The organism is Streptomyces sp. NPDC005820 (assembly GCF_040630255.1).
Classification (GTDB): domain Bacteria; phylum Actinomycetota; class Actinomycetes; order Streptomycetales; family Streptomycetaceae; genus Streptomyces.
In genome coordinates, this window is sequence record NZ_JBEXXE010000027.1 from 1 (window position 1) to 55,537 (window position 55,537).

A 55,537-nucleotide genomic window follows, 5' to 3' on the forward strand; every position below is an offset into this window, starting at 1 on the left:
GTACCTCGATCGCATCCCCAACGGTCTCGTTGGGGTGCATGTGTACGAAGTTCGGTGCCGCGGGGCCCGCAGGGGCTGCCGCGCCAGAAGCCGACGCCGCTCACCGGCCGGTCATCGGCCCTGGTAAGTCGCCTTGCCGGGACCGTCGCGGAGGAACGAGGCGACCGCGTCGCACAGGTCGTCGGTGGCGAAGAGCGCGCCGGAGACCGCCGGTACGGCGTCGTCCGCGGCCCGCACACCGTCGCGGACCGCCGTCGCGACCAGTCGTTTGGTCGCCGCGTGGGCGCAGGTGGGACCCGCGGCGACGCGCAGCGCGTACTCCCGCGCGGCCTCGGCGAACCCTTCGTCGGGAAGCACCCGGTTCACCACGTTCCAGCGCTCCAGGGTCGCCGCCGGATAGCGCTCCCCTGTGTAGACCAGCTCACGGGCTCTGGCCGGCCCGGCGCGCTCGGCCAGCCGCTGGGGCCCTCCCATCGAGGGTGTCAGTCCTACGACGATCTCCACCAGCCCGAACGAGGCGGACTCGGCGGCCAGCAGGATGTCGCACCCCAGCGCGATCTCGAACGCCGCGGTGAGGGTCAGCCCGTGCGCGGCGAAGACCGTCGGAACCGGCAGTTCCTCCAACGCCTGGACGATCCGCACCAGTCGCCCGAACAGGGCCCCGGCGCGCTGAACCGCACCCGGGCTGTCCGCGATCGCGCCGAACGTCGCCACGTCGACGCCACCGGAGACGACCTTGCCCCGTGCCTCGACCAGCACCGCTCTGGCACGGCCGGGGCGGGTCGGATCGGTGCCGGCGGCGAGCTCGTCGACAACCCGCTCCCATGCCGTGAACACCGCCTCGTCGAAGAGGTTCAGCGGCGGACTGTCGAGTACGACGATCGCGAGGGCACCGTCGCTCTCGTACTCGATACGGACCGGTGATGTCATCGGGGTCGTCCTCTCAGAGCAGTCCATGGCGGGAGTGGTGGCGGCCGGGCCGGTATGCGCGGAACATCCGGGGCACCTCGACGAGCCGGGCGAGGGCGCGGTCAGGAGCGGCGATGGGACCGCGTGCCTCCCGGGGATGGCAGCGCGGCAGGGCCGACCTCCCTGCTCCCTGTCGTGCTCGTGGGTGCGGCGGTCGCCGTGAGTCCGGATGCCAGAAGGGTCCGTGATACGGACCGATTGACCGGCAGACGGTCCAACTGAAGCTAGGGCCGATCAGGCACGTGGTCAAGAGCCGAAGATCAAGTGCCTCCCGGGAGGGCCACGGAACAGCGGCGACCGATGGGTTTTCGTCGACTGGGCGGCCATCCTCGTCCAACGGGCCGTCAGCCTTCGCCGACCGGGAGGCCGACGCTTGGGGCATCGGCGAGGCGGGGCATCGGTCCTCCGCTGTCGGAGAGCGTCGGGGTCCGCAGAACAAGCCACCGAGGTCGACGTCGGGAGGACGGTGCCGACGAGGGCGTCCAGGCCGAAGGAGCGGATCGCTTCGGCGAGCCGTTCCACGTTGTGGATGACCCGGTACTCGCTCCGGGACGATCGCTCCGTAGGCGTGCTGGTCACGGCCGCAGTGGTCGTGCGGGACGGCGCCGAGGCCGACAGCGACGTTTCGCGGACCCACTGTGCGAGCAGCCTGCATAGGTCCGACGAAGATCTTCCTCGGCACCTTGTAGCCGACCTCCCGCTCCTACCGCCCTGTCGTCCGGACAACCGGCGTTCCCGCGGGCAGGTCCCTGACGAGCCGGTCACCCGGGCCGTGCATCCGTGCCTGCTCGACTCCCGCCGACGGATGCCAGCCCAGTCTGCGGGAGACGGCGAGGCCGGAGGCGATGACCGCCGGCCGTACCGTCCGCAGATCGACCGAACCTGCGCTCACGACGACCGACAGAGCGGCGACCACCCTGCCCTCGGCGTCGAGGACCCGGGTGGCCACCGAGTCGGCGCCGGGTGTCGTCTCCTGGCGGACGACGGCCACGCCGGTCTCGCGGCACTCGTCCAGCTGTTCCAACAACCGCGCGGGATCGGTGACGGTGCGTTCGGTGTACGCGGACAGACCTCGCGTGATGACCTGCCCGATCAGTTCGGGGCCGGCGTGGGCGAGCAACACCTTGCCCACGCCGGAGCAGTGCAGTGGCAGCCTCCCGCCGATCTTCGACATGACGTCCACCGCGTTGCCCGCCGACAGCCGTTCGACGAGCACCGCCTCGGTGCCCTCCAGCACCGCGAGCTGTACGTGCTGGCGCAACGCGGTGTGCAGGTCGTCCATGAACGGGAGCGCGGCGGTCCGCAGCGGGACGCTCAGCGGCGCCAGTGTGCCCAGCTGCCACAACCGGATGCCCACGGTGAACCCGCCGTCCGCCGCCCGCTCCAGCGCACCCGCCTCCACGAGTTCCAGGGCCAGCCGGCGCACCGTCGCATGGGGCAGTCCGGTTTCCCTGGTCAGGTCGGCCAGGGTCAGGCGTGACCGGCCGGGCCGGAACGCGAAGAGCACGTCGAGCAGCCGTGAACTCACGCTGCGACCGGGCTGACCGGTACGGGGCATCGGTCCTCCGCTCTCGGAGACACCTGCCGGATTCCGGTGTCCGTTCAATGGACAATAGCTCTTTCGGTGGTGTCGGCGCCTCAGTGAGGATCCGGGCGTCACATCAGGATGCTCGCCCTTGAGGCAGAGGAGTGGAACCATGCCCGTTCACGTGTCCGGCCCGCGGATTGCCATCGTGGGGGGTGGCATCGGTGGTCTGGCTGCCGCGGCTTTCCTTCGTCGGGCGGGGCTCAGTGCCACCGTCCATGAGCAGGCGCCCGCACTCGGTGAGGTCGGTGCCGGGCTGGTCGTCGCGCCCAATGCGGTACGGCTGCTGCGCCGTCTCGGTGTCATGGAACGGTTCCTGCGCCGGGCCGTTGCGCTGGACTGGGGCTGGGAGTTCCGCCGGTGGGCGGACGGGGATGTGCTGTCGGTGGAGAAGCTCAGTGAGGTGTGCGAGCGGCTCTATGGCGAGCGTACGTACGTCGTCCACCGGGCCGACCTGCTCGACACCGTGAAGTCGGCGGTGCCGGGCGACTGGATTCGCCTGGGCGCCCGCTGCACGTCGGTCGCCGAGAGCGCGCACGGTGTGCGGCTGGACTTCGCCGACGGCAGCAGCAGTGAGGCGGATGTCGTGATCGGTGCCGATGGCGTGCACTCCGTCGTGCGGAGCATGGTCGCCGAGCCCGCGCCGCCGGAGTACTCGGGCATCTGCGCGTTCCGCACCATCGTGCCCGCGGACGCCGCACCCGAGTTCGCCCTGCGGCCCGCCCAGACCCTGTGGCTCGGGCCCGGGCGGCATTTCGTCCATTATCCGATCAGCGGCGGACGGGCCGTGAACGTCGTCGCGTTCGCTCCCGCCGGTGACTTCACCGACGAGTCGTGGAGCGCGAAGGCCACCATCGAGGAGTTCCACGCGGAGTTCGCCGGCTGGGACCCGCGGGTGACGGACCTGATCGCCGCTGGTGGTGTCCCGGGCCGCTGGGCGCTGCTGGACCGGGCGCCGTTGCGGCACTGGAGCCGGGGCCGGGCCACCCTGCTCGGGGATGCCGCGCACCCCATGTTCCCGTTCTTCGCCCAGGGCGCGGCCCAGTCCATCGAGGACGCCGCCGTGCTTGCGCGCTGCCTGGCCGGATCGGTCGGCGATCCCGAGCAGGCGCTGAAGCGTTACGAGGCGGTGCGCGTCGAACGCACCACGCGCCTGCAGCAGATCAGTCACGGCCGCCGGGACCTCAACCATTTGCCCGACGGCCCCGACCAGCAGGCCCGTGACACGGCACTGGCGGGTTCCGACCCGCTGGTGGGCAACGGCTGGATCTACGGCTACGACGCCGAGGAAGTGCCCATCGGGTGAACTCCGGCCCGCCTCGCGCACAGGAGAGGCGAGGTGCGAGGCGTGGCCGCCGGTTGAACCCGTACGGCTCGGCTCTCCGCGGAGCCCCGGTGCGCCGGAGATCCGGATGTGGTCAGCCTGCCGAATCCCGGTCGGGGACGTTCCTGCGGTGCTCCCCGCCCACGATCGTGTTGCGCAGGATCCCGAGGCGCTCGACCTCGACCTCCACCTCGTCGCCGGGCCGAAGCAGCCAAGGCGGCGTGCGGGCGTAGCCGACGCCCGACGGGGTGCCGGTGGCCAGCAGGTCTCCGGGGTGCAGTGTGAGGGTGCGCGATATGTGGGCGAGCGTCTCGCCCACCTGGTGGATCATCTGGCTGGTGGAGGCGTCCTGGACGGTCGTGCCGTTGACCCGGGTCCGGACCCGCAGCCCGTCCCGCAGGTCACCCACCTCACCGGCGGGCACCATCGGGCCCAAGGGGCCGGAGCGGTCGGCGTTCTTCCCGAGGATCCACTGCGAGGTCAGTTTCTGCGCCCGTCGTGCGGTGACGTCGTTGAACGTCGAGTAGCCGACGACCGCGTCGAGCGCCTCGGCGGGATCCGCGTCCACCAGCCTCCGGCCCACCCAGGCCACGATCTCGCCCTCCCAGTCCAGGCCGTCCTCGGTCAGGGGCACGGGGATGGCGGCACCGCCGACCGTCAGCGAGCGCGTCCAGCGTGCGAACAGGGTGGGATGCTCCGGCAGTTCATGGTCCCGGTAGGACCCCTCGGCGGCGTGTTCGAGATAGTTCAGCCCCACGCACAGCATCTGTGCCTCCGGCAGCACCGGCGGTACCAGACGCGCCTCTCCCACCGGAACGGACCCGTCGGCCGGCGGGCGGGCCAGCCATCCTTCGGGGTCGGCCCAGAACTCCCGCAGCCCGGCCAGCACGGTGAGCCTTCCGTCGTCGGGCGACAGACTCGCCACCCGCACCTCGTCGCCGCACGCCACTCCAACGATCCGCATCCGCACTCCCTGGTTCGGAGACGGCACAGCGCCGTCCAACCCTTCTAAAGGTTATAACGTTTATGGTTGAATGGCGCCATGGTCACCGAGAAACGCACCACCCTGCTGGCCGGCCTCGGCGTTCCCGGCGGCACCCGGGCCGAACAACTCGCCGCGGCACTTGAGGACCGCATGCGCGGTCTGGGCCCCGGTTCGCCGGTCGGAACCATCGAGGAGATCCGGCAGGAGTCCGGGCTGGCCCGCGCCACGGTCAGCGAGGCCGTCCGGCTCCTGCGCGACCGTGGCGTACTGGAGATCCGTCCCGGCCGCGGCGGCGGACTGTTCGTCGCGGACCAGAGCCCGGTGGTCCGGCTGCGTCACACGCTGCTCAGCGTCACCGGCGAGCCCGGCACGGTCGCGGACGCCGTCGAACTCCGCACCCACCTGGAGGAGCTGATCGCCGTGGGTGCCGCCCGGTGCGCGGGCGCGGACGACATCCCGGCACTGCGGGCCGCCCTGGACGACATGGCCGCCGCGCCGGACTGGGACGCCTTCGTGCGGGCCAACTGGGCACTCCACGAGCACATCGCGCGGCTGTCCCCGAACACGATGGCCCGCGCCGTCTACGTCGGAACGCTCGGGCACCTCACGTCGTCCACCGCGCGAACCGCCGACCTCGACGCCGACGCCTACCGCGCGAGGCGGCTGCGGATCCACGCCGACCTGGTGGAGGCGATCGCCGCCGGGGACGAGGACGCCGTCCGTGCGGCCGTCGCGCGCCACAACCACACCGACTGACCGCAGGGGAGCCGCCATGTCGCCGGCCGAGTACCGCAAGTACCTCTACGCACCCGACTCTCCACGACTGGCCTCGATCAGGGGCCTGGACGCCTACGAGTACCGAGAGGCGGCCAAGGCGGACCCGTTCACGGGCGGGCTGATCCGGGGCTGGAAACCCCTGCAACTGGCCGAGTTCCGAGGAACGACCGAGGACGGCACACTCCGGCCCGAGGTGCACACCCGGGAGCCGGTCCGCCCCGGCGAGGAGGCTCCCGTCGCCGACATGGTCACCGCGGCGCGGGACCTGCTGGCTGCCCTGGACGACGACGGCCGCGCCGAGCTGCTCCACCCCGTGGACGCCGTCGAGTGGCAGACCTGGGCCAACCCGGAGTTCCTGCAGTTCGACACCGGTATCCGCCTGGAGTTCCAGCCGCCCGAGGTACGGCGCAGGGCCCTCGCACTGGTCGAGGCGTCGCTGAGCCCCGAGGGCTTCCGCCTCGTGCACGACATGATGCTGATCAACGGCTTCCTCGGCGAGGTGGTGGGCCTGGAGACGATCCTCAACGAGTTCAGCTACAACTTCGCGCTCTACGGTGAACCCGACCCCACGGCTCCGTGGGGCTGGCAGCTGTTCGGCCACCACTGCGCCGTGAACTGCCTGGTCGTCGAGGGGCGTATGGTCGTCAGCCCGGTCTTCCTGGGGGCCGAGCCCAACGAGATCGACGACGGCCCCCGCGCCGGCACGACCGCCTTCACCGACCGGATCCGTCTGGGCACGGACCTGATGGGCGCGCTCCCGCCGGGCCTGCGAGCCACCGCGACCGTGTACCGGCGGATGGTGGACCCCGCCATGCCGCCCGGCCGCGTCCACCCCGGCGACGAACGGCACCTCGCCGGCGCCTTCCAGGACAACCGGATGATCCCGGTCGAGGGCCTGCGGGCCGCGGACATGCCCGAGCGAGCCCGGGAGATCCTCCTGGACATCGCCGAGTCGTTCGTGTCCCTGCTGCCCGACGGCCCGCGCGCGGCCCGGATGCGCGAGATCCGCGGCCACCTCGACGAGACCTGGTTCAGCTGGATCGGCGGTCACGAGGCCGGCGACGTCTTCTACTACCGGCTCCAGTCGCCCGTCCTCATCGCCGAACTCGACCACCACTGCGGCGTCTTCCTCGACTACGACACCCCGAAGCCGTTCCACGTCCACACCGTGCTGCGCACTCCGCACGGCAACGACTACGGCCGCTCCTACGTGCGCGACTGGCAGGCACGGAACGCCTGAGCACAGGAACGGGGTGCTTGGTCGTGCCCTGCGAGCCCCGAGTCGCGCGCGATATCGTATGCAACGCCCCGGACGACGTCACCGCTGCGGCGGTGACCGCCGTCCTCGGCCCCGAGAAGGTCGGCCGGCCAAGGTGCGCGTGAACGACAGGGACGGCTTCCGACTGCCGTACGAGTGATGCGAGGCCGTGTTCGTCCTGATCACGCCGACCAGGAAGCCAGGTGGGCCCAGATGACCGAGAGCCCAGGCCGGCCGCCCGTGCCCGCGGGCCCGGGAAACGGGTCGGGCCGGTGACCGTCGAGGGGCGATGGGTCCGGGAACTGCGACCGACCCGGACCGACTTGCCCGCTCCCGCCTGCAGCTCCGAGATCTTTCAACCGGCCCTTGACCGGTTGGGCGAAGCGCCCGTGGCCTGGGCGGTCGAGCTCGCCCTCGAACTCAGCGAGAGGGCGAGCGAAGTGCTGCCGCTGGGCGGCCGGGACCGCGCGGTGCAGACGTTGCGGCCCAGCTCGGAGTCGTTCGTCATCACCACGCTGCTCTCCGTGCTGTCCGGCGCGCCGGAAAAGTCGGGGAGAACACGCGAGATCGAGCAACAGGTGATCGACATGATCCCTCGTCGCGTGCCGCTGGAACAGGTCCTGAGCGGGTTCCGCGCAGGGAACGAGCAGCTCGCGGACGCGTATCTCGGCGCATGCCGACGCATCGTCCCGCCGGACCAGCAGGCGGAGCAGCTGGAGCTGGTGTTCACGATCCTCTTCGAGTTCGCCAATTCGTTCCACGCCGCGATCACCGACTTCTACCTCGCGGAGGAGCGTCGCTGGCTGGCGAGTACGCACGCGCGCCGGGACGAGACGGTGCGGTCGATTCTCGCGGGCGAGGAGGTCTCCACCGAGACCGCGTCCCGGGTTCTCGCCTATGACCTGGCAGGCTCCTCGCACGTCGGCATGGTCTTCCGACGGAGCACAGCCGCCTCCGGGAATGCCGCTCCGCTGCGTGAGGTGGCCGTGTCGGCGTTGCGCGGCCTGGGGGCGACCGCACATCTGGTGATGGTGGTCGACCGGACGGAGGTCTGGGCGTGGGCGACTGTCACCAGCCAGTCCGCTCCGCTCGCGGCCGCCGTCACGGAGTGCCCCGATGTCCTCGTCGCGCTGGGGAGACCGCACCCCGGCCTGCGGGGATTCGCGGCCTCTCACGCCGAGGCGCAGGCCGCCGCGCGCGTGGCCGAGTTGACCATCCACGCGGTCAGCGGCGGGCGGGCCGTGGACTACCACGACGTTCGCCTGGTGGCGCTCCTCACCGCCGAACCGGGCGAGGCGCTGAGCTTCATGCACGACGAGCTCGGCAGGCTGGGCGACAGCGGGGAGACGCCGCGTGTGCTGCGCGAGACCCTGCGGGCGTACCTGGAATGCAACTGCAGACCGCAGGACGCGGCGCGCACCCTGTTCGTCGCGAAGAACACGGTCATCTACCGCGTCAGGCGTGCGGAGGAACTGCTCGGACACGCCGTCAGGACCCGGCAGCTCGAACTGGGCGTCGCCCTGCGACTCGCGGCCGTCATCGGCCCGGACGCGGGCCCCGCTGCCCCGACCGCGTAGCCGGTCGCCCCGCGCGGAGTTGGTCGGTCGGCGCAGTCGGCGCCGGACGATTTGGTGAGATCGGGCAAGAGCTCAGGTCGGCATGTCGGGTTCCATGAACACATCGTTTCGTCGATGTTGACAGGAGACGCCGCCGATGTCTGAAATCACCGATCGTGGTCACACGCGACAGCACGTCGCATTGATCGACGAAGCCTCTCTTGAACCAGGCCTGTCGGCGGACGGTTTCCGTGAGGCGTTCCGCAATCACGCGGGCGGGGTGGCGGTCGTGACCGCCGATGCCGGCCGAGGTCCGGTCGCGCTGACCGCGACGTCGGTGATATCGGTGAGCGCGACGCCGCCGCTGCTCGTCTTCTCGGTGTCGGCCCTCTCCTCGGCCACGCCGACCATCCTGGAGTCGTCCTCCGTGGTCGTGCACCTGCTGGGGGCCGACCAGGTCGACCTCGCGCGGCTGTGCGCGACGAGCGGAGCGGACCGCTTCGCCGACACCGCCGCCTGGACCCGGCTGGCCACCGGCGAGCCGTACTTCGTCGCCGCCCCGGTGTGCATCCGCGGCACCATCGCGGCCACCTTCGCGGCCGGAGCCTCGACGCTCGTCGTCGTCAACGCCACCTACGCGCACCACGCGCCGGCGGACGCCTCGCGTCCGCTGATCTACCACAACCGGACCTGGCACCAGCTGAGCGAGCTGTCCGAGTTGGTCTCGGGCACGCGTTAGCGCGACCGCGACCGCGCCCGCATGCGCTCCCGCCCTCCGGCCGGAGCCGAAGACAGGCAGAACCCTCCCCCGGAACGGAGCCCCATCATGACGGTCCACGCGGTCAGCGCCACGCAAGCGGCGGCCGATGCGGCAAGTACACGCGAGACACTGGTGCACACCGCACATGACCTGATCCCCCTCCTGCGGGAGAACGCGGAACGCACGGAGAACGGTCGTCGCCTCACACAGGAGGTGACCGACGCGGTGCGGTCCGCCGGCCTCTTCCAGGCCTGTACGCCGCTTGCGTCCGGCGGATCCGGCGGCGGTGTCCGGACACTCGTCGAGGTCTCCGCCGAACTCGCCCGTGGTGACGGGTCCGCGGGATGGGTCGCGTTCATCGCGAACACCACCGCCTTCGGCATGGGAATGTTCCCCGAGGAGGTGCGGGCCGCCGTCTACACGGATCCCCACAACGTGGCGATCAGCCAGTTCACACCGGGCGGAGCGGGGACCGAGGTGGACGGCGGTTACCGGCTCAACGTCAGGTGGCCGTTCGCGTCGGGCAGCCACCAGGCGCAGTGGACGCTGAGCGCCTTCGCCGTGGTGGACGACGCCGGGCAGATGCGGGAGATCCGCTACGCCCTCGTGTCCGCGGCCGATCTCACGATCGAGGACACCTGGTACGTGGCGGGGATGGCCGGGACCGGGAGCAACACGTACGTGGCGAAGGACCTGTTCGTTCCGCACGAGTTCACACTCGATCAGGACGTCTTCATGGGCAGGAGGTTCACGTCGTGGCTCCCGGAGGAGCCCGGATACCGGGCTTCGCTCGCCACCAGCGCCTGCCTGGGCATCGTCGGACCGATCATGGGCATGGCCGAAGCGGCCTGGGACCTGACGTTGGCCTCGATGAAGTCCGGCCGCCCGATCACGGCCGGGTACCCCGACATCCGCCGGGCTCCCAGCTACCGCCTCGCTCTGGCGGACGCGCGGGCGGCGATCGACACAGGACGCTTCCATCTCCTGCGGGCCGCCGACGCCCTCGACACCGCCGCCCACGAGGGCCGGGTCCTCGAACCCGGCGAGCGGGCGCTGCTGCGCGGTGACGCCGCCGTCGCGACCCGCAGCTTCCGCGGCGCCGTCGATCTGCTCCTGGACATCGGCGGCACCCGCAGCTTCGCACTGTCCAACCCGCTCCAGCGGGTGTGGCGCGACATCGAGGTCGCCAGCCGCCACGGCCTGAACAACGTCCTCATGAACCGCGAGGAGTACGCACTGAGCCTGCTCGGGATGGACCAGGAATTTCCCGACTACCTCTGATCCTCCACACCGCGGGTTTCCTTCTTCGACCCCCGCGTCCAAGGTGCCGATGCTCCGCCGTGATGCGCGGAGCATCGCCCCTTCTTCTTCCCCCCCGCACCCGGTATCGAACGACTGGAGAACTTTCCATGGCCAAGTTGGAGACCATCGTCGCGAGCACGCGGCCGGGGCGGATCGGCCTCACCATCGGAGAGTGGTTCGAGACCCACGCCAGGGAACATGCCGGATTCGACGAGATTGAGCTGGTGGACCTGGCTGAGGTGAACCTGCCGTTCATGAACGAGCCGCACCACCCGCGCCTGGGCAAGTACACCCACCAGCACACCCGTGACTGGAGCGCCAAAATCGCGGAGGCGGACGCCTTCGTGTTCGTGATGCCGGAGTACAACTTCGGCTACAACGCCGAGTTGAAGAACGCCATCGACTACCTGCATCGCGAGTGGCAGTACAAGCCGGTCGGCCTGGTCAGCTACGGAGGTGTCTCCGCGGGCACCCGGGCCGCGCAGATGATCAAGCAGGTGGTGACCACCCTGAAGATGACACCGGTCTTCGAGTCGGTGTCGATGCCCTTCGTACACCAGCTCGTGGATGAGCAGGAGGGCCTGGTGCCGAATGACATCATGACCGGCTCAGCGACGGCGATGCTCGACGAACTCGTCCGGGTGGCCAAGGCTCTGCGCCCGCTGCGCTCGACCACGGCGGTGTAACCCTCCCCGCCGGGAGGGCGCGCGCGAAAGACAGCGGACAACTCGGCGACGCGTCCCACGTCGTCACGGACACGGACCAGGCCGGTGCTCGGCCGACTGGGGCAGTGAAACCCGATCCCGATGATGTGCGGAGGCGTCTGGGCCGGGGGCGGATCAGCCGTTGCCCTGATCGCATGCTGATCGGTTCGCTCGCGTCGTCGGGCTCAGCCGCCTTCCACCGCCAACGCGATGTCCTCGCGCAGTACCTCGGCGATGGTCGTGCGGGCGAGTTCGCTCAGCAAGGCGCGGCGTGCCCGCCGGTCCAGCGCGAGGAGGCTGTGGTGGACGCGTCGGCCCGCAGGGCAGTCGGGCTGCGGGACGTGCATGCCCAGGACCGGGTCCTCGCCGTTGAGCGCCAGCCAGACCATGGCCAGGTCGATCCGCTCGGCGTCGTGTTCGAGCATCCAGCCGCCGCGCGGTCCGGGCTGCGAGCGGACCAGCCCGGCCGTGCGCAACTGGCCGAGGATGCGACGCGCGTGCGCGGCGTTGGTCGCGGGGCTGACGGCGAGGGACTGCGAGTCCCGCCATTCGCCGGGACTCCCGGCCAGCAGGGTGAGCAGGTGCACGCCGACCGCGAACTGGGTGTTCGTGGGCTGTGCCATGCATTCCATGGTACGGCCTCCGCGAGAAACCGTACCTGTTGCTGTTACAGTTAGATTCGTAAGCGCGGCGGTTGCGAATTAGCCGGCGCTGGAGCACAGAACAGCGACACACACCTAGGGAGACCCCCATGGCGGCCATCACCGTCTTCGGCGCGACCGGCTACGCCGGCGGCCACATCACCGACGAGGCCCTGCGCCGCGGCCACGAGGTCATCGCGGTCAACCGCACCGGCTCCGCCGAGGCCCGCCCCGGGGTCACCCCGGTCGCCGGGTCCCTCGACGACGAGGCCCTGGTGCGCGACCTGGCGGCCAAGTCCGACGTGCTGGTCGTCGCGGTCCACGGCAGCGCTGACGGCAAGCCGTTCCTGCTCCCGCTCGTCCCCTCGCTCCTGACCGCGGCGGCCGAGGGCGGTGCCCGGATCGGCGTGGTGGGCGGCGCGGGCAGCCTGCACGCGGCCGAAGGCGGTCCGCGGCTGATCGACTCCCCTGACTTCCCGGAGGCCTACAAGGCAGAGGCGGTCTCGCACGCCCAGGCGCTGGAGGCACTGCGGGCGGACGACACGGACGCGCACTGGTTCTACGTCAGCCCGGCCGCCGAGTTCGGCGCCTGGGTGCCGGGCGAGCGCACCGGCGTCTTCCGCGTCGGCGGCGACGTGCTGCTCTCCGACGCCGAGGGCAGGTCCTTCATCTCCGGCGCCGACTACGCCATCGCCTTCGTCGACGAGATCGACAAGCCCACCCACCGCCAGGCCCGCTTCAGCGTCGCCTACTGACCCGATCGCGCGGGCAACCCGACGTCGTCTGCGTGCCGTTCGTCGTCCTCGACACGGCCCGCGGCGTCGCCAGGAGGGAACCGGCCCGGCGCACGGGGATGCTCGTACGCTGGGCTCTGACGTCGTACAACGCCCCACCAGCCCTCGCCTGCGGGTACGACCACGAGTCTGGGTCACCGCGGACCGTCGTCGAACGTCCGCCGGCCCTGGCAAGGGGGCCGTTCGAGGCCGAATCCCGGCGTCGGAGCCATGCGAACCCGGCAGACCGGCGAGCGGTACACCTCATGAAGCCGTGAGTCCCACCTGCCTATGGCGCCATCGCCCGATTCGGCGATGGCGCCATACCCGGTGCGCCGGACGTGCCGGGGACGCCGGCACCGGCAGGACGCCGTCTTCCGATGGGGGAGTGCCGTAACCCGGTACGGTGGGCGAATGCCATGACCACGGAGGACGTGTCGCCGACGCCCGCTCCTCGGCGTGACCACCCGCTTCGCGACGCGGGCTATGCCGACGTACGTTCGCCGCCGTGCCCGAGGTCCTTCCGCTCACCGCGGTCCTGGCCGTCGGATCCGGCAAGTGTCTCGGAGGGTGCGGCTCCGAAGCGCCGGCGATATGCGGCGGAGAACCGGCTCAGGTGGGTGAAGCCCCACCGTCCGGCCGCTTCGGTGACTCCCGTGGTGCCTGCCAGGAGTTCGGTGTGGACACGCTCCAGACGGACGTTGCGCAGATACGTCATCGGGGTCACGCCCACATGCTCCCTGAAACCCTCCTGGAGGCGTCGGGCGCTGACGCCTGCCGCCTGGGCCAGGTCCCCGACGGTGAACGGGGTCTCGGGGCGGGCGTCGATGAGGTCGACGGCCTTGCGGACCGTCCGCGGATAGGCGGGCGACTGCGGACGCAGCAGCTCTTCCGTGTAGTTGTGCGGTTGGGCCAGCAACAGGCCGCTCACCAGCAGGCGTTCGAAGTGCTGCCGGACCGGACGTCGGCCGATGAGCCCGTCGGCGCTGTCGGACTCGGCCAGCAGCAGGTCGAGGGTGTTGCGCCAACTGCGGCCCGGCGCGGTCGTCATGTCGAAACCGAACGCGAACTCCAGCGGAGCCTGCAGCGGATGACCCAGAAGGGCTTGGAGCTCGGTCTCGACGAGGCTCCGGTCGATCTTGATGCCCAGGTGCCTCGCGTCGTTGCCGCAGCTCAGCAGCCGGTGCTGCTGTGTGGGTGTGAAGACCATGGCGTCGCCTGCGGTGGCCGTCAGCTCCTGGCGGCCGGTGGCCGCCTCGATGGAGCCTCTCAGGACGACGTTGACGTGGTAGTGCGACGGCGTCCGTCCGGGATCGACGCGTGTGCGCTGGCCGAAGGTCATCATGCCGATGGTGATGTGCTCGCTGCGTGTGCCACGGAGTTCGCCGCCGGAGCCGTCGGATCCCGACAGCGGGGTGACGTCCGCCGGATAGAACAGGTCGTTGAGGCGTTCGCGGAAGTCCTCGAAGCCTGAATCGCGGCACAGCACGTGGCTCGCCAAGAGGGAGCGGCCCATGCCCCATTGTTATCTCCGACGCGGTCGGTCAACAAGGGGGGAAACGGCGGATTCCGGCGGGAAATACCAGGTCATCGGGTGGCTGAGAGCATTGTCACAAGGACTGTGGGGGCGAGTCCTCCGCGCTTCCGACCGTCGGTACCCCCAGGCCGTTCGGAACTCGTCGCGCGATTCGGCTGCCGGTCGCGCTCCGCGGATATCGCCCCTGGCCGCGGCTTCGTAGCGTTTCCCTCAGCCGGTTCGCCCCGGATCGTCGTCCACGAAGAGGAACCGTGTCCGCATCGCCGGTCTCGTCCGGGCGGAGCGGGCCCGGGCGCGGCCCGGTGCCCGAGCCTGCTCGACAGAAGCGCCCGTGCGCCCCACGGAGCGGTAGGCGAACGACCGCCGACGCACACCGGCGCCACGGCCCCGGCCGACAGGCGCCTGCCACCACTGGAGGTATGTCATGCCCGGCACCGACGAAGCGACGAAGGCCATCACCGCCGCGGTTGTCGACAGCTTCCACGACACCGCGGACTCCCGGTTGCGTGAACTGCTCCAAGGGCTCGTTCGCCATCTGCACGGTTACGTCAACGAGCTGCGCCCCACCATCGAGGAGTGGGAGTACGCCGTGGACTACCTCACCGCCGTGGGGCAGAAATGCGATCCCACCCGGCAGGAGTTCATCCTCCTCTCCGACGTGCTGGGAGTGTCCATGCTGGTCGAGACGCTGAACGAGCAGGGCGGCGGCACCGAGAGCACGGTGCTCGGGCCGTTCCATGTCGTGGAGTCCCCGAAGCGGGAGAGCGGGGACAACATAGACCTCATGGGTACCGGAACACCCTGTGTCGTCTCGCTGCGCGTCACGTCGTCGGACGGCAGCCCGCTGCCCGGAACGAGCGTCGACGTCTGGCAGTGCAGCGAGGACGGCTTCTACGACGTGCAGCAGCCCGACGTCCAGCCGCTGGGCAACGGACGCGGTCTGTTCCGGACCGACGACGACGGCCGCGTGTGGTTCCGCACGATCGTGCCGAGCCACTACCCCATTCCGACGGACGGACCGGTGGGAGTGCTGCTAGACGCCACCGAACGGCACCCGTACCGCCCGGCCCACATCCACTTCATCGTCGAGGCCGCCGGCCACCGACCGCTGACCACGCACATCTTCGTCGCCGACGGCCCCTACCTCGACTCGGACGCCGTCTTCGCCGTCAAGGAGAACCTCGTCGTCGACTTCGTGCAGGTCGACGACGCGGAGCAGGCCCGCGAGCACCAGGTCACCGCCCCGTTCCGCGCAGCCGACTTCGACATCGTCGTCGAGCCGGAGACGACCGACCCCGAGGCGATCGAGCCCGAGACGAACAAGGACGCCCGATGAACACCCCGCTCGACTTCAGCTACCAGGCGCTCCCGATGCGTGTGGTGATGGGCACCGGCGCCCTCGACCGGCTCGCCGACGAGATCGACCACGCAGGCCTCAAGCGGGTCATGGTGCTGTGCTCGCCCGAACAGCGGGAGCTCGCCGAGACCGTGGCCGGTCTGATCGGTGTCCGTGCGGTGGACATCCACCCGCACGCCCGGATGCACGTACCCGCCGAGTCGGCGGCCGCTGCCCAGCGGCGCGCGCAAGAGGTGGAAGCGGACGGTTGCGTCGCCGTCGGCGGTGGCTCGGCGATCGGCCTGGGGAAGATCGTCGCCCTCCAGCACGGACTGCCGGTCGTCGCCGTACCGACGACGTACGCCGGGTCGGAGATGACACCGGTGTGGGGCCTGACGGAGAACGGCGTCAAGCGCACCGGCCGGGATCCACGCGTGCTGCCGGTCTCGGTGCTCTACGACCCCGCGCTCACCGTCACCCTGCCCGCGGCGGTCTCCGTGACCAGCGGCATGAACGCGATCGCACACGCGGTCGAGGCCCTGTACGCGCCCGACGCCTCACCCGTCATCGACCTGATGGCCGAGGAAGGGGTGCGCGCGCTCGCCGGCGCACTCCCGGACATCGTCGCCGACGGCACCGACCTCGACGCCCGCGCCCGCGCCCAGTACGGCGCCTGGCTGTGCGGCGCCTGCCTCGGTGCCACCACCATGTCCCTGCACCACAAACTCTGCCACGCCCTCGGCGGCACCCTCGACCTGCCGCATGCCCAGACGCACACCGTGGTGCTCCCGCACGCCCTCGCCTACAACCAGGACGCCGCGCCGAAGGCGGTGGCCGCGCTCGGCCGCGCCCTGGGCACCTCCGCCGACCCGGCCGCGCATCTGTGGGACCTCGCCAGCCGGCTCGGTGCGCCGCGGTCCCTTCGCGAACTCGGCATGGCGGAGAGCGACATCGACCGGATCGTCCAGGTGGCGCTGGCCAATCCCTACGCCAACCCCCGTGAGGTGACCGCGGACGGCCTCGGCCGGCTCCTGCGCGCCGCCTGGTCCGGACAGCCTCCGGTCTCCTGAGAACACCTCCGCCCAGCGACCGGGACACGGCCGACCCAGCACACGATGGAGTCCGAACGAACATGAACAAGGTCATCGCCTCCGCCGCCGAGGCCGTGGCGGACGTGCCGGACGGCGCGTCCCTCGCGGTCGGGTGATTCGGACTGAGCGGAGTGCCGGGCGCGTTGATGCAGGCGCTCTTCGCATCCGGCGTGTCGGGACTGTCGGTGGTGTCCAACAATTGCGGGGCGCTGGACTCCGGCCTGGCGGTCCTGCTCGCCGCCGGCCGTGTCGCGCGCGTCACCGGCTCCTACATCGGCGGCAACAAGGAGTTCGCCCGTCAGTACCTGGGCGGCGAGATCGAGGTCGAGATGATCCCGCAGGGCACGCTCGCCGAGCGCCTGCGTGCCGGTGGCGCCGGGATCCCCGCCTTCTACACCCCGGCCGGGGTGGGCACCCAGGTGGCGGAGGGCGGTCTGGCGTGGCGTTACGACGGCTCCGGCGGCGTCGCGCCGGCCTCGCCGCCGAAGGAGGTACGGGAGTTCGACGGCGTCGAGTACGTCCTGGAGCGCGGCATCCGCACCGACTTCGCGCTCGTACGGGCCGCCAGGGGCGACCGGCACGGCAACCTCGTCTTCAACAAGTCCGCCCGCAACTTCAACCCGCTGGCCGCGATGGCGGGCCGGATCACCGTCGCCGAGGTGGAGGAACTGGTCGAGCCCGGCGAGATCGAGCCCGACGCCGTGTACCTGCCGGGCATCTTCGTGCAGCGGGTGGTCGCCCTGACTCCCGAGCAGGCCGCCGACAAGCGGATCGAGAAGGTCACCACCACGCCGAGAGGGGACGCGTAGTCACATGGCCTGGACACGTGAGGAGATGGCCGCACGGGCCGCGCGCGAACTGGCGGACGGCCAGTGCGTCAACCTCGGCATCGGCCTGCCCACCCTCATCCCCAACCACCTCCCCGACGACGTGGAGGTGATCCTGGAGTCGGAGAACGGCATCCTGGGCACCGGCCCCTTCCCGTACGAGGAGGATGTGGACCCGGATCTGATCAACGCGGGGAAAGAGACCGTCACGGTCCTGCCGGGAGCGAGCTTCTTCGACTCGGCGCTGTCCTTCGGCATGATCCGCGGCGGCCACATCGACGTCGCGGTGCTCGGCGCGATGCAGGTCTCCGCCCGCGGCGACCTCGCCAACTGGGCCGTCCCCGGCAAGATGATCACCGGCATCGGCGGCGCGATGGACCTCGTCCACGGCGCCCGCACCGTGATCGTCGCGATGACGCACACCGCCAAGGACGGCTCCCCGAAGATCGTCGACGAGTGCACGCTGCCGCTCACCGGCAAGGCGTGCGTCGACCGCATCATCACCGACCTGGCGGTCATCGACGTCACCCCGGCCGGCCTGCTGCTGACCGAGACCGCGCCCGGCGTCACGGCAGACGAGGTCGTCGCCAGGACCGCCGCCGAGCTGACCGTCGCGAAGGACCTCACATGACCAAGGACGTCTACCTCGTCGACGCGGTCCGCACCCCGGTCGGAAGGTACAACGGCTCCCTGGCCTCCGTACGCCCGGACGACCTGGCCGCGCACACCATCCGTGAACTCCTCGCCCGTACCCCGGACCTGGACCCCTCCCTGATCGGCGACGTGTACTACGGCAACGCCAATGGCGCCGGCGAGGAGAACCGCAACGTCGCCCGTATGGCGGGGCTCCTCGCGGGTCTGCCCACGTTCGTACCGGGCGTGACCGTCAACCGGCTGTGCGCCTCGGGCCTCGAAGCCGTGGTCCAGGGCTACCGGGCGATCGCGCTCGGGGACGCGTCCGTGATCGTCGCGGGCGGGGTCGAGTCGATGACCCGCGCGCCGTACGTGCTCCCCAAGCCGGACCGGCCCTTCCCCGCCGGGCACACCGAGCTGTACTCGACCACGCTCGGCTGGCGGATGGTCAACCCGGCGATGGACCCGCAATGGACCATTCCGCTCGGCGAGTCCGCCGAGCTCATCGCCGACAAGCACAAGATCACGCGCGAACAGCAGGACGAGTTCGCGTTCCACTCCCACCTGAAGGTCGTACGGGCACAGGAACAGGGCCTCTTCGACGCCGAGATCACTCCGGTCCCGGTGCCGCGGCGCAAGGGCGACCCGATTCTCTTCGCGGCGGACGAGGGCGTCAGGGCGGACGTCTCGCTGGAGGCGATGGCCAAGCTCGGCCCGTCCTTCCGCAAGGAGGGAGGCACGGTGACAGCGGGCAACTCCTCCCCGCTCAACGACGGCGCGGCAGCCCTGCTCCTGGCCGACGAGGAGGGGCTGAGGGCGACGGGCCGCGAGCCGCTCGCGCGGATCACCGCGTCCGGTGTCTCCGCGATCGAGCCGCACTACTTCGGCCTCGCCCCGGTCGAGGCGGTCCACCGCGCCCTCGACCGGGCCGGCCGGAACTTCGCCGACCTCGACGTGCTCGAACTCAACGAGGCGTTCGCCGCACAGGTGCTCGGCTGCGTCGCGGAGTGGCCGGAGTTCGACCCCGCGATCCTCAACCCGCTCGGCGGCGCGATCGCCCTGGGCCACCCGCTCGGCGCCTCCGGCGCCCGGCTGGCCGGTACGGTCGCCCACCAGCTGGCCCGCAAGGGCTCCGGCGTGGGCGTCGCGGCCTTGTGCATCGGCGTCGGCCAGGGCCTCGCTCTCGCACTCGAACGCTGAGGCCCGCCAGGTGCCACCCTCCGGTGGACCCCGGAGGCACGGACCGCCGTCGGCCGGGAACCGGGCATCCCGGCGGCCGGTCCGGGGCAGGCGCTGATCCTGGTCTTCCGCCACTCGGTCCCGGCGTTCGACCCCGGCCGGCCTTGGCCCTCGTCGTTCCGGAGAGGAGCTCTCGACCTCCATGCCGAACCGCGATGCCGACGGCTCGGACACCTTGCCCGCTCCGGATCCGGACACCGAGGTGACGGCACTGGCCGGGTGGGGACGGCGGTGGGGGCGGGCCCGGCTTGGCCCGCCCCCACCATGCGGGGCTGGGGGGTGTCACCCCGCGCTCGTGCGGTCGGCTAGCCGGTGATCTTCTGCTTCAGCTGCGCGACCCCGTCCTTGATCTTCTGCTCGGTCTCGGTGCGCTTGCGGTCGCGCCGGTCCTTCGCCTCCTCCTTCCGGATCCGGTCGGCAGCCTCCTCCATGGCCTTGAGTTCGGTGCGCACCGAGTCGGAGGGGCGACGCTCGACGACGGCGTCGTAGCGCATCGCCAGCAGGTCGAGGGCTTGCGGGTCGGACTCCCGGACCTCGGCGAGGGCGGCGGTGCCGCCGGGCGGCATGTGCGAGGTCAGGAGGGTGACGGTGCCGGTGGCCTCCTCGGCCCGCTTGTAGTCGTAGCCGCTGCCGATCACCGCGCCGATGCCCCAGCCCGTCAGTACGCCGAGGGGCCCGCCGAGGATGCCGACCAGCGACCCGACCAGCCCGCCGACGGCCGTGTTGCGCCCAGCCTCGGTCTCCAGACCCTCCGGGACGCGGACCGTGCCGTCCTCCAGGCGTTCGATCAGGACGGCCCCGCGGAGCTCGACCGTGGCGGACGTGAGGTGCTTGAGATCGCTGAGAGCCTGGTAGGCGGAGGCGCGGTCGGCGAAGCGGAGGACGACGGCGTTCTCGGTCATGGACATGTGCTGTCTCCTTTGGATTCGTGCACTGCATCTGTGAGACAGTGTGTATCGAAGTGGAGTTATGAGTCAAGGTGTCTCAGAAATTTGAGGTGTCCCTTGTCTCACGGTCCGAGGTGAGAGAAGTGCCTGTGTTCCGGACCGGTGCCTGTCCCCGTGCCGTCGCACGCGCGTCGCCGCCCTCGCGACCGCGGCGGGTCGACCGGCTCGACCAGCCCGTTTCCTCGTCCGCCATGGCCGCGATCATCGAACCGGCGGAACGGCGCGAGAGGGTGTGGCGTCCACGGGAAGGGGTGGGGCGGGAGGGTGAGCGCCCGGCCGTGGCGGTCACGCCTCGGGCAGCAGCTGGCACCCCGGAACTCTCGGGTGCGCAGGCTCGGAGCGTCCCCGCTGAGGCGTGATCAATGGACGGCGCCGCGCTCGCCGAGGCGCTCATCGCCCGCTACCCGGACAACGGCATGCTGATCGCCGCCCAGATCGGTGCGAAGGTCGCCAAGGGCGTGAAGTGGGGCTGACCATGGGCGACTTCGCCACCTTCGAACGCCGCCCTCGCCCCCGACGTGGAGTGGACCGAGATGGCCGGCTTCCCCCTCGCCGGCACCTACCGCACCCCCGACGGCGTCACCTCCCACGTCATGGAGAAGCTCGGCCAGGACTGGGACGGCTGGACCGCCCACGACGACACCTACGTCGTCGACGGCGAGAACGTCGTCGTCCTCGCCCGCTACACGTCCGTCACCAAGGCCACCGGCAAGCGGATCGCCGTCCGCGTGGCCCACCACTTCGTCGTACGCGGAGGACTCATCGTCCGCTTCGAACAGTTCGTCGACACCGCGCTCGTCCGCGACGCCATGACGTGATGGCCGTCTGATGACCGTCTCGTTGGGCTCCTCACCCGTCGCAGGAGCCCTCCGGGTCCGTCGTCGACAGCAAGGCGCTCGTCATCACCTCCCACGAGCGGGCGCTCGACAACCGTCAGCCGGAGCAGGCCGCCGCTGCACGATCCTGGCGAAGGCTTCACCCCGATAGAACACCGCTGCCCAGGAAGGTCCCAGGCGTTCGTCGGCCCTGTCCGCTGGCTGTGCGGGCAGTTCCCCGATCTCCATCTGGACATCAAGCGTGCGATCGCCGAGGGACCCGGCTGTCACCTCGTCATGACACTGGAGCGGGCGAGGGTGCGCCCGCACCGTGGTTTCGGCCTGGACCGGCTGGTGTCGCGCATCGAACTCGAGCGGATCACAGCCGAGGTGGCGGTCGTCCCGATCGCGCTCGTCATCGCCTCCCATCCGAATCCGGAGCGCTATGGTCGTTCCTCGCTGCGCTCGGTCATGCGGGGCACCACACCGGTCACCCCGAGCATCGCCGAGGCGATGACCCGGCGGACGGAGCCAGGTGACCAGGGTTGCGGTAATGACGGTATCGAGGAACACGTAGCCCCGATTGTCGTGGCGGGCTGCCGCGGTCCGCGAGTTCTTCCGCTCATCGACCGCGCGTTCGACGGTGTGGCGTTTCTTGCAGCGGTCCTTGTCGAAGCCTGGCGGTCGCCAACCGGGCGTCCCCTTGCGAAAGCGGGGTGTGCACGTGGGTGCGAGGCTGTCGGCGTTTGCTCACCTGATCGGTTGCGGCGGTCGCCGTCCGTCCCCAGGAGGCCGGTGCGACCCAATGAGGTAGGCGAGCGAGTAATAGTATGTATATAGATATTGTGACTTTGTCCATTTAGTGGGGATATCACCTGAGGCTGTGCGGCTGGGCCACCAGTGGACTTCTGAGTGAGAGGGGGGCGAGGTGGCGATTGAGGGTGCCGGCCCCGAGAACCGCGCAGAGGAGCAGCCTCAGCCGGTGCCGCCCAGCTGCCCGATGGGCTCGGACGAAGGCGCGTGGCGTGAGGGAGCTCCGGGCGAGGAGGCCATGGAGACGCTGAGCCTGGTACTTCAGCAGGCGACGACGTGCCTGGGCGGCCTGGGAGCCCTGGTGCACCGCTGGGTTCCCGCTACCGGGGGGCTGCGCCTGGTGCGGGTGAGCGGGCTCGTCCCGGCACATGCCGAAGAATGGGCGCATCTGCATCCCGGGCAGGACGTGGCGCCGGTGCGGGCCGTGGAGCGTGGCACCTTCGTCTGGGCGGGCGGGGACAGCCTGAACATCGGGGCGGCCGGCACCGTGGCGGTGCCGCTCCTCGGGGCCGGCGGGCCGGTCGGGGTGCTGTCCGTGCTCACGGCAGTGGCTGATGAGCCCAGCGAGGTCCAACGGTCCTTTCTGTCGGCGGTGGCGGGGTGGACTGCTGAACGTCTGGGCGGTGAGTCCGGTAGGCCACCTGGCTCAAGTCCTGCCGGGGCTGACCGCTCCGTCCGGATGGGCGAGCTCACCGCCGCGCTGGCAGAGGCCGTCACCTCGGGGGACGTGGCGCACGCTTTCGCGAAGCACGTCCTGGCTCCGTTCGGAGCTGACGGGCTGATGTTCACCATGCTGGAGGGCGGGCGGGCCCATGTGGTCGCCTGCATCGGCTACCCACGGGATTTCCTCGAAACGGTCAGTGACACTCCGGCTTCCGCCAGTGGCCCGGTCCTCGATGTAGTGCACACCCGCGTTCCCCGGTTCGTCGAATCGAGTACGGAGTTCCTGCGCCGTTATCCGACGATGAGGCGTTTGCGGGAACGAGGGCCGAAGGAGGCGTGGGCGTTCCTGCCCCTGATGGCGTCCGGACGTGTCCTGGGTATGTGCACGGTGTCGTTCAGCCGTCCGCGTTCCTTCGCCGACGGGGAGCGGGCTTTGCTGACGGCTCTCGGCGGTCTGGTCGGCCAGGCACTGGAGCGGGCCAGGCTGTACGACGTCGAACACGCCCGTGCCCAAGAACTCCAGCGCGGTCTGCTGCCCAGGGCGCTGCCTCGCCTTCCTGCAGCCGGCGCCGCGGCCCGCTACCTGCCCGCGGGAAGGGGCGAGGACGTCGGCGGTGACTGGTATGACCTGATTCCGTTGTCCGCCGACCGGGTTGCCCTGGTGATCGGTGATGTCATGGGACATGGCATCACCGAAGCGGCCACCATGGGGCGTCTGCGTACCGCCGTACGCACCCTCGCCGACCTCGACATGTCTCCTGACGAGCTTTTCAGTCATCTCAACGACCTCGTCAGCGACTTCGGCGAGGACTCCTACGCCACCTGCCTGTATGCCGTCTTCGACCCAGTCGCACGTAGCTGCACTTTTTGCCTGGCCGGTCACCCCCCGCCCATCGTGGTCCGCCCCGACGGTACCGTCCACTTCCCCGACGTGAGCCCGGACCCGCCCCTGGGCGCCGCTGAACCGCCGTTCGACACTCACCAGCTGGACCTGTCCGACGAGAACCTTCTCGTCCTGTGCACCGACGGCCTCGTCGAATCGGCCACCCGGGATATTGATCAGGGATTGGCTCAACTTCGGCAGGTCGTGTCCGAGGCTGCGGCCCACACCGCGTACTTCGACCCTGCGGACCGGGACGGTGACAGTCGTCGCCTGGAAGATCTGTGCGACACGGTGGCTTCGGCTCTGTTGCCCGAACGTGGGCAGACGGACGACGACGCCGGCCTCCTCATCGTCCATACCCGGTGCACCGCTGCCCGTGATCTCGCCTCCAGCGATCTCTCAGAGGATCCCCGGGCAGCCGGACAGGCCCGCCAGTTTGTTCGCGAACAGCTCAGCGCCTGGGGCTTGGAGGATCTTGCACCCATTACGGAGCTGCTGGTGAGCGAGCTGGTCGGCAACGTCGTTCGGCACGCCAGCGGCCCAATTCGCCTCCGCCTGCTGCGTAGCCACTCCCTGATCTGCGAAGTTTACGACGGCAGCCTCACGAGCCCTCGCATACGCCGTGCCACCCACACCGACGAAGGCGGCCGCGGTTTGCAACTCGTCGCAGTCCTGTCCCGACGCTGGGGCACGCGGTATCTCGACGACGGCAAATGCATCTGGACAGAGCAGGACATCCCGTAGCGTGTGATCCGTCCGAGGGGCCTGCGCACCCCCCCGCACCCGAGACCGACCGGCCCGCCGACATGGTCGAGCGGCATGGCCGTGACCGCGCCGAACCAGCCGTGGATCGCTGACACCACCTACGGGACCAGTCGTTCGACGCCCGTGCCCCGGAGAACGTCTCGCCGTGGGTCGTCTCGCTGGCATCGCCGGCGGCTGCCGAGGTGAGCGGCCAGGTGTTCCGGGCCTGGGGGGGGCGACGGTCAAGGTCTTCGACGGCTACCGGCCAGTCGCCGAGATCGACGCGGGCAACCGTAAATGGACGATCGAAGAGCTCACGGCGGCGGCACCCGCGCTGTTCCGCGACCGGGACCCGGGCGTACCGGAGACACCGGGCCTCGGACCCATCCCGTTCCCGACGCTTGAGCAAGCGTGAGCCGGCCGCCCTCGGTCGCCGCCCCGCCGCCGCCGCGACCGGAATCCACCGCAAAGCGCCTGACAGGTGACGAGCGCTGATGCCGAACACGTCGGAGAAGGTCCATGGTGAGGTCGCTCCCCGCCATTCCCGCGTCGCCGACGCCTTCGCACGCAACCTCGCGGACAACAGCGATGTCGGCGCCGCTTTCTGGGCCTCTACGAACACGACGAGAGCTCGACGGTACCGTCGCTGCTGCCAAGACCACAAAGCGCAAGAGAGCTGTCGTCAATGAGGTGTTCGCCGATGCGGTGGAGCGGGGCTACTTCACCCACAACCCGGTGAGCGGTCTGCGCTGGACGGCGCCTGAGGTGGACGACACAGTTGACCCCGACTGCGTGCCCAACCCCGTCCAGGTGGTACGCCTACTTGAAGCGGTACGCCGGCTGCCCGGGCGTGGTCCTCACCTGTACGCCTTCTTCGGTTGCATGTACTACGCCGGCATGCGCCCGGCAGAGGTGATCCACCTCAAGAAGGCCCAGTGCCGCCTGCCTTCAAGCGGTTGGGGGCTGCTCAACCTCAAGGGCGGCATCGTCACCGCGGGCAAGGAATGGACGGACGACGGGGCAGTCCACGAGACGCACTCCCTGAAGCGCCGAGCGGCCAAGGCCACGCGCCCGGTTTGACGTCGCCGTCGACGGCAGGATCTTCCAGAACGCAGCCGGCAACTACATCGACAACGCGGCTTACGGCGTCACCTGGGGACGCGCCAGGGAAGCCGCACTCGCCTTGGACGAGCACGCGCTGAACCTCGCCCAGCGGCCCTACGACCTGCGCCACGCCGGCATCTCCTTCTGGCCGGCCTCCGGTGTGGACCCCGCCGAGTGCGCTCGCAGAGCAGGTCAGAGCATCCAGGTCCTCTTCCGCTGCTACGCGAAGTTCCTGGCCGGGACCCGAGACCACGCCAACCAGTTGATCGAGGGGTCGATGAATCGTTGGGACAGTTCCCCGTCTCCTGGCGAGTAGGGATGACCGGAATCTGGTCCGGAAATATTCCGGATCAGGTGGGCAACACTGGGATGCCGGTGGGATGAATCGGGCGCAAGGCACCTTTTCGCTTTGCTGCCTGAACGGCGACCGACAAGGGCGCCTGGCGGGAGATTTCCCAGCTCAGGCGCCCTTTTCCATGTCTCTAGAAGAAGCCCAGCTTCTTCGGCGAGTACGACACGAGGAGATTCTTCGTCTGCTGGTAGTGCTCCAGCATCATCTTGTGTGTCTCCCGGCCGATCCCCGACTGCTTGTACCCGCCGAAGGCGGCATGCGCCGGGTACGCGTGGTAGCAGTTGGTCCAGACGCGGCCCGCCTGGATCGCCCGGCCCGCGCGGTACGCCGTGTTGATGTCCCGGGTCCATACGCCGGCCCCGAGGCCGTACAGCGTGTCGTTGGCGATCTTGATGGCGTCGTCGAAGTCGTCGAAGGAGGCCACCGAGACGACCGGTCCGAAGATCTCCTCCTGGAAGACGCGCATCCGGTTGTCCCCCTCGAAGATCGTCGGCTGGACGTAGTAGCCGCCCTTCAACTCACCGTCGTACTCGGCGCGTTCGCCACCGGTGAGCACCTTGGCGCCCTCCTGCCGGCCGATGTCGATGTACGAGAGGATCTTCGACAGCTGCTCGCTGGACGCCTGCGCGCCGATCATCGTGTCGGTGTCGAGCGGGTTGCCGGGCTTGATCAGCTCGGTGCGGGCGACGGCCGCCTGGAGGAAGTCGCCGTAGTTGCCGCGCTGGATCAGACCGCGGGACGGACAGGTGCACACCTCGCCCTGGTTCAGCGCGAACATGGTGAACCCTTCGAGGGCCTTGTCGCGCAGGTCGTCGTCCTTGTCCCACACGTCGTCGAAGAAGATGTTCGGCGACTTGCCGCCCAGCTCCAGCGTGACGGGCTTCAGATTCTCCGCGGCGTACTGCATGATCAGCCGGCCCGTCGACGTCTCGCCGGTGAACGCCACCTTCGCCACCCGCGGGCTGGACGCGAGCGGCTTGCCCGCCTCCGGGCCGAAGCCGTTGACGATGTTCACCACGCCCGGCGGCAGCAGATCCGCGACCAGGCTCATCCAGTAGTGCAGGGAGACCGGGGTCTGTTCGGCCGGCTTGATGACCACCGCGTTGCCGGCCGCGAGCGCCGGCGCCAGCTTCCACGTGGCCATCAGGATCGGGAAGTTCCACGGGATGATCTGCGCGACGACCCCGAGCGGCTCGTGGAAGTGGTACGCCACGGTGTCGTCGTCGACCTCGCTGAGCGAACCCTCCTGGGCGCGCACCGCCCCCGCGAAGTAGCGGAAGTGGTCGATGGCCAGCGGGATGTCCGCCGCCAGCGTCTCGCGGACCGGCTTGCCGTTCTCCCAGCTCTCCGCGACCGCCAGCGGCTCCAGATAGGCCTCCATACGGTCGGCGATCTTCAGCAGGATGTCCGACCGCTCGGTCGCCGACGTACGCCCCCACCCCGGCGCGGCCGCGTGTGCCGCGTCGAGCGCCCGCTCCACGTCCTCCGCCGTGCCACGGGCCACCTCGGTGAAGGGCTGCCCGTTGACGGGAGACGGGTTCTCGAAGTACTGCCCGCGGGCCGGCGGCACGTACTCGCCGCCGATGAAGTGGTCGTAGCGCGCCTGGTAGGAGACGATCGCGCCCTCGGTGCCGGGCGCCGCGTAACGGGTCATGCCGGTGTGCCTCCCTCAGCAGGGCCGCCCGCCGTTGGGCGGCTCTGCGCGGGAGGCTAGGGACCCGGACGTTGCAGCAACGTTGCGGTGATCCCCACGGTTGGCTGCCCCGGGTGGGTCCAGCCTTCCGGCGCCCGCAGTTCCTCTTCCAGCGTCGCCAGCCGCGCCCGTATCGCCGCCGTCGGTCGGGCCGCCGCCAGCGCCCGCCAGACGTCGAGATCGTCCTCGCCCCACGGCGCGTGCGCCCAGTCCGCCAGGAGGTCGGGGTCCTGACCGGCGATCAGCGCGGCGCGCAGACCGTCGGCGAGGCGCTGCCGCAGCCGTACGACCGCCGGAGCCTGCGAAGCGGGCAGCAGCGGCCCGGAGTACGCCGCCGCGGCGGCCGTCAACGCACCCGACGTCAGCCGCCGTTCGACGATCGCGACGTCCGACTCCAGGGGAACCGTGAGCCGATAGGGGCGCGAGACCAGCAGCCCGGGGCCGAGCACCCCGCGCAGCCGGGCGAGTTCCGCCCGCAGGGTCACCGGCGTCACCGACTCGTCCTCGTACAGCGCGCACAGCAACTCGTCGCCGGTCAGGCCCTCCGGATGACGGGCCAGCAGCACCAGGATCTCACTGTGCCGACGGCTGAGCCGGACACTCCGTCCGCCGGTGACCAGCCGAGCCTCGTCCCGGCCGAGCGCGGTCAGCTCCGGTATGTCGGGCTGCGGCGACTCGGGGGCGAGCAGTGCGAGCTGGGACTCCGCGGCCCGCGCGACCGCCTGGACGAAGCCCAGGCTGTGCGGATGGGCCAGACCGTTCCCACCGGTGATGTCCACCGCCCCCAGCACCCGCCCGGTCCGCGGGTCGTGCACCGGAGCGGCCGCGCAGGTCCACGGCTGCACCCGCCGGATGAAGTGCTCGGCGGCGAACACCTGCACGGGCCGGTCCAGGGCGACCGCCGTGCCCGGCGCGTTCGTCCCGACGGCACTCTCCGCCCACCGCGCCCCCGGCACGAAGTTCATCAGCCCGGCCTGCTTGCGCGTCGCCGCATGGCCCTCGACCCACAGCAGCCTGCCGTGCGCGTCGCACACCGCCAGCAGGTGTTCGCCGTCGGCGGCGAACGTACCCATGAGCTCCCGGAACAGCGGCATCACCCGCGCCAGCGGATGCTCGGACCGGTAGCTGCCGAGATCGCCGTCGGTCAGCTCCACGCTCGCGGTGCCGTCGGGACCGACCCCGGCCCGCGCCGAACGCCGCCACGAGTCGGCCACGACCGCCCGCACCGGCCTCGGGACGGTCCCCGCCTCGGTGAACGTCTGGTACGCCCGGCGCAGGATCCGTGCCCGCTCGGCAGGGTCGGCCCCCGGTTCCAGGGCCACCCATGGATCGCTCGACAACTCGCCCTCCCGGTGGACGACACGGCTGGGGACATCGTCACTCCGGGTGTGCTCAGCGACAACCGTTTGGACGTGGTTCGCCCTTCACAGACCGTTGACGAGTCTCATGTAACGCCCCCAGTCCCAGTTCGGACCGGGATCGGTGTGGTCGGTGCCCGGAACCTCGTAGTGGCCGACGATGTGCGCACGGTCCCGGGGGATGTCGTACCGCTCGCAGACCGACGCGGTGAGTCGGGCGGACCGCTCGTAGAGCGCGTCGGTGAAATAGGCGGGCCGGTCCACCCATCCCTCGTGCTCGACGCCGACGCTGCGGGTGTTGACGTCCCAGTTCCCCGCGTGCCAGGCGATGTCGGACTCCCGTACGCACTGCGCCACATGACCGTCCGCCGAGCGCACGACGTAGTGCGCGGACACTCTCTTCTTCGGGTTCTGGAAGACGCTCAGGGTCTTGGTGAAGTCGGTCTGGGTGACATGGATGACGACCCGGTCGACCGGATGGGACGTGGGGCGGTCGGCCGCCGTGTAGTTGGCCGAGGTCGCGGGCTGCCATTCGGCGGGCCGGTAGTCGACGGCCTGTGTCTGCGCGCCGGCCGGTGGGTCCGGAAGCAGGGCGTACGGGACGGCCGCGAGCAGGGCGCCCCGCAGCAGCCGCCGTCTGGTGGGAAGGGGTGCGTGCGTGGTCATGGCTGGGCTCTCCGTTCCGCGGAGCCGACGGCCGGGCTCCGCGTGGATCACACTACGGCGGCCGACGGGCGGTCCGTGGGACGCCGGGCAGTTCGGTGGACGGGAGCCCGGTTGTGGACAACTCGCTCACCCGAACGGGGAGTTCCGGTCATGCGTGTGGGTCAGGAACCGTCCGCGGCCACTGCCGCAGGATCGTCCAGCACGGCCCGGACCACGGAGTGCGCGGCCCCCAGCAACGGCCCCTCGGGGCCCAGGCGAGAGACGGACACGGGGCGGGCGGGGCCCGCCGTGCGCCGGGCGAGCTCGGATTCCAGCGACGGCAGCAGCCAGGGGGCGAGCCCGGCCAGGGCGCCGCCGAGCACGACGCTCTCGGGGTCCAGCAGATTGAGCGCACCGGTCAGGGCGATGCCGAGCGCCTTGCCCGCCTCGTGCAGGGCGCGCCGTACCTCGGGGTCGCCGTCCGCGGCCCGCCCGGCGAGGAGGCCGACCCGGTCGCCGCCCGGCTCGAGCCCGGCCGCGCGCAGCACCGCCTCCTCGCCGGCGTACTGCTCCAGACACCCCCGACCGCCGCAGCCGCACCGCGGCCCGTCGGGGTGGACCGGCACATGGCCCAGCTCGCCCGCGAAGCCGCGGGTACCGCGCAGCAGGCTGCCGTCCACGACCACCGCGGCGCCGATGCCGATCTCCGCCGACACATGGAGGAAGTTCTGCGGGGTGTGCTCGCCGAGCCAGAGTTCGGCCAGCCCGCCGAAGTTGGCCTCGTTGTCCACCGTCAGCGGCCAGTCGCCGGGCAGCAGGGCGCCGAGGTCGGTGTCGTGCCAGCCGAGGTTCGGGGCGCGGACGACCGTGCGGCCGTCGCGCGCGATCAGGCCGGGGACGGCCACGGCGAGCCCGGCCGGCGACAGACCCTCGCCCTCCGCCTCCGCGACGGCCCGGCGCAGGAGTGCGGTGAGCTCCTCGACCACCGGCTCGGGGGAGCGGTCCCGGTTCGTGCCGTGCCGCACGGCGCGCGCGCGTACCTCGCCGCGCAGATCGACGACGCACACCGCGAGATGATCGACGCCGACCTCGGCGCCCAGCCCGGCCGGGCCCCGCCCGCTGACCGCCAGCGCAGACCCGGGCCGGCCCACACGTCCGGGCCGCTCCGGGCCGAGCTCCTCCAGCAGTCCGGTGCGTATCAGCTCGTCGACGAGGGTCGACACCGCCGCACGGGTCAGGCCGATGCGTGAGGCGACCGCCGCCCGGGACAGCGGGCCCTCGGCGCTGACGGTGTGCATCACCCGCGCCAGGTTGCGGCGGCGCATGCCCTGCTGGGTGTCGGGCAGCGCACGCCCCGGGCCGGTGGCGCGGGCCTCGTGCAGCGGTGCGGTCATGCCTCCGTCGATTCGTTGATTCGTTGATTCGTCGATCAGTCGATACGCCGATGCCCCGATCCCTCGAAACACGGGCGCGTGGATACGTCCTGGATCAGCCGGTGTGCGTGCTCCGCTCCAGCAGCGGGGCCGCGTCGGAGAGTACCCCGGCGATCCTGGCGAGCGTCGCGTCGTCCCGCTCCACGGCGTCGAGGACCGGGCCGCGCGCGGTGTTCCAGCGGCGGGCGACCGCGGCCGGGTCCTCGCCGGTCAGCAGTCCGGCCGCCTGCGCCGCCGCGCCCAGCGCGACGAGCTCCTTGGCCTCGGGGATCTGCACCGGCCGCCCCGACAGCCGCCGTACGGTCTGCTGCCAGGCCGTGCCCCGCGCGCCGCCGCCGATCAGCAGCAGCGGGGCCGACGGGTCCGCGTCCTCGTCGAGGACCAGGTCGAGCGCGCCGAGCAGCGAGTGCACGGCACCGTCGTAGGCGGCCTGCAGCAGCTGCCCGGCGGTCGTGTCGTGGCGCAGGCCGTGCAGCAGACCCGAGGCGTTCGGCAGGTTCGGGGTGCGCTCGCCGTCCAGGTAGGGCAGGAGCGTGAGGTCCGTGGTGGGCTCCACGGCCTCCCGGTCCAGGCCCAGCAGGGCCGCGAGGCGGTCCACGGCGAGCGTGCAGTTCAGGGTGCAGGCCAGCGGCAGCCAGTCGCCGTGGGCGTCCGCGAAGCCCGCCACGGTGCCGGTCGGGTCGGCCGGCCGGTGCTTCGACACCGCGTACACCGTGCCGGACGTGCCGAGGCTGAGCACCGGAGTGCCCGGACGCAGCCCGAGGCCCAGCGCGGCCGCCGCGTTGTCGCCGGTGCCCGCGGCGACCAGGGTGCCCTTGGCGAACGGCAGGTCGTGGCTGTCGCGCACGGTGCCCGCGATCTCGCCGGGCCGCACCACGCGGGGCAGCAGGGCCGGATCGAGACCCACGCGCGCGAGGATCTCCTCGTCGTAGCCCTCCGTCGCCGAGGCCCACCAGCCGGTGCCGGAGGCGTCACCGCGGTCGGTCGTGCCCTCGCCGGTGAGGCGCTCGGTGAGGTAGTCGTGGGGGAGCCGTACCGCCTTCGTCGCGCGCAGCGCCTCCGGTTCGTTCTCGGCGAGCCAGGCCCACTTCGTCACCGTGAAGGACGCGGCCGGGACGGATCCGGTGCGCTCCGCCCAGAACTTCGCCCCGCCCAGCTCCTCCGTCAGCCTGCGCGCCTGCGGGGCCGAGCGCACGTCGTTCCACAGCAGCGCGGGCCGCACCGGCTCGCCGTGCTCGTCCAGCGTCACCAGGCCGTGCTGCTGCCCGCCGATCGACACCGCGGCGGCCTCGCGCGCCGCGTCACCGCACTGGCGCAGCGCCTCGCGCAGCGCGTCCCACCACTGACGCGGATCGCTCTCGCGGCCGGCCCCGGCGGACACCGTGTGCGGCGCCTGGCCGCTCGCGACGACCTCGCCGGTACCCGCGTCGACGACCAGCGCCTTCGTGGACTGGGTGGACGAGTCCACACCGACGACGAGCGGACCCTCGGCTGCTGACATCGGGCTCTCCCTCAAGTTTTTCCGCGGCTCTGCGGGATCTGTCTTCCCAGAGATGCGTCCGCATACTAATTTGTAAACGGCCATGACGAAATAGTTCGCCACCGACCGCACGACCATCTGCACAGCAAGGAGCCGCGGCAATGAGCTACCAGCCCACCCCCGACGACAGGTTCACCTTCGGCCTGTGGACCGTCGGCTGGCAGGGAAGGGACCCGTTCGGCGACGCCACGCGGCGTGCCCTCGACCCGGTCGAGACGGTGACGCGCCTGGCCGAGCTGGGCGCCTACGGCGTGACCTTCCACGACGACGACCTGATCCCGTTCGGGTCCTCCGAGAGCAAGCGCGAGGAGCACATCAAGCGCTTCCGCCAGGCCCTGGACACCACCGGCATGACCGTGCCGATGGCCACCACCAACCTCTTCACGCACCCCGTCTTCAAGGACGGCGCGTTCACCGCGAACGACCGCGACGTGCGCCGCTACGCCCTGCGCAAGACGATCCGCAACATCGACCTGGCCGTCGAGCTCGGCGCGAAGATCTATGTCGCCTGGGGCGGCCGTGAGGGCGCGGAGTCCGGTGCCGCCAAGGACGTGCGCGTCGCCCTCGACCGCATGAAGGAGGCCTTCGACCTCCTCGGCGAGTACGTCACCTCCCAGGGCTACGACCTGCGCTTCGCCATCGAGCCCAAGCCGAACGAGCCGCGCGGCGACATCCTGCTGCCCACCGTCGGCCACGCGCTCGCGTTCATCGACCGTCTGGAGCGCCCGGAGCTGTACGGCGTCAACCCGGAGGTCGGCCACGAGCAGATGGCGGGGCTGAACTTCCCGCACGGCATCGCGCAGGCGCTGTGGGCGGACAAGCTCTTCCACATCGACCTCAACGGCCAGTCCGGCATCAAGTACGACCAGGACCTGCGCTTCGGCGCCGGCGATCTGCGCTCCGCGTTCTGGCTGGTCGACCTGCTGGAGAGCGCCGGCTACGCGGGCCCGAAGCACTTCGACTTCAAGCCGCCGCGCACCGAGGACCTCGACGGCGTGTGGGCCTCGGCCGCGGGCTGCATGCGCAACTACCTGATCCTCAAGGAGCGCGCCGCCGCGTTCCGCGCCGACCCGGAGGTCCAGGAGGCCCTGCGCGCCTCCCGCCTCGACGAGCTGGCCCAGGCGACCGCCGCCGACGGTCTGCAGAGCCTGCTCGCCGACCGCACCGCGTTCGAGGACTTCGACGCCGACGCGGCGGCCGCCCGCGGCATGGCCTTCGAGCGGCTCGACCAGCTCGCGATGGACCACCTGCTGGGCGCCCGCGGCTGACGCACCCCTGGACCGGACCTCCGCACGGAATACGCCGGAATCATGCCCGCCACGGCATGAGCCGGTATCAACTTCCGTGCGGAGGTCGTTCCCCGTCCCGTTCGTGGGGACGCTGGACGTATGGCCACGCCACCCGTACCGCCCCACCCGCCCGGACCGCCGGGCGACACACCGCCGCACGGCGGCTTCGGACCGCCTGCCCCGGGCTATGGCACCGGCGGCCCCCGACGGCGCCGGAACCCGCTCTTCGCGGTGCTCACGCTGCTCGTCCTCGCCGCCGCCGTGCTCGCCGTCGTCGTCATGGCCTCGTCCGGCGACGACTCACCCGACGACAAGCCGACCGGCGGGAACAGCACCACGCCCGCTCCCTCGATCAGCCTCCCGGTCGAACTGCCCAGCGAGTTGCCGAGCGAACTGCCGTCCCAGCTCCCGAGCACCCTGCCGACCGAGCTGCCGAGCGACCTGGACTCACTGCTGCCGTCCCTCACGGCGCTGTTGCCCTAGCGTCCCCGCGCGCGTGGAGGCATACGAGGCTCCACGCGCGCGTACCGCGTCAGATGCCCCGCGGCAGCCGCACGTAGGTCACGGTCGTCTCGATGCCGCTGTCCACCAGCCGGCCCTGTGTGTCGAAGGCGCCCGCGCCGTCCGTCATCCCGAAGTCGTTGTCGTTGATCAGGGCGAGCGTGTCGTGGTCCACGCGCGCGACGCCCTCGATCTTCCCGGGCACCCCTTCGACCGTGCCCAGGTCGACCACCAGCCGCTTGGCGAGCACCGGGACACCCGAGGCCGCCGGGTCGTCCAGCTGCTCCAGCGACGGCGACGTCGTGTCGTCGTCCCAGCGGCCGCCCAGGATGTTCGCGCCGCGCGTCAGGCGCACCACCTGCAACCGCGCCGCCTTGTCCGTCCGCTCCTCGACCAGCAGCCGGTCGCCGCCCACCGCGACCACCGAGGAGATCTTGAGCTCGGAGGTGTCGTCCTCACTCGGGTCGACCACGCTCACCGGGTCGAAGCGGTACGCGTACTCGGCGGTGACCGCGTTCTTCTTGGGCGAGAAGCGCAGCAGCCGGGTCGTGCGCGAAGCCTCCCCGGCGTCCGTGTCGGGCAGCGACAGAGGGCTCTGCACGGCCAGCACGAGGTCCCCGCCGGGCAGCTGGGCGAGGCCCTCGAAGCCACGGTTGATCTTCCGGTGCAGCAGCACCGAGGGCAGCGCCTCCACCACCGGGTAGTCCGCGCCCGCGAGGTTCAGCCCTTCGGGCACATAGCGGGTCAGCACCTTCCCGCGCGCGGAGACGTGCACCAGGGAAGGGCCGTACTCGTCGGCGAGCCAGAAACTCCCGTCCGCCGCCCGCACGATGCCCTCGGTGTCCAGACCGTTCGGGTTGTACGACAGGGGCGTGCGGGCGTCGTAGGAGTACGGCGCCTCGTCGCGGCCCTCCTGGTTCGACAGACCGGTGACGGGCTTCCCGGAGGACGTGGTGATCGGGAGGGCGTCCAGCACCTTCACCGTGTCGCCGGTCACCCGGATCCGCACGATCGCGGGATCGAAGCCGGGGACCGGGAACGTACGGCGCTTCTTCCCGTCGATCTTGATCTGGCCGTTGGGCCCGCGGTCCGTGATCGTCCAGAACTCGCCCTTGCGGCCCGTCGGACAGATGTCGCTGCCGATGCCGCCGAGGTCCACGCCCCGGTCGTCGTCCACGGTGCCCGGCAGCAGTCCGTTGCTGAACGTCCCGAGCGGGATGTCGCCGAGCGTGGCGGTCCGCGTCACGTGCGGCTGCCCGGACGCGCTGCTCGCGGTCGCCGGGCCGGCCAGGACGAGAGCGGCCAGCACGGCGAGCGGCACGCCCGCAGCGGCGGAACGGTGGACGCGGCGCCGGCCGGTGGAGTGCGGGGACATCGAGCCTCCTGAAGTGCAAGTTCGGTGACAGCGGCCAGAGTTGGCGCGCCCGCCGAACGGGACACGACGTTCCGGTGAACGCGGGGCGTCGGCCGCCCGGCGGGCCGACGCCTCACCCCCTCCGAGCTCGGGAAAGCGCTTCCCCGCCCTCCCCGCCCTCCGTGTCCTCCCCGCCTTCCCCGCCGTCCGCGGCCGACCGCGTCGCGGCCAGGGCCGTCGCCGGGTCCCGCGCCGCGATCCCGGCCGGTGTCCAGCGGCCGCCCTCCTTGCGATAGGGCCACCAGCGACCGTCCCGCCCCAGACGCAACTGGCCGGACTCCCCGGCGGCCGTCCACCGGTTGCCCCGCGCCCGCAGCACCGGCCGCTCGTCCTCCTCCCAGGCCGACTCCAGCGCGGCACGCGCGCGTGCGAGCGCCTCGCCCTCCACGGCCCACTCCTCCTCCAGCACCGACAGGGCCGCCGCGCCTCCGTACCCCCAGGCCCGCACGGCCCTCGCCAACTGCTCCCGGCCACGCCCCGATCCGGCCCCGAGCCGCTCGGCCACCGCCTCGCTGCCCGCCTCGTCGGCCTCCCCGGCGGCCAGCCGCACCGCGTCCTGAGCGACCGCCAACTGCTCCCGACCACGCCCCGATCCGGCACCGAGCCGCTCGGCCACCGCCTCGCTCCCCGCCTCGTCGGCCTCCCCGGCGGCCAGCCGCACCGCGTCCTGAGCGACCGTCAACGGCTCCGCCGAGGCCGGTGAACCCGCTCCCTCGCGCAGGGCCTCCACGAGGCGCAGACGAGCGTCGGCAGCCGTCCGGGCGGCCAGGATCCGCAGAGCCGCCGGATCCACCCCGGGCGGCGACGGGACGTCCGTGTCCAGCGACGGCGGAACGCCCGGCTCCGAAGGCGCCTCGGGCAGGGCGGGCAACGACGGCAGGACATCCCCCGCCGCAAACGCGTCGGCAGCGTCCACCCCCTCCGGCCGCGCGGGTTCCGGCACGGGCGGAGCGGCCGCGCCACGGGCCTGCAGATCGTCCAGCACGGTCTGCTCGGCGCGTCCCCTGATCAGCAGCAGGACGAACGGATCCTGGTCGAGCAGCCGCGCCACCTGGTAGCAGAGCGCCGCGGTGTGACCGCAATGGTCCCAGGCGCCGCAGTCGCACCTGGCCTCCAGCTCGCCGAGCCCCGGCAGCAGAGCGACGCCGGCCGTCTCCGCGTCCTCCACCAGATGCGGCGGCATCTCGCGGTCGAGGAGCGCGGCAACATGTCCCGACCGCTCCGCCGCCAGATCCAGAAAGCGGTCCCACTCCGTGTCCGAGAGCTCATCGAGCAGCACATCGGCCCGATGCGCCGTACGGCCGCGATCCTGAACGACGGCCGTGATGCGCCCCGGTCGCACCGACACCGCTCCCACGGCACCCGCCCGCGCCAGCCTGCGTCCCGTCCGCACCTCCTTCGAGTCCAGTGCGCCGTCCTCCAGCGCGGCCAGCCACGCCCGGCCCCACCAGCTCCCCGCGAAGCTCTTCCCGTGTGCGGGAGGCAACGCCGCGAACGTACGCTCCTGGTCGTCTTCGTGTGCCTTCATCGCGTGCCCCCGCGCAGCTCGACCAGTTCCGCCAGTTCGGTGTCCGTCAGTTCCGTGAACGCCGCTTCGCCGGACCCCAGGACGGCGTCGGCCAGGCCCTGCTTGCGGCGGAGCATGTCCGCGATGCGGTCCTCGATCGTGCCCTCGGCGATCAGCCGGTGGACCTGCACGGGCCGGGTCTGCCCGATGCGGTACGCCCGGTCGGTCGCCTGCGCCTCCACGGCCGGGTTCCACCAGCGGTCGTAGTGCACGACGTGCTCCGCGCGCGTGAGATTGAGGCCGGTGCCGGCTGCCTTCAAGGACAGCAGGAACACGGGAACCTCCCCGCCCTGGAACCGCCGCACCATCGCCTCCCGCTCGGCCACGGGCGTCCCGCCGTGCAGGAACTGCGTCGGCACGCCGCGTGCCGCCAGATGCCGCTCCAGCAGCCGCGCCATGCGCACGTACTGCGTGAACACCAGGACGCCCGCCCCCTCGGCGAGGATCGTGTCCAGGAGCTCGTCCAGCAGTTCCAGCTTCCCGGAGCGCCCCGCGGTCCCCGGACGCTCCTCCTTGAGGTACTGCGCCGGATGGTTGCAGATCTGTTTGAGGCCGGTCAGGAGCTTCACGATCAACCCGCGCCGCGCCATGTCGTCGGCCTCGGCGAGCGCGGCCAGCGTCTCGCGCACCACCGCCTCGTACAGGCCCGTCTGCTCCGGGCTGAGCGGCACCGGGCGGTCGGTCTCGGTCTTGGGCGGCAGCTCCGGCGCGATCCCCGGGTCCGACTTGCGCCGTCGCAGCAGGAAGGGCGCCACGATACGGGCCAGCCGCTCCGCCGCGGCCGGATCCCCGCCGCCCTCCACCTCGCGCGCGTACCGCCTGCGGAAGGTGCCCAGCCGGCCCAGCAGACCCGGTGTCGTCCAGTCCAGGATCGCCCACAGCTCCGACAGGTTGTTCTCCACCGGTGTGCCCGTCAGCGCCACACGCGCGCGCGTGCCGATGGTGCGCAGTGCCCGCGCGGTCGCCGAGTACGGGTTCTTCACGTGCTGCGCCTCGTCCGCCACGACCAGGCCCCAGGGCACCTGACCGAGCCGGTCCGGGTCCAGCCGCAGGGTGCCGTAGGTGGTCAGCACGAACTCCCCGTCCGCCAGGGCGTCCAGCTCGCGTCGCGGCCCGTGGAAGCGGCGCACCGGCGTGCCGGGAGCGAACCGCTCGATCTCCCGCTGCCAGTTGCCCATCAGGGATGTCGGGCAGACCACCAGGGTCGGACCGGCCGCCGAGGCGTCCGTCTGGCGGTGCAGATGAAGGCTGATCAGCGTGATGGTCTTGCCCAGCCCCATGTCGTCGGCCAGGCAGCAGCCGAGCCCGAGCGAGGTGTTCCGCGCCAGCCAGTCCAGGCCGCGCCGCTGATAGTCGCGCAGCGTGGCGTCGAGCGCGGCGGGCTGCTCCATCGGCTCCTGCACCCCGGGGGCCGTCAGGCGCTCCCGCAGGCCCGCCAGCCAGCCCGTGGACCGTACCTCGACCAACCGGCCGTCCACCTCCGCGGAGCCCGCGAGCGCGGCGCCCAGCGCCTCGACGGGCGACACCTTGCCGTCCTGGTGCGCGCGGGCACGACGCGCTTCCTGCGGGTCGATCAGAACCCACCGGTCACGCAGACGGACGAGGGGCCGGTCGGCCTCGGCGAGACGGTCCAGCTCCTCACGCGTGAGCTGCTGGTCGCCCAAGGCGAACCACCAGGTGAACGACAGCAGGGCGTCCGCCGACAGGAATGACGGGGTGTCCGCGCCGAAACCGTTCCCCTCCGCGCCGTCCTCCGGCGGCCCGACCACCGCGCGGGCGGTCAGGGGGGCGGCCAGTTCCCTCGGCCAGTGCACCTCGACCCCCGCCGCCGCCAGCGCCCGCGACCCCTCCCCGAGCAGTTCCGCGACCTCCTCCTCGGCGAGGCCGACGGCGTCCGGGACGGCGGCCGACAGCAGTGGCGTGAGCGCGGGCCAGGTCCGGGCCGCGCGGCGCAGGGCTAGCAGCGTGTCCCTAGGCGCGCGTGGACCGAACCGACCGCTTACGGCCCCGGCTTCGCCCCAGATCTCGGCGGCGTCCACGACGAGCGCGGGATCGCTCACGCTGTGCACCTGCGGCACGGCCCGGAACCGTGCCGCAGACCCGTCGGGCGTCGGCTCCGACCCCGCGGGCTCGATCCCGGACACCTCGATCCGCAGCGAGAGCCGGACCCCCGCGTCATGACCCGCGGCGACCTCGTCGGCCCAGGCGCGCAGCTCCGGCGCCCGCCGTGGCTCGGCGGCCGCGTAGGCCGGGCCGCCCGTCACGAGGGGCGCGGCGGGGGAGCGGGGCAGCGTGTCGGCGACCGCGTCCAGGAAGGCCCGCAGCAGCCGCTCCGGATCCGGCAGCCGAAGGGGCGCGGCGGGGTCGAGGGGCACGGCGGGGTCGAGGGGCACGGAGGCGTCGAGGGGCACGGAGGCGTCGACGTGCAGGGAGGTTTCGAGGGGCATGGAGCCGTCCACGGGCATGGCGGTTCCCATGGGCACGGCATGCGCCTCGGGCGGCATCGAGGCGGCCAGCCGGCGGACGGCCTCGACGTCGTCCGGGCCGAGCGGGCCGATCCGCCACGCGTCGTGGTCGTCCGGGGACAGGCCGGGCAGCAGCAGTCCCCGTGCCAGGAACCGCAGCGCCAGCAGCGACGCCGCGCCCCAGAACGCAGCAGCCCGGTGCCCCTCCTGAGCGACACGCGCGCGTGCGAGCACCGGCAGGGCCTCCCGCACCGGCAGCAGGACGGCATGCACACGGGCGAGCGTCACTCCGGCGCCGGCGGGCCGGACGACCGGCAGGTCCTCGACGGTCGCCGAGGCCGGGGAGGCGAGGGAATTGAGGCGGGGGAGACGGTCCCCGGCGGGTCGCCAGAAGGCGACGGCACCCTCGCGGGCCGGGACGGCGGGTACGAACACAGCGTGCCACCCGGCCGGTTCGGAGATCTCGGACACCGTTTCCGCGGGAACCCTCTGCGCAGTGATGAGCGTGCTCCTCAAATTTGACCAGTCGAGTCGGGGCCGCCGAGGGTACCGCATTCTCAGGGCTGCCTCGGGGTGGAGCTCAGGGACGTTTCAGGGTCGGGTCAGGAACCGCGCGCGGCGCGGACCCGTTTTCATGACAGAGAGCGGCAGGGGCCGCGAAGGAGGCGACGGACATGTCGAGGAACGCGAAGATCGCCGCAGGAGGTGTGGCGGTCGGGATTCTGCTGTTGATCTGGCTGCCCTGGTGGGCGGCTCTGCTGATCGTGCTGGGGGTTCCGGCGGCGGCCTACCTCACGCTGGATCCCGCACAGCGGCGCAGGCTGCGCCGCGTCACCCGCAAGGAGCTCGGCCGCTGAGGCAGGGCGCTGGGAGAGCCGGCGGGCGAGCCGAGGAGCAACGAGCGAGAGGACCGCGGTGGGCGTCCGTCCCTGAGGGACGGGCAGGGGGTGAAGGCACCGGGCAGCACCTCACCGCGGCCCTCGTGCCGCCTCAGAACGGGCGCACCGCCATCTTGTCCAGCGCCTCCAGGAGTCCCGGCAGTTGCGGTCCCCGGCCGACCGGGAGCACCTCGCCGGGCCGCGTGTCCAGCAGGAGGAACGCGATGTCGTCGGTCCTGGCCACCAGCGACCAGCCGGGGCCGTCGGCGCGCAGCGTGCGCGCATCGCCCGGCGCGAACGACGACCGTACGCGACCCAGCGGCGGCGGCGTTTCCACATAGGCGCGGGCCGCGGCCAGCACCCGCCGGATGTCACTGCGGCCCTGCGGCGAGTCCTGCGCGGACTCGGTCCCGTGCGCGGAGACGGCGCCGCCGTCTCCGCCGGGGCGGTCGTCGTTCTCCGCCCCGCCCTCGCCGTCCGCCCCGCCGGTGCCCTCGGCGGGTCCCGCCCCATCAGGCTCCGTGATGAAGGCGGCGTCGTCCAGCTGGTCCCGCCACAGGGTCCACTGGACCGCGATCTCGTCGGCTCCCAGACGCCGCTGGGCCGGACCCCACACGGACGTGTCCGGCGGGGTCAGCGCGGGGCCGTCCGTGATCTCCGGGGCCGGATCGTGCGGTGCGGGCACACCGGGCGCCGCGACGGCGACGGCCAGGGGCCACCCCGGCAGTGCCGCGACCACTGTCCGCTCGTCGGGCGACAGCTCGTGCTCCATGCCGCAGTCCCACGACGCGATGGCGACGGCCACCAGCGACACGTCGTCGATGACGACCGTCCACCGCGCGCCGTGACCGTCCTGGCCCAGCACCAGGCCGTACCCGTCGACCAGCGGCGCGAGACCGAGCGCCGCACAGGCCTCCGGGTAGTCGTCCCCGAGCACCGCCGGGAACTTCGCCGGCGTCAGCAGCGCCGCCGTGAGCACATAGAGCGCTTCGTCCGCGGCGGCGACGGTGTCCTCGTCCGTCCCGGCCATCCCAGCCTCCCCATCCGTTGGTCCAACGGCGCGCACCCTAGTGCGGCGGGAAGGCGCTTGTCACGACTACCCGAGCTACCCGGAGCTGCCGTTTTCCGACCTCACGGGGCGAATCGACCGCCCTTCACCGACCTGTCACACGGTCGGCAGCCCCAGGAGCGCCCGCGCCACGGTCCCGGGCGACTCGTGTCGCTCCCGAGCGAGGGCGACGACGGCACGGCAGGCGAGTTCGTTGACCCCGAAGGACAGCGCCTCCGGCGACACCCAGCCCGCCGCCTCGTCGAGCCGGTCCTGATCGTCCTCCGCGCGGGCCGAGACGTACACGGCGGCCGCCTCGAACAGATTGTGCGGGCGTTTCGCAGCGGCGGAGCCCTTCTCGGTGGCGGGCCGCGACCCGCCGGGGCCGGCGGGCGACGGTATGCGCCGCGGGCCGAAGAGCCTCACACCGGCCTTGCGGATCCTGTCGAACATGATGATGACCTTCCCCGATACGGTGGTGCTCGTTGAACTGATCCTTTCATCTCCCTTTACCCAACCTAGAGTTGGAGTCACGGCGGCAGAAGGGAAACCGTACGGTGAAGAGATTCGAGCGGCTCGAACAGATTCGGCGCATGGACCCGCACCGGGACGCCTACGAGATCTACCGGCTCACCGCGGCGTACGAATTCCCCTGGGACTTCACCCGTGCGCTTGAACTCGCCCTCTACCGCACCTACGCGGTCCCGAGCATCGGCCGGCTGCTGGCCGAGACGGCGGAGCTCACGGACCGCTCCCAGAAGCGCTACGACGACACGTCCCTGCTCCTCGACGCCGTCGTCGAGCACGGCTTCGACAGCGAGCGGGGCCGGACGGCGGTGCGCCGCATCAACCAGATGCACCGCAGCTACGACATCGGCAACGACGACATGCGCTACGTCCTGTGCACCTTCGTCGTCATGCCCAAACGGTGGACCGACGCCTACGGATGGCGGCGGATGTCGCACCACGAGATCGTGGCCTCCACCGTCCACTACGGCACCCTCGGCCGCCGTATGGGCATCAGGGACATCCCCGAGACCTACGAGGCGTTCGAGAACTGTCTCGACGCCTACGAGAAGGCACACTTCGCCTGGGACGAGCACGCGCGCCGGGTCTCGGACGCCACGCTCGACCTGATGGCCTCCTGGTATCCGCGGCCGCTGGCCCCAGTCTTGCGCACCGCAACTCTCGCGCTGCTCGACGAGTCGCTCCTGACGGCCTTCCGCTACACCCCGCCGAGCCCGACCGTCCGCACACTGGTGCGCAAGGCGGTACGCGCGCGTGGACGCGCGGTCCGACTGCTCCCGCCCCGCCGCGCACCGCACTACGCACGGCAGAACTGGGAGATCAAGGGCTATCCGAACGGTTACCGCCTGGACGATCTGGGCACCTGTCCGGTCCCCGGTCCGGGAGGCTGCCCGGTACGGCATGCCGGGGGAGCGTCAGCCGCCCAGTGAGTCCAGGGTCTCGCGCAGCCAGGTGATTTCGGCGCGGGACGTGGCCCGCGCGATGGTCAGCACACCCCGCCGGAAGGGGTCGTCGAGTTCCTCGGCGCCCACGGGTCGGTCGCCGTCGTAGAAGAAGCTCGTCGGCTCCTGGAGGAAGGCCAGGCGGCGACGGAGCACGGTGGCCTGTGCGACGGGGTCGTCCAGGTGCCGCAGGAACGTGAGGACCGTGAACCAGCGGTTCTCGTCGGTGATGTCGCGTTCGCCGGGTTCGGCCAGGCGCCTGCGCAGTTCGCTCCCGCCCTCGTCGGTGAGGCTCAGCACGTGCCGAGGGGCGGCCACGGCTCCCGGCTCCGTGGCGCGCACCAGGAAGCCCGACTTCTCCAGGCGCTTGATCGCCGGATAGAGCGTGCTCTCCGCCACCGGGCGCACGTGCCCCGTCAGCGCGGTGAGACGTTTGCGCAGCTCGTAGCCGTGCAGCGGGGTGTCGTACAGGAAGCCGAGGATGGCGAGCTCCAGCATGCCCGCATCCTAATATCTCGTTGACGCAATACATCGGTACCGATGTATTGTCCTCCGCGGAAGTGACAGCCGGGTGCGTCGAAGGGGAAGAAGAGAAGAGATGCGGCAGGCCGTGTTCGACGACAGGGGGAGCCGTGTCCGGTGGACGGAGACGCCGGGTGCCGACCCCGCGCGCGTGTACGTGCACGGACTGGGCTCGGTCTCGGCGGTCTACCACGCGCACGTGGCGGCCCGGCCCGAACTCGCCGGCCGGCGCAGCCTGTTCGTGGATCTGCCCGGGCACGGCATCAGTGACCGGCCCGAGGATTTCGGGTACACGCTCGAAGAGCACGCCGACGCCCTGGCGGCCGTACTGGACGCGGCACAGGTGACCGGAGGGGAACTCGTCGCCCACAGCATGGGCGGTTCCGTGGCCATCGTCCTGGCGCACCGCCGGCCCGACCTGGTCGCACGGCTCGTGCTCACGGAGGCCAACCTGGACGCCGCCCCGCCGCTCACCGCGGGCAGCGCCGACATCGCCTCCTTCACGGAGGAGGAGTTCCTCGACGGCGGGTACGCGCGCGTGCTCGACCGGGTGGGTCCCATGTGGGCCGCGACGATGCGCCTGGCCGACCCGCGTGCCCTGCACCGCAGCGCCGTCGCGCTCAGGCGCGGCTCCGAGCCGGTCATGCGCGAGCTCCTGGCCGGACTCCGCACCGTCGACCGCGTCTACCTCCAGGGCGAACTCAGCGGCGTACTCGACGGGGCGGACGCCCTGGAGGGGGCGGGCGTCCGCGTCGTGACGGTGCCGGGCGCCGGACACAACATCATGTTCGACGACGCGGACGCGTTCGTCGGGGCGGTCGCCGCGACCGCGTGAGCCGTCAGCCCTCCCGGACGGCCAGGGCCAGGAAACGGGCGTCCTCGTCGACGTACGACGTCATGCGCCAGCCGGAACCGGCCAGCAGGGGACGCAGGTTCGGCTCCGCGCGCAGGTCCTCCGGCGTGATCCGCCGTCCCTGCCGGGCGGCGAGGGCGGCCCGTCCGATCGGATGGAACAGTGCGAGGAGGCCACCGGGGCGCACCACCCGGGCCAGCTCCCGCAGGTTCTCCGCCGGGTGGGGGAGATGGGCGATGAGCCCCGCCGCGAACACCGCGTCGAGCGACTCGTCCCGCAACGGCAGCGCGGCGACGTCGGCGAGCAGCAGCCGCCCCGCGCGGTCGCGTCCGGCCCGTACGGCGGCCTGGAGCATGGCCAAGGTCAGATCGGCCCCGACGACCACTCCCGAGGGCCCCACGGCCGCACGCAGCGGCGTCAGGGCCCGTCCGGTGCCGCAGCCCGCGTCCAGCACGCGGCTCCCCTCCCGCAGGCCGAGCTCGGCGACGGCCGCAGCGTAGACGGGGCCGTCGTCGGGGAAACGGGTGTCCCAGTCCGCCGCCCTGGCCGTGAAGAACTCCTGGACATGTGTGTGGTCGTCGCTCATGGTCCGCATGATCCCTCACCGTCACGGAGGACGTCGTTGTGTGCATGTTCGAGCGTGTGGCGATCGGTCCGGCGCACTTATGCATCACATTCCATCACCTTTCGAAATGCGCCCCCTTTGTGCACCCGTGCCCCCACTAGCGTCCCCTGGCCATGGGACACCTGGACCACGCCGCCTTCGGCTGGCTGACCCCCGTACTGTCGTACGTGATGGCCTGCATAGGCGCCGCCCTCGGGCTGCGCTGCACCGTGCGCGCCCTCGGCGCCACCGGGCGCTCACGCCGCAACTGGCTGATCACCGCCGCCTCCGCGATCGGCACGGGCATCTGGACCATGCACTTCGTGGCCATGCTCGGCTTCGCCGTCAGCGGCACCGACATCCGCTACGACGTTCCGCTGACCGTGCTCAGCCTCCTCGTCGCCATGGTCGTCGTCTGTGCCGGTGTCTTCGCCGTCGGCTACAGCCGTGACCGCACGCGCGCGTTGCTGATCGGCGGGCTCACCACCGGCGTCGGCGTGGCGAGCATGCACTACCTGGGCATGGCCGCGGTCCGTCTGCACGGCGGCGTCTCCTACGATCCGACACTCGTCGGAATCTCCGTCCTGATCGCCGTCGTCGCCGCGACCGCCGCCCTGTGGGCCGCGCTCAACATCAAGTCGCCGATCGCGGTCACCGTCGCCTCGCTCGTGATGGGCGCGGCGGTCAGCAGCATGCACTACACCGGCATGTTCGCCGTGAGCGTGCACGTCACCCCGTCCGGAGCGATGCTGCCCGGGGCCACGGCGATGCAGTTCATCTTCCCCCTCGCCGTCGGCCTCGGGTCCTATCTCTTCCTGACCTCGGCCTTCGTCGCTCTGTCGCCCACCACGGGGGAGCGCGAGGCGTCCGCCTCGGCCCAGCAGCCGGTGGAGAGCGGTGCCGTCCGCGGGCCGGCCCGGACCGTGTGACCGGCCGGCCCGCACGCCCCGAACCGTTCGTTCCGAACAGCACACCCCGTCGAACCGTTCCGGACGGCACGTCCCGAGCCATTCCGGAGGGAACGCCCCCCGAACTTCTTCCGAGCGAGGAGGCCATGCGTACACCCCGTAGGACCCCCACGGCCGGCGCCGAGGCGCCACCCCCGGTGCGCGGGCGGCGCGCCCACGCCGGGCCGCCCGCCGACGAGGGCCCGGACGAGCAGCCGGGCGCGTCCGCCGACGCGACACCCACGCGCGCGGGACGACGGCACCTCCGGCCGCGCACCGTACGGGCCAAGATCGTCTGCCTGCTGATGGTGCCGGTCGTCTCCCTGCTGGCCCTGTGGGCGTACGCCACCGTCAGCACCGCCCAGGACATCTCCCGGCTGCGCCAGTTGCAGCGCGTGGACGCCCAGGTCCGTACACCCGTCGCGGCGGCGGTGGCCGCCCTGCAGAACGAGCGGGCAGCCGCCGTACGGTACGCGACCGAACCGGCCGCCGGGCAGGGCGACGACCTCAGGAGGCTCGCGGCGCGCACGGACGCGGCCGTGGCCCGGCTCCGCCTCGGCGACCACAGCACCGTCGCCGACGGCCAGGACCTGCCCGCCGGAGTCGCCCAGCGGCTCGAGACCTTCGTCTCCGGAGCCGAGGCCTTGAGCTCGCTGCGGACGGCCCTGCTCGACGGCGGCGCCGACTGGCAGGAGGCCTACGACCGGTACACCACCACCCTCTCGGCGGCCTTCCAGGTCGACGGCGCGCTCTCCGGCATCCAGGACGCCGAACTCGGCTCCGACGCGCGCGTGCTGCTCGAATTCTCCCGCGCGGGCGAGGCGCTGGCCCAGGAGGACGCCGTCCTCGCGAGCGCACGCCTGACCGGCCGCCTGGACGGCGCACGACTGCGGCTGTTCACCGGCGCCGTCGCCACCCGCCGTACCGTGACCGAGTCGGCCGTCGCCGACCTGCGCGGACCCGAACGCACCGCCTGGCAGCGCCTCGCCGCGGGCAGCGCCTACACCGCCCTGGCCGCCACCGAGGACCGCGCACTGGCGGGCGGATCGGGCGCGAAAGCGCTTTCGGCCGCTTCGGAGGCCACCTGGACCAAGGCTCACGCGCGTGTGCGGGACGGCATGCGCGGCATCGAGGCGGCCGCCGGACGCGATGTCGCGGACCGCGCCGACCCGTTCACCCGCGGGGCGCTCACCCCGGCAGGCGCCGCGGTCCTCTTCGGCCTCGCCGCCGTCGTCGCGTCACTCGTGATCTCCGTCCGCATCGGCCGCGGGCTCGTCGTCGAACTCGTCACCCTGCGCAACAGCGCCCTGGAGATCGCGCGGCGCAAACTCCCCGAGGCCATGCGCAGACTCCGCACCGGGGACGAGATCGACATCCGCGCCGAGGCGCCGCCCGGACCGGCCGCCGAGGACGAGACCGGCCAGGTCGCCGAGGCCCTCACGACCGTGCACCGGGCCGCCCTGCGGGCGGCGGTCGAGCGCGCCGAACTCGCCAGCGGCATCTCCGGGGTGTTCGTCAACCTCGCCCGCCGCAGCCAGGTCCTCGTCCACCGCCAGCTGAGTCTGCTGGACAGCATGGAGCGCCGCTCCGACGACCCCGACGAGCTGAGCGACCTCTTCCGGCTCGACCATCTCACCACCCGCATGCGGCGCCACGCCGAGAGCCTGATCATCCTCTCCGGAGCGGCCCCCGGCCGGGCCTGGCGCATGCCGGTGTCCCTGACCAACGTGGTCCGCGCCGCGGTCTCCGAGGTCGAGGACTACGCGCGCGTGGAGGTACGGCAGCTGCCCGAGGCCTCCGTCGTCGGCGCCGCCGTCGCCGACCTCACCCATCTGCTCGCCGAACTCGTCGAGAACGCGGCCCAGTTCTCACCGCCGCACACACGCGTGCGCGTCACGGGCGAGCCCGTCGGCAACGGTTACGCCGTCGAGGTCGAGGACCGCGGGCTCGGCATGGGCAAGGAGACCCTCGCGGAGGCCAACCGGCGCATCGCGCAGTCCGAGGCGCTCGACCTGTTCGACAGCGACCGGCTCGGTCTGTTCGTCGTCAGCCGGCTCTCCGCCCGCCACGGCGTCAAGGTGCATCTGCGGACCTCGCCCTACGGCGGCACCACCGCGGTCGTCCTCCTGCCGACCGCCCTGCTGCACGGCGGGAAGCCGGAACGTTCCACCCGGGAGGCGCGGGAGGCGGTGGAAGCCGAGCAGTCCACGGAACGCGAGTACGCGCGCGTACCCGCCCCCGACCGGCCGAGGCCCGAACCGGAGGCCGTTCCCGCGCCCGCCGACCGGCCCGCCCTGGTCGCCGCCGCCGAACCGGCCGCCGCCGACCCCCCGTCCCCCGGAGTCACCGCCTTGCGTCTGCACCGCCCCCCGGACGACTCCGACGGAACGGACGACCTCCCGCGCCGGGTCCGGCAGGCGCACCTCGCCCCCCAACTGCGCAGGACGCCCACCGAGGAACCGCCTCGGGAGACCGGCCCGCGCGACGACGGGCGCACCCCCGAACTCGTACGCGACCGGATGGCCGCCTACCGGGCCGGCTGGGCACGCGGCGGCGGCAGGGAACCCGGCCGGGGTGCCACCCCGGTTCCCGCCCCGGGCAGCGACAGCAGCGAAGGAGACACCGCATGATCCAGGACCCGAGCACGAGGCCGGCCCAGCGGTCCGGCGAACTCGACTGGCTGCTGGACGATTTGGTGATGCGCGTCAGCGAGGTACGGCACGCCGTGGTGCTGTCCAACGACGGCCTCGCCGTCGGTGCCTCCACCGGCCTCAGCCGCGAGGACGCCGAACACCTCGCGGCCGTCGCCTCCGGCTTCCACAGCCTCGCCAAGGGCGCCGGCCGCCACTTCGGGGCCGGCGGCGTCCGGCAGACCATGGTGGAGATGGACGACGGCTTCCTGTTCGTGGCCGCCGCCGGAGACGGCTCCTGCCTCGCCCTCCTCACCGCCGTGACCGCCGACATCGGCCTGGTCGCCTACGAGATGGCGCGGCTGGTCAAACGGGTCGGCGAGCACCTCTTCACCGGACCGCGCCTCGGCGCGCGGCCGCCCGCCGCCGGATGAGACGAGAGAGCGACCGGCCGAGATGACCGAGGACATGTCCGGCGCCCCGCACGAGCTGGGCAGCCAGTGGTACGACAACGAGGCCGGACCCCTGGTGCGCCCGTACGCCATGACGGGCGGACGCACCAAACCCGGCCCCACCGGAGTGCGCTTCGATCTGATCGCCCTGGTCACCCTGGCCCCGGGCGAGCCCGACGCGGACGGCCCCGCACTCGGGCCCGAGCACCGGGCGCTCATCGACCTGTGCCGCACGGAGACGCAGTCGGTGGCCGAACTCGCGGCCGGCGCGGACCTGCCCGTGGGGGTGGTCCGGGTCCTCCTCGGCGACCTCCTGGAACTCGGCCGCGTCACCGTCAGTCGGCCGGTCCCGCCCGCGCACCTGCCCGACGAACGCATTCTCCGCGAGGTGATCGAGGGGCTACGGGCGCTGTAGACCGAGGGGCCGCGACCCCTGCCGTACGAACACCCGGGCCGACCCGGACGCATAACGCACCCGCCTGGCACAGGCTCGCGCACACCTTCGGACCGCGAACGCGCAGAGCGCGGTCAGATCGGGCAGATTCGGTCGAACCCCTCGGAAAGGGGCCCCAGTTGTCATGATGCTGACTTCGCACACCTGCACCGCAGCCGTCCTCTCCCGAGAGAAGTGATCCATGGTCTCCGAGCACTCCGATGCCACAGGTGGCGATACGGCCCCCCTGGCGTTGAAGATTCTGGTCGCCGGCGGGTTCGGCGTCGGCAAGACCACCCTGGTGGGCGCGGTCAGCGAGATCAAGCCGCTGCGTACCGAGGAACTGCTGAGCGAAGCGGGCCAGTGGGTGGACGACACCGACGGAGTGGACCAGAAGGTCACCACGACCGTCGCCATGGACTTCGGCCGGATCACCATCCGCTCCGGCCTGTCCCTGTACCTCTTCGGCACGCCCGGCCAGGACCGCTTCTGGTTCCTGTGGGACGAGTTGTCCCAAGGGGCGCTGGGTGCGGTCGTCCTGGCCGACACCCGACGCCTCGAGGACTGTTTCCCCGCCGTCGACTACTTCGAGCACCGGCACATCCCCTTCGTCGTCGCCGTCAACTGCTTCACCGGCGCGCGGACCTACGGCGCCCAGGACGTCTCGCGCGCCCTCGACCTCGACGGCGGAACCCCCGTCGTCCTGTGCGACGCACGGGACCGCGCCTCGGGGAAGGAGGTCCTGATCCGGCTCGTCGAGTACGCCGGACGGATGCACACCGCCCGGCTGCTCGACTCGGTGAGCTGAGGGGGCACCGGTCAACCGGCGATGGACTTCCGTGCCAGCACCTTGTCGATCGCGACCCGCACCAGCAGTTCGCCGGGTACGCCGTTGCGGGCGCCGAACTCCTCGGCACGCTCCTCGCCCATGTACCGGGCACCGATGCGGGCCGCCCAGTACCGGACCTCGTCGAGGTCCTCCGAGATCCGGGCACGGCCCTGCAGTACCACGAAGTCGAACGGCGGCCGGTCGTCGTCCACACACAGGGCGATCCGGCCGTCCCGCGCCAGGTTCCGCCCCTTCACCGTCTCCTTGCCGGTGTTGAACACCACCTCGTCCGCGTCGAGCAGGAACCACACCGGTGCCACGTGCGGACTGCCGTCGGCCCGGACCGTGGACAGTTTCGCCGTGCGGGTGCCGTGCGAGACGAACGCCCGCCATTCGTCGTCGGTCATCTTCTGCGCCATGCCGCAATCCTCCTTGCTCCGGCGCCCGTTCCTGGGGAAGGCTGGCGGGCGTTTCCTCCGGCGATGCGGAGGGGACACGGGGGAATTCACGGGGAAAATGACACGCGGGGAGACGGAGACATGGCGCAGAACCAGGGGCTGGGCTGGCTGTTGGACGACCTGACCGAGCGCGTCGACCACGTCCGCCATGCGCTGGTCCTGTCCAACGACGGACTGGTGGCGGGCGCGAGCACCGGACTGCGCCGCGAGGACGCCGAGCACCTCGCCGCGGTCTCGTCCGGACTGCACAGCCTGGCCAAGGGATCCGGACGCCACTTCGGCGCGGGCCAGGTACGCCAGACCATGATCGAGTTCGATGAGGCGCTGCTCTTCGTCACCGCGGCCGGCTCCGGCAGCTGTCTGTGCGTGCTCAGCGGCGCGCAGGCCGACATGGGCCAGATCGCCTACGAGATGACGCTGCTCGTCAGCCGCGTCGGCGAGCACCTCACCGTGGACGCCCGGCAGCCCGATCGGGCCCCGCTGGAAGACCTCTGACCTGCTCTTTTCTCGGCTCCCGTGGAGTTATCCACAGGCTCGCCACGAGATCCGCGATTCCGGCTACGGTTTTTTCCGAGGCCACCGCGGACCGTGCGGGGCCGTCGTACTCCACGGGGGAGACCGAACATGTCCGGAAACACCGTCGTTCCACAGCAGGCCCCGTCGTGCTCCGCGAGCCGCGCGGCACGGGAACTCGGCCTGAAGCGAGGCGAGTTCGACCTCGCGGTACACCTGGGGCGTATCAGCACCGTCCCCGACGAAGGCGGAGGGGGCCGCAGGGTGGTGCCCCGCCCGGAGCTCGACCGGCTGCTCGGATCGGCGGAGGAACTGCGCGAGCACGTCCGGGTCGTCGGCACGGGGGAGGCGGCCACCCTCATGGAGGTACCGGCCTCCCGGTTCACCCGCCTCGCCCGGCTGGGACTGGTCGTGCCGGTGAAGTTCTACCTGAACCGCTATCGGGCCGTCGTCTGGCTGTATCTGGCCGAAGAGCTGGAGCAGTTCACCGCGGACGTGCACAACGGCTTCCTGCTCAAGGGCCGGACCCCCGAGTCGATGCGGGCTCACCTGGCGGCAGGCCGCGATCTCAGGGCCCGGAACTGGCGAGGACGTCACCTGGGCTTCCTGCTACGGCAGTGCGACGACCCCTGGCAACGGGCCGGAGCCCTGGCCGCGTTTCTCGACCCCCTCCAGATCGCGGAGATCGTCAAAGACCCCTACGAACGCTCCCACCTGAACCGGTTCCGGCCCGGACCACCCGCCCACGGTGCCCCGGGCAGTCCGGCCGCCCACCTCGTCGAGAAGATCGTCACGGCCGATGAGCCGGATGAGATCGCCTGGCTCCGGGCCGACCTGGACCGCACACTGGCCGAAGCCCGCGCGCACCTGCCCGCGCCGCGCCCGGCACCCGCACGCCCTGGGGACGAACCACAGTCGCCGGAGCGCCCCCGGCGCGCGCCACGCGGCCTGCTGGGTCTCCTGCGCCGCAGAAGCTCCTGACGCGCACGTCCTACAGCTTCCGGAACAGTCCTTCCTGGACGACCGACACCAGCAGCTGCCCCTTCAGGTCGTAGATCCGGCCGCGGGCCAGGCCACGCCCGCCGGTCGCGATCGGTGACTCCTGGTCGTACAGGAACCACTCGTCCGCGCGGAACGGCCGGTGGAACCACATAGCGTGGTCCAGCGACGCCATGTCGAAGTTCCGCTGCCCCCACAGGGGCTCCACCGGCAGGCGGACCGCGTCCAGGAGCGTCATGTCGCTGGCGTACGTCAGCGCGCAGGTGTGCACCAGCGGATCGTCGCCCAGCGGCCCGACCGCGCGCATCCAGACCGCGCTGCGCGGCTCGGCGTCCTTGACGTCCTCGGTACTCCAGCGCAGCGGGTCCGCGTACCGGATGTCGAAGGGCTGACGGCGCGCCATCCGCTCCAACTGCTCGGGCAAAGTGCCCAGATGCGCCCGGATCTCCTCCGTGACCGTCGGCAGGGACTCCGGGTCCGGGACCTCACGGGCCGGCGGCAGCTGGTGCTCGAAGGGGCCTTCCTCAGGCTTGTGAAAGGAGGCGGTGAGATTGAAGATCGTGCGGCCCTGCTGCACCGCGGTGACCCGGCGCGTGGTGAACGAGCGCCCGTCCCGCACCCGCTCGACCTGGTACACGATCGGCACCCCCGGCCGTCCCGGGCGCAGGAAGTACGCGTGCAGCGAGTGCACGGGCCGGTCGCCGTCGGTGGTCCGGCCGGCCGCGACCAGCGCCTGGCCGGCCACCTGCCCGCCGAAGACCCGCTGCAGGGACTCCTGCGGACTGCGGCCGCGGAAGATGTTGACCTCGATCTGCTCCAGGTCGAGCAGGTCGACCAGACTCTCGGCGGGGTTCGTCATCGGTGCGCTTCTCCTGTGCCTCGCGCTGTTCTCACAGTTGGCCCACGTCCGTGACGCGGACGACCGCCCGGCCCTCCGCGTCGGAGGCCGTGAGGTCGATCTCCGCGCTGATGCCCCAGTCGTGATCGTCGTTCGGGTCGTCGAAGATCTGGCGGACCCGCCACAGAGCGTTCTGCGGCTCCTCCTGGATCACCAGCAGCTTGGGACCACGCGCGTCCGGGCCGGTGCCCAGGTCGTCGTACTCGTCCCAGTACTTGTCCATCGCCTCGCCCCACGCGTCGGCGTCCCAGCCGGACTCGGCGTCCATCTCGCCCAGCTCCTCGACGTGGTCGAGAGCCGCCAGCTCGACCCGCCGGAACAGGGCGTTGCGCACGAGGACCCGGAAGGCCCGCGCGTTGGCGGTGACCGGCTTGACCTCGTCGGCCTTCTCCTGGGCCTCCTCCGCGGTCATCTCCTCCGGGTTGGCGAGCTGTTCCCACTCGTCCAGCAGGCTGGAGTCGACCTGGCGCACCATCTCGCCCAGCCACTCGATCAGGTCCTGCAGGTCCTCCGACTTGAGATCGTCGGGGACGGTGTGGTCGAGGGCCTTGTAGGCGCTCGCCAGGTAGCGCAGCACGATGCCCTCGGTGCGGGCCAGCTCGTAGTGGGACACGAGCTCCGTGAAGGACTGGGCCCGCTCGTACATGTCACGGATGACGGACTTCGGCGACAGCGGATGGTCGCCGACCCACGGGTGGCTCTTGCGGTACGTGTTGTAGGCGTGGAACAGCAGTTCCTCGAGGGGCTTCGGGTATGTGATGTCCTGGAGCCGCGCCATGCGCTCCTCGTACTCGACCCCGTCGGCCTTCATCGCGGCGACGGCCTCGCCGCGTGCCTTGTTCTGCTGGGCGGCCAGGATCTGTCGGGGGTCGTCCAGGGTGGACTCGACGACGGAGACCATGTCCAGGGCGTACGACGGCGACTCGGGGTCGAGCAGTTCGAACGCGGCCAGCGCGAACGTGGACAGCGGCTGGTTCAACGCGAAGTCCTGCTGAAGGTCCACGGTGAGGCGGACGATCCGGCCGGTGGCGTCCGGCTCGTCGAGCTTCTCGACGATGCCGCCGTCCAGCAGCGAACGGTAGATCGCGATCGCGCGCCGGATGTGCCGCAGCTGCTGGCGCCGGGGCTCGTGGTTGTCCTCCAGCAGATGACGCATCGCCTCGAAGGCGTTGCCCGGCCGGGCGATCACCGACAGCAGCATCGTGTGGGTCACGCGGAAACGCGACGTCAGCGGCTCCGGCTCCGACTCGATCAGCTTGTCGAAGGTGTTCTCCGTCCAGCCGACGAAGCCCTCCGGCGCCTTCTTGCGGACCACCTTGCGGCGCTTCTTCGGGTCGTCGCCCGCCTTGGCGAGCGCCTTCTCGTTCTCGATGACGTGCTCGGGCGCCTGCGCCACCACGAAGCCCGCCGTGTCGAAACCGGCCCGCCCGGCCCGGCCGGCGATCTGGTGGAACTCACGCGCCCGCAGGGTGCGCACCCGGTTGCCGTCGTACTTGGTCAACGCCGTGAACAGCACGGTACGGATCGGCACGTTGACACCGACGCCGAGCGTGTCCGTACCGCAGATGACCTTCAGCAGACCGGCCTGGGCGAGCTTCTCCACCAGCCGCCGGTACTTGGGCAGCATGCCGGCGTGGTGGACGCCGATGCCGTGCCGTACGTAACGGGAGAGGTTCTGGCCGAACTTGGTGGTGAAGCGGAAGTTGCCGATCAGATCGGCGATCTGCTCCTTCTCCTCCTTCGAGCACATGTTGATGCTCATCAGCGCCTGCGCCCGCTCCACCGCCTGCGCCTGGGTGAAGTGCACGATGTAGACGGGGGCCTGCCTCGTGTCGAGCAGATCGGTGAGCGTCTCCGTCAGGGGGGTGTAGCGGTACTCGTACGACAGCGGCACCGGCCGGGTCGCCGAGCGGACCACTGCGGTGGGGCGGCCGGTGCGGCGGGTGAGGTCCTTCTCGAAGAAGGACACGTCGCCGAGGGTCGCCGACATGAGGACGAACTGCGCCTGCGGCAGCTCCAGGATGGGGATCTGCCAGGCCCAGCCGCGGTCGCCCTCGGCGTAGAAGTGGAACTCGTCCATGACGACCTGGCCCACGTCCGCGTGCTTGCCGTCGCGCAGGGCGATCGAGGCGAGCACCTCGGCGGTGCAGCAGATGACCGGGGCGTCGGAATTGACGGACGCGTCGCCCGTCAGCATGCCCACGTTCTCCGTGCCGAAGATCTTGCACAGCTCGAAGAACTTCTCCGAGACCAGCGCCTTGATCGGCGCGGTGTAGAAGGTGACCTCGTCCCGGGCGAGCGCCGCGAAGTGCGCGGCCGCGGCGATCATGCTCTTTCCGGAGCCGGTCGGCGTCGACACGATCACGTTCGCCCCGGAGACCACCTCGATCAGCGCCTCCTCCTGGTGCGGGTAGAGCGTCAGACCGCGCTCCTCGGCCCAGGACTCGAAGGCTTCGTACAGGGCGTCGGGATCTGCGGTCG

Annotated in this window: 49 protein-coding genes and 3 pseudogenes (1 of these 52 cut by a window edge); 31 read left to right on the forward strand and 21 right to left on the reverse strand. The window is 71.4% G+C overall.

The genetic code is table 11. The features are described 5' to 3' along the window. Positions 1-111: 111 nt before the first annotated feature. Together ABZ464_RS30135 and ABZ464_RS30140 are read right to left on the reverse strand one after the other, a co-directional pair. Positions 112-930, reverse strand: coding sequence for an enoyl-CoA hydratase/isomerase family protein (locus tag ABZ464_RS30135; RefSeq protein WP_359281777.1), 819 nt, complete (start codon positions 928-930; stop codon positions 112-114). Between the two features lie 742 nt (positions 931-1,672). Further along, positions 1,673-2,497, reverse strand: a complete 825-nt coding sequence (locus ABZ464_RS30140; protein WP_359281780.1) for an IclR family transcriptional regulator — start codon at positions 2,495-2,497, stop codon at positions 1,673-1,675. Between the two features lie 169 nt (positions 2,498-2,666). Here ABZ464_RS30140 and ABZ464_RS30145 point away from each other — a divergent pair, with 169 nt between their 5' ends. Then, entirely contained in the window at positions 2,667-3,860 is a 1,194-nt protein-coding gene (locus ABZ464_RS30145; RefSeq protein ID WP_359281783.1) for an FAD-dependent monooxygenase, read from the forward strand. 112 nt (positions 3,861-3,972) lie between these two features. Here the strand turns inward: ABZ464_RS30145 and ABZ464_RS30150 are convergent, their stop codons facing one another. Next, on the reverse strand, positions 3,973-4,842 hold the full coding sequence (locus ABZ464_RS30150; RefSeq protein WP_359281785.1) for a fumarylacetoacetate hydrolase family protein: 870 nt from the start codon (positions 4,840-4,842) through the stop codon (positions 3,973-3,975). Between the two features lie 78 nt (positions 4,843-4,920). Here ABZ464_RS30150 and ABZ464_RS30155 point away from each other — a divergent pair, with 78 nt between their 5' ends. The 6 genes from ABZ464_RS30155 (at position 4,921) to ABZ464_RS30180 (ending at position 11,202) form a co-directional block, all read left to right on the forward strand. Continuing rightward, positions 4,921-5,619 (forward strand): FCD domain-containing protein, encoded by a 699-nt coding sequence (locus ABZ464_RS30155; protein WP_359281788.1) that lies wholly within the window; start codon positions 4,921-4,923, stop codon positions 5,617-5,619. Between the two features lie 16 nt (positions 5,620-5,635). Further along, the gene (locus ABZ464_RS30160) at positions 5,636-6,880 is read left to right on the forward strand and encodes a DUF3500 domain-containing protein (protein ID WP_359281790.1); all 1,245 of its coding nucleotides are present in this window, start codon (positions 5,636-5,638) and stop codon (positions 6,878-6,880) included. 392 nt (positions 6,881-7,272) lie between these two features. Beyond that, positions 7,273-8,475, forward strand: coding sequence for a helix-turn-helix domain-containing protein (locus ABZ464_RS30165; protein WP_359281792.1), 1,203 nt, complete (start codon positions 7,273-7,275; stop codon positions 8,473-8,475). A 136-nt stretch (positions 8,476-8,611) separates the two neighbouring features. Beyond that, positions 8,612-9,193 (forward strand): flavin reductase family protein, encoded by a 582-nt coding sequence (locus ABZ464_RS30170; RefSeq protein ID WP_359281794.1) that lies wholly within the window; start codon positions 8,612-8,614, stop codon positions 9,191-9,193. Positions 9,194-9,280: 87 nt separating this feature from the next. Beyond that, the gene (locus tag ABZ464_RS30175) at positions 9,281-10,495 is read left to right on the forward strand and encodes an acyl-CoA dehydrogenase family protein (protein WP_359281797.1); all 1,215 of its coding nucleotides are present in this window, start codon (positions 9,281-9,283) and stop codon (positions 10,493-10,495) included. A gap of 128 nt (positions 10,496-10,623) precedes the next feature. Beyond that, positions 10,624-11,202, forward strand: a complete 579-nt coding sequence (locus tag ABZ464_RS30180) for an NAD(P)H-dependent oxidoreductase (protein WP_359281800.1) — start codon at positions 10,624-10,626, stop codon at positions 11,200-11,202. 203 nt (positions 11,203-11,405) lie between these two features. Here the strand turns inward: ABZ464_RS30180 and ABZ464_RS30185 are convergent, their stop codons facing one another. Beyond that, positions 11,406-11,843 carry an Rrf2 family transcriptional regulator gene (locus ABZ464_RS30185; RefSeq protein ID WP_359281802.1) on the reverse strand — a complete coding sequence of 146 codons (438 nt, stop codon included), beginning with the start codon at positions 11,841-11,843 and terminating at the stop codon, positions 11,406-11,408. Positions 11,844-11,971: 128 nt separating this feature from the next. Here ABZ464_RS30185 and ABZ464_RS30190 point away from each other — a divergent pair, with 128 nt between their 5' ends. Continuing rightward, positions 11,972-12,616 (forward strand): NAD(P)H-binding protein, encoded by a 645-nt coding sequence (locus ABZ464_RS30190; protein ID WP_359281805.1) that lies wholly within the window; start codon positions 11,972-11,974, stop codon positions 12,614-12,616. Between the two features lie 502 nt (positions 12,617-13,118). Here ABZ464_RS30190 and ABZ464_RS30195 read toward each other — a convergent pair. Then, positions 13,119-14,150 carry an AraC family transcriptional regulator gene (locus tag ABZ464_RS30195; protein ID WP_359281808.1) on the reverse strand — a complete coding sequence of 344 codons (1,032 nt, stop codon included), beginning with the start codon at positions 14,148-14,150 and terminating at the stop codon, positions 13,119-13,121. A gap of 445 nt (positions 14,151-14,595) precedes the next feature. Between ABZ464_RS30195 and ABZ464_RS30200 the strand changes: the two genes are divergently transcribed. The 5 genes and pseudogenes from ABZ464_RS30200 to ABZ464_RS30220 all read left to right on the forward strand — a co-directional run bounded on the left by ABZ464_RS30200 (position 14,596) and on the right by ABZ464_RS30220 (position 19,258). After that, entirely contained in the window at positions 14,596-15,507 is a 912-nt protein-coding gene (locus tag ABZ464_RS30200) for a dioxygenase (RefSeq protein WP_359281810.1), read from the forward strand. Beyond that, the gene (locus tag ABZ464_RS30205; protein ID WP_359281814.1) at positions 15,504-16,577 is read left to right on the forward strand and encodes a maleylacetate reductase; all 1,074 of its coding nucleotides are present in this window, start codon (positions 15,504-15,506) and stop codon (positions 16,575-16,577) included. Before ABZ464_RS30200 ends, ABZ464_RS30205 begins: the two co-directional genes overlap by 4 nt. Before the next feature lie 62 nt (positions 16,578-16,639). Then, positions 16,640-17,407, forward strand: a pseudogene (locus ABZ464_RS30210) (CoA transferase subunit A). Positions 17,408-17,411: 4 nt separating this feature from the next. Next, positions 17,412-18,056: a CoA transferase subunit B gene (locus ABZ464_RS30215; protein ID WP_359281817.1), complete on the forward strand. Its 645-nt coding sequence runs from the start codon at positions 17,412-17,414 to the stop codon at positions 18,054-18,056. Next, on the forward strand, positions 18,053-19,258 hold the full coding sequence (locus tag ABZ464_RS30220; RefSeq protein WP_359281820.1) for a thiolase family protein: 1,206 nt from the start codon (positions 18,053-18,055) through the stop codon (positions 19,256-19,258). The genes ABZ464_RS30215 and ABZ464_RS30220 overlap by 4 nt, the downstream gene beginning before the upstream one ends. A 344-nt stretch (positions 19,259-19,602) precedes the next feature. Here ABZ464_RS30220 and ABZ464_RS30225 read toward each other — a convergent pair whose 3' ends face one another. Beyond that, entirely contained in the window at positions 19,603-20,205 is a 603-nt protein-coding gene (locus ABZ464_RS30225) for a hypothetical protein (protein ID WP_359281822.1), read from the reverse strand. 404 nt (positions 20,206-20,609) lie between these two features. On the opposite strand from ABZ464_RS30225, the pseudogene ABZ464_RS30230 reads away from it, so the two are divergent. From ABZ464_RS30230 to ABZ464_RS30255, 6 genes and pseudogenes are all read left to right on the forward strand, one after another. Next, a pseudogene (locus tag ABZ464_RS30230) lies at positions 20,610-20,717 on the forward strand (MBL fold metallo-hydrolase); the annotation flags it as partial. 33 nt (positions 20,718-20,750) lie between these two features. Continuing rightward, positions 20,751-21,062: pseudogene (locus tag ABZ464_RS30235) on the forward strand (nuclear transport factor 2 family protein); the annotation flags it as partial. Between the two features lie 1,048 nt (positions 21,063-22,110). Beyond that, on the forward strand, positions 22,111-24,162 hold the full coding sequence (locus ABZ464_RS30240) for a SpoIIE family protein phosphatase (protein ID WP_359281825.1): 2,052 nt from the start codon (positions 22,111-22,113) through the stop codon (positions 24,160-24,162). Between the two features lie 166 nt (positions 24,163-24,328). After that, positions 24,329-24,577 (forward strand): hypothetical protein, encoded by a 249-nt coding sequence (locus tag ABZ464_RS30245; RefSeq protein ID WP_359281828.1) that lies wholly within the window; start codon positions 24,329-24,331, stop codon positions 24,575-24,577. A gap of 275 nt (positions 24,578-24,852) precedes the next feature. After that, positions 24,853-25,242 (forward strand): hypothetical protein, encoded by a 390-nt coding sequence (locus ABZ464_RS30250; protein ID WP_359281830.1) that lies wholly within the window; start codon positions 24,853-24,855, stop codon positions 25,240-25,242. A 103-nt stretch (positions 25,243-25,345) separates the two neighbouring features. Next, a complete protein-coding gene (locus tag ABZ464_RS30255) occupies positions 25,346-25,582 on the forward strand; it encodes a hypothetical protein (protein WP_359281832.1) in 237 nt (78 codons plus the stop codon). A gap of 166 nt (positions 25,583-25,748) precedes the next feature. Here the strand turns inward: ABZ464_RS30255 and ABZ464_RS30260 are convergent, their stop codons facing one another. The 5 genes from ABZ464_RS30260 to xylB form a co-directional block, all read right to left on the reverse strand. Continuing rightward, the gene (locus ABZ464_RS30260) at positions 25,749-27,272 is read right to left on the reverse strand and encodes an aldehyde dehydrogenase family protein (protein WP_359281833.1); all 1,524 of its coding nucleotides are present in this window, start codon (positions 27,270-27,272) and stop codon (positions 25,749-25,751) included. Positions 27,273-27,328: 56 nt separating this feature from the next. Beyond that, positions 27,329-28,651, reverse strand: coding sequence for a GAF domain-containing protein (locus ABZ464_RS30265; RefSeq protein WP_359281835.1), 1,323 nt, complete (start codon positions 28,649-28,651; stop codon positions 27,329-27,331). 84 nt (positions 28,652-28,735) lie between these two features. Then, the gene (locus tag ABZ464_RS30270) at positions 28,736-29,335 is read right to left on the reverse strand and encodes an N-acetylmuramoyl-L-alanine amidase (protein ID WP_359281838.1); all 600 of its coding nucleotides are present in this window, start codon (positions 29,333-29,335) and stop codon (positions 28,736-28,738) included. Positions 29,336-29,496: 161 nt separating this feature from the next. After that, positions 29,497-30,708 (reverse strand): ROK family transcriptional regulator, encoded by a 1,212-nt coding sequence (locus ABZ464_RS30275; RefSeq protein WP_359281839.1) that lies wholly within the window; start codon positions 30,706-30,708, stop codon positions 29,497-29,499. A gap of 94 nt (positions 30,709-30,802) precedes the next feature. Continuing rightward, entirely contained in the window at positions 30,803-32,248 is a 1,446-nt protein-coding gene (gene xylB / locus ABZ464_RS30280; protein ID WP_359281842.1) for a xylulokinase, read from the reverse strand. 140 nt (positions 32,249-32,388) lie between these two features. Between xylB and xylA the strand changes: the two genes are divergently transcribed. Both xylA and ABZ464_RS30290 read left to right on the forward strand, forming a co-directional pair. Next, positions 32,389-33,555 carry a xylose isomerase gene (gene xylA, locus ABZ464_RS30285; protein ID WP_359281844.1) on the forward strand — a complete coding sequence of 389 codons (1,167 nt, stop codon included), beginning with the start codon at positions 32,389-32,391 and terminating at the stop codon, positions 33,553-33,555. 120 nt (positions 33,556-33,675) lie between these two features. Further along, positions 33,676-34,059, forward strand: a complete 384-nt coding sequence (locus tag ABZ464_RS30290) for a hypothetical protein (protein ID WP_359281847.1) — start codon at positions 33,676-33,678, stop codon at positions 34,057-34,059. Positions 34,060-34,108: 49 nt separating this feature from the next. Here ABZ464_RS30290 and ABZ464_RS30295 read toward each other — a convergent pair whose 3' ends face one another. From ABZ464_RS30295 to ABZ464_RS30305, 3 genes are all read right to left on the reverse strand, one after another. Continuing rightward, a complete protein-coding gene (locus ABZ464_RS30295; protein WP_359281849.1) occupies positions 34,109-35,452 on the reverse strand; it encodes an esterase-like activity of phytase family protein in 1,344 nt (447 codons plus the stop codon). Positions 35,453-35,564: 112 nt separating this feature from the next. After that, complete coding sequence (locus ABZ464_RS30300) at positions 35,565-37,019, reverse strand: SWF or SNF family helicase (RefSeq protein WP_359281851.1); 1,455 nt, start codon at positions 37,017-37,019, stop codon at positions 35,565-35,567. Beyond that, a complete protein-coding gene (locus tag ABZ464_RS30305; protein ID WP_359281854.1) occupies positions 37,016-39,958 on the reverse strand; it encodes a DEAD/DEAH box helicase in 2,943 nt (980 codons plus the stop codon). Before ABZ464_RS30305 ends, ABZ464_RS30300 begins: the two co-directional genes overlap by 4 nt. Positions 39,959-40,197: 239 nt before the next feature. On the opposite strand from ABZ464_RS30305, the gene ABZ464_RS30310 reads away from it, so the two are divergent. Further along, positions 40,198-40,380 (forward strand): hypothetical protein, encoded by a 183-nt coding sequence (locus ABZ464_RS30310; protein ID WP_358996930.1) that lies wholly within the window; start codon positions 40,198-40,200, stop codon positions 40,378-40,380. Positions 40,381-40,513: 133 nt separating this feature from the next. On the opposite strand, the gene ABZ464_RS30315 is transcribed toward ABZ464_RS30310, so the two are convergent. Beyond that, positions 40,514-41,431 carry a hypothetical protein gene (locus tag ABZ464_RS30315; RefSeq protein WP_359281856.1) on the reverse strand — a complete coding sequence of 306 codons (918 nt, stop codon included), beginning with the start codon at positions 41,429-41,431 and terminating at the stop codon, positions 40,514-40,516. Between the two features lie 135 nt (positions 41,432-41,566). Next, positions 41,567-41,902, reverse strand: coding sequence for a hypothetical protein (locus tag ABZ464_RS30320; RefSeq protein WP_359281858.1), 336 nt, complete (start codon positions 41,900-41,902; stop codon positions 41,567-41,569). A gap of 104 nt (positions 41,903-42,006) precedes the next feature. Here ABZ464_RS30320 and ABZ464_RS30325 point away from each other — a divergent pair, with 104 nt between their 5' ends. Further along, positions 42,007-42,906: an oxygenase MpaB family protein gene (locus tag ABZ464_RS30325; protein WP_359281860.1), complete on the forward strand. Its 900-nt coding sequence runs from the start codon at positions 42,007-42,009 to the stop codon at positions 42,904-42,906. Here the strand turns inward: ABZ464_RS30325 and ABZ464_RS30330 are convergent. After that, on the reverse strand, positions 42,892-43,416 hold the full coding sequence (locus ABZ464_RS30330) for a PadR family transcriptional regulator (RefSeq protein ID WP_359281862.1): 525 nt from the start codon (positions 43,414-43,416) through the stop codon (positions 42,892-42,894). The two genes, ABZ464_RS30325 and ABZ464_RS30330, sit on opposite strands and share 15 nt — an antisense overlap. 100 nt (positions 43,417-43,516) lie before the next feature. Between ABZ464_RS30330 and ABZ464_RS30335 the strand changes: the two genes are divergently transcribed. Beyond that, positions 43,517-44,275: an alpha/beta hydrolase gene (locus ABZ464_RS30335; protein ID WP_359281864.1), complete on the forward strand. Its 759-nt coding sequence runs from the start codon at positions 43,517-43,519 to the stop codon at positions 44,273-44,275. Positions 44,276-44,279: 4 nt separating this feature from the next. Here the strand turns inward: ABZ464_RS30335 and ABZ464_RS30340 are convergent, their stop codons facing one another. Beyond that, the gene (locus ABZ464_RS30340; protein ID WP_359281867.1) at positions 44,280-44,879 is read right to left on the reverse strand and encodes a class I SAM-dependent methyltransferase; all 600 of its coding nucleotides are present in this window, start codon (positions 44,877-44,879) and stop codon (positions 44,280-44,282) included. A gap of 152 nt (positions 44,880-45,031) precedes the next feature. Between ABZ464_RS30340 and ABZ464_RS30345 the strand changes: the two genes are divergently transcribed. From ABZ464_RS30345 to ABZ464_RS30365, 5 genes are all read left to right on the forward strand, one after another. Further along, positions 45,032-45,826, forward strand: a complete 795-nt coding sequence (locus ABZ464_RS30345; protein ID WP_359281869.1) for an MHYT domain-containing protein — start codon at positions 45,032-45,034, stop codon at positions 45,824-45,826. A gap of 125 nt (positions 45,827-45,951) precedes the next feature. Then, positions 45,952-48,474, forward strand: coding sequence for a nitrate- and nitrite sensing domain-containing protein (locus ABZ464_RS30350; RefSeq protein WP_359281872.1), 2,523 nt, complete (start codon positions 45,952-45,954; stop codon positions 48,472-48,474). Then, positions 48,471-48,908: a roadblock/LC7 domain-containing protein gene (locus tag ABZ464_RS30355; protein WP_359281874.1), complete on the forward strand. Its 438-nt coding sequence runs from the start codon at positions 48,471-48,473 to the stop codon at positions 48,906-48,908. The genes ABZ464_RS30350 and ABZ464_RS30355 overlap by 4 nt, the downstream gene beginning before the upstream one ends. A 22-nt stretch (positions 48,909-48,930) precedes the next feature. Next, positions 48,931-49,341 carry a DUF742 domain-containing protein gene (locus ABZ464_RS30360; RefSeq protein WP_359281876.1) on the forward strand — a complete coding sequence of 137 codons (411 nt, stop codon included), beginning with the start codon at positions 48,931-48,933 and terminating at the stop codon, positions 49,339-49,341. 220 nt (positions 49,342-49,561) lie between these two features. Continuing rightward, entirely contained in the window at positions 49,562-50,167 is a 606-nt protein-coding gene (locus tag ABZ464_RS30365; protein ID WP_359281878.1) for an ATP/GTP-binding protein, read from the forward strand. Between the two features lie 11 nt (positions 50,168-50,178). Here the strand turns inward: ABZ464_RS30365 and ABZ464_RS30370 are convergent, their stop codons facing one another. Further along, the gene (locus tag ABZ464_RS30370; RefSeq protein ID WP_359281880.1) at positions 50,179-50,607 is read right to left on the reverse strand and encodes a PPOX class F420-dependent oxidoreductase; all 429 of its coding nucleotides are present in this window, start codon (positions 50,605-50,607) and stop codon (positions 50,179-50,181) included. 120 nt (positions 50,608-50,727) lie between these two features. On the opposite strand from ABZ464_RS30370, the gene ABZ464_RS30375 reads away from it, so the two are divergent. Together ABZ464_RS30375 and ABZ464_RS30380 are read left to right on the forward strand one after the other, a co-directional pair. Further along, the gene (locus ABZ464_RS30375) at positions 50,728-51,141 is read left to right on the forward strand and encodes a roadblock/LC7 domain-containing protein (protein ID WP_359281882.1); all 414 of its coding nucleotides are present in this window, start codon (positions 50,728-50,730) and stop codon (positions 51,139-51,141) included. 129 nt (positions 51,142-51,270) lie between these two features. Continuing rightward, positions 51,271-52,140, forward strand: coding sequence for a DUF6397 family protein (locus ABZ464_RS30380; RefSeq protein WP_359281884.1), 870 nt, complete (start codon positions 51,271-51,273; stop codon positions 52,138-52,140). Positions 52,141-52,150: 10 nt separating this feature from the next. Here the strand turns inward: ABZ464_RS30380 and ABZ464_RS30385 are convergent, their stop codons facing one another. Then, on the reverse strand, positions 52,151-53,017 hold the full coding sequence (locus ABZ464_RS30385) for an acyl-CoA thioesterase II (protein WP_359281885.1): 867 nt from the start codon (positions 53,015-53,017) through the stop codon (positions 52,151-52,153). A gap of 31 nt (positions 53,018-53,048) precedes the next feature. Then, positions 53,049-55,537, reverse strand: the 3' portion of a protein-coding gene (locus ABZ464_RS30390) for a DUF3516 domain-containing protein (protein WP_359281887.1). 25 nt of this gene lie beyond the right edge of the window; only the last 2,489 of its 2,514 coding nucleotides appear in the window; its start codon lies beyond the right edge, outside the window; it ends in the stop codon at positions 53,049-53,051.

Excerpts from the sequence above, each read along its gene's own strand:
- ABZ464_RS30300 (WP_359281851.1), bottom strand. The coding sequence starts at position 37,019 with ATGAAGGCACACGAAGACGACCAGGAGCGTACGTTCGCGGCGTTGCCT.
- ABZ464_RS30190 (WP_359281805.1), top strand. The coding sequence starts at position 11,972 with ATGGCGGCCATCACCGTCTTCGGCGCGACCGGCTACGCCGGCGGCCAC.
- ABZ464_RS30340 (WP_359281867.1), bottom strand. The coding sequence starts at position 44,879 with ATGAGCGACGACCACACACATGTCCAGGAGTTCTTCACGGCCAGGGCG.
- ABZ464_RS30385 (WP_359281885.1), bottom strand. The coding sequence starts at position 53,017 with ATGACGAACCCCGCCGAGAGTCTGGTCGACCTGCTCGACCTGGAGCAG.
- ABZ464_RS30360 (WP_359281876.1), top strand. The coding sequence starts at position 48,931 with ATGACCGAGGACATGTCCGGCGCCCCGCACGAGCTGGGCAGCCAGTGG.
- ABZ464_RS30345 (WP_359281869.1), top strand. The coding sequence starts at position 45,032 with ATGGGACACCTGGACCACGCCGCCTTCGGCTGGCTGACCCCCGTACTG.
- ABZ464_RS30270 (WP_359281838.1), bottom strand. The coding sequence starts at position 29,335 with ATGACCACGCACGCACCCCTTCCCACCAGACGGCGGCTGCTGCGGGGC.
- ABZ464_RS30185 (WP_359281802.1), bottom strand. The coding sequence starts at position 11,843 with ATGGCACAGCCCACGAACACCCAGTTCGCGGTCGGCGTGCACCTGCTC.
- ABZ464_RS30350 (WP_359281872.1), top strand. The coding sequence starts at position 45,952 with ATGCGTACACCCCGTAGGACCCCCACGGCCGGCGCCGAGGCGCCACCC.
- ABZ464_RS30295 (WP_359281849.1), bottom strand. The coding sequence starts at position 35,452 with ATGTCCCCGCACTCCACCGGCCGGCGCCGCGTCCACCGTTCCGCCGCT.
- ABZ464_RS30200 (WP_359281810.1), top strand. The coding sequence starts at position 14,596 with ATGCCCGGCACCGACGAAGCGACGAAGGCCATCACCGCCGCGGTTGTC.
- xylB (WP_359281842.1), bottom strand. The coding sequence starts at position 32,248 with ATGTCAGCAGCCGAGGGTCCGCTCGTCGTCGGTGTGGACTCGTCCACC.
- ABZ464_RS30180 (WP_359281800.1), top strand. The coding sequence starts at position 10,624 with ATGGCCAAGTTGGAGACCATCGTCGCGAGCACGCGGCCGGGGCGGATC.
- ABZ464_RS30315 (WP_359281856.1), bottom strand. The coding sequence starts at position 41,431 with ATGGCCGGGACGGACGAGGACACCGTCGCCGCCGCGGACGAAGCGCTC.
- ABZ464_RS30355 (WP_359281874.1), top strand. The coding sequence starts at position 48,471 with ATGATCCAGGACCCGAGCACGAGGCCGGCCCAGCGGTCCGGCGAACTC.
- ABZ464_RS30275 (WP_359281839.1), bottom strand. The coding sequence starts at position 30,708 with ATGACCGCACCGCTGCACGAGGCCCGCGCCACCGGCCCGGGGCGTGCG.
- ABZ464_RS30375 (WP_359281882.1), top strand. The coding sequence starts at position 50,728 with ATGGCGCAGAACCAGGGGCTGGGCTGGCTGTTGGACGACCTGACCGAG.
- ABZ464_RS30240 (WP_359281825.1), top strand. The coding sequence starts at position 22,111 with ATGGAGACGCTGAGCCTGGTACTTCAGCAGGCGACGACGTGCCTGGGC.
- ABZ464_RS30260 (WP_359281833.1), bottom strand. The coding sequence starts at position 27,272 with ATGACCCGTTACGCGGCGCCCGGCACCGAGGGCGCGATCGTCTCCTAC.
- ABZ464_RS30365 (WP_359281878.1), top strand. The coding sequence starts at position 49,562 with ATGGTCTCCGAGCACTCCGATGCCACAGGTGGCGATACGGCCCCCCTG.
- ABZ464_RS30205 (WP_359281814.1), top strand. The coding sequence starts at position 15,504 with ATGAACACCCCGCTCGACTTCAGCTACCAGGCGCTCCCGATGCGTGTG.
- ABZ464_RS30335 (WP_359281864.1), top strand. The coding sequence starts at position 43,517 with ATGCGGCAGGCCGTGTTCGACGACAGGGGGAGCCGTGTCCGGTGGACG.
- ABZ464_RS30220 (WP_359281820.1), top strand. The coding sequence starts at position 18,053 with ATGACCAAGGACGTCTACCTCGTCGACGCGGTCCGCACCCCGGTCGGA.
- ABZ464_RS30170 (WP_359281794.1), top strand. The coding sequence starts at position 8,612 with ATGTCTGAAATCACCGATCGTGGTCACACGCGACAGCACGTCGCATTG.
- ABZ464_RS30330 (WP_359281862.1), bottom strand. The coding sequence starts at position 43,416 with ATGCTGGAGCTCGCCATCCTCGGCTTCCTGTACGACACCCCGCTGCAC.
- ABZ464_RS30175 (WP_359281797.1), top strand. The coding sequence starts at position 9,281 with ATGACGGTCCACGCGGTCAGCGCCACGCAAGCGGCGGCCGATGCGGCA.
- ABZ464_RS30370 (WP_359281880.1), bottom strand. The coding sequence starts at position 50,607 with ATGGCGCAGAAGATGACCGACGACGAATGGCGGGCGTTCGTCTCGCAC.
- ABZ464_RS30215 (WP_359281817.1), top strand. The coding sequence starts at position 17,412 with ATGGCCTGGACACGTGAGGAGATGGCCGCACGGGCCGCGCGCGAACTG.
- ABZ464_RS30150 (WP_359281785.1), bottom strand. The coding sequence starts at position 4,842 with ATGCGGATCGTTGGAGTGGCGTGCGGCGACGAGGTGCGGGTGGCGAGT.
- ABZ464_RS30290 (WP_359281847.1), top strand. The coding sequence starts at position 33,676 with ATGGCCACGCCACCCGTACCGCCCCACCCGCCCGGACCGCCGGGCGAC.
- xylA (WP_359281844.1), top strand. The coding sequence starts at position 32,389 with ATGAGCTACCAGCCCACCCCCGACGACAGGTTCACCTTCGGCCTGTGG.
- ABZ464_RS30320 (WP_359281858.1), bottom strand. The coding sequence starts at position 41,902 with ATGTTCGACAGGATCCGCAAGGCCGGTGTGAGGCTCTTCGGCCCGCGG.
- ABZ464_RS30380 (WP_359281884.1), top strand. The coding sequence starts at position 51,271 with ATGTCCGGAAACACCGTCGTTCCACAGCAGGCCCCGTCGTGCTCCGCG.
- ABZ464_RS30135 (WP_359281777.1), bottom strand. The coding sequence starts at position 930 with ATGACATCACCGGTCCGTATCGAGTACGAGAGCGACGGTGCCCTCGCG.
- ABZ464_RS30195 (WP_359281808.1), bottom strand. The coding sequence starts at position 14,150 with ATGGGCCGCTCCCTCTTGGCGAGCCACGTGCTGTGCCGCGATTCAGGC.
- ABZ464_RS30160 (WP_359281790.1), top strand. The coding sequence starts at position 5,636 with ATGTCGCCGGCCGAGTACCGCAAGTACCTCTACGCACCCGACTCTCCA.
- ABZ464_RS30145 (WP_359281783.1), top strand. The coding sequence starts at position 2,667 with ATGCCCGTTCACGTGTCCGGCCCGCGGATTGCCATCGTGGGGGGTGGC.
- ABZ464_RS30225 (WP_359281822.1), bottom strand. The coding sequence starts at position 20,205 with ATGTCCATGACCGAGAACGCCGTCGTCCTCCGCTTCGCCGACCGCGCC.
- ABZ464_RS30310 (WP_358996930.1), top strand. The coding sequence starts at position 40,198 with ATGTCGAGGAACGCGAAGATCGCCGCAGGAGGTGTGGCGGTCGGGATT.
- ABZ464_RS30155 (WP_359281788.1), top strand. The coding sequence starts at position 4,921 with ATGGTCACCGAGAAACGCACCACCCTGCTGGCCGGCCTCGGCGTTCCC.